Here is a 56064-nt window from a genome sequence, read left to right as displayed (position 1 = left end):
GGAGAGTCCCCGGCCGACGTGAGGTGCATTCGCCTGACGTCGCCGAGGCGCCGAAGGGGCAACATCCCCGGAACCTCTCAGGCACCCGGACCATGTGGCGAGGCACCCTGGAGGACGTCGGCATCGAAGCCGGCTCCGACAGACGGGGAGCGTGTGTCGTCCGCTCGTCCCGTCAGGAGCCCCGATGTCTTCCCAGTCCCCAGCCGTGCTGGACACCACCTTCGCCGACTTCGTGGGCCGGCACGTCGGTCCTCGCGCCGACGACATCGAGCAGATGCTCCAGGTCGTCGGTCAGCCCAGCCTCGATGCCATGAGCGACCGCGCGATCCCCGGAGCGATCAGGTCGACCGAGGCGCTCGACCTCGAGGCGGCCGACAGCGAGTCCGCCGTCATCGACGAGCTGCGTGGGTTCGCCTCGCGCAACCGCGTGCTCACCTCCCTCATCGGTCTCGGCTACTACGGCACCGTCACGCCCCCGGTCGTGCGACGCAACGTCCTCGAGAACCCCGCGTGGTACACCGCCTACACGCCCTACCAGCCCGAGATCTCGCAGGGCCGGCTCGAGGCGCTGCTCAACTTCCAGACGGTCGTCAGCGACCTGACCGGCCTCGCGATCGCGGGCTCGTCGCTGCTCGACGAGGCCACCGCGGCTGCCGAGGCCATGTCGCTCATGCACCGGGCGAGTCGAGCCACGGACGGGGTGGTCGTCGTCGACGAGCGCGTCTTCCCACAGACGATCGCGGTCATGCAGACGCGGGCCACGGCCATCGGGCTGCCGCTCGTCGTGGCCGACCTGCGTCCGGTCCGGTCCGCGGAGGACCTGGCCGCTGCCGCTGACGGCCGCACGGTCGTCGGTGTCGTGGTGCAGTACCCGGACGCGACCGGATCGGTCCTGGACTGGCGGGCGCTCGCCGAGGCGGCACACTCGGCCGGGGCCCTCGTGACCGCGTGTGCCGACCTGCTGGCCCTGGCCCTCTTCGTGCCACCGGGGGAGTGGGGAGCCGACATCGCCGTCGGCAGCGCCCAGCGTCTCGGCGTGCCGATGGGCTTCGGCGGACCGCACGCGGGCTACATGTCGGTGCACCAGGGGCTGGAGCGGCAGCTGCCCGGCCGTCTGGTCGGGGTGTCGATCGACTCCCACGGCAAGCCCGCCTACCGCCTGGCGCTGCAGACCCGCGAGCAGCACATCCGCCGTGAGAAGGCGACCTCCAACATCTGCACCGCACAGGTGCTCCTCGCGGTCATGGCGTCGATGTACGCGGTGTGGCACGGGCCCGACGGCCTGACCCGGATCGCGCAGCGCATCCACTCGCACGCGGCCAGCCTGCGAGCGGCCCTGCTCGCCGGTGGCGTCGAGCTGTCGACCGAGACCCACTTCGACACGCTGGCGATCTCGGTTCCCGGGCGCGCCGACGACGTCGTCCGTGACTTCCTCGCAGCCGGCATCAACATCCGCCGGGTCGACGCCGACCTCGTCACGCTCAGCCTAGACGAGACGACGACGGGGGCCACCCTGACGAAGATCCTCGCGGCCTTCGGCGTGCAGTCCCAGCCGGAGCCCGTGTCGGCGGACCCCGGGAGCGAGCCCAGCGGCATACCGGCTGCGCTTGCGCGCACGTCCGAGTTCCTCACCCACCCGGTCTTCCACGCGCACCGCTCGGAGACGGCGATGCTCCGATACCTGCGACGCCTCGCCGACCGGGACTTCGCCCTCGACCGCGGCATGATCCCGCTCGGCTCGTGCACCATGAAGCTCAACGCCACGACCGAGATGGAGTCGATCACCTGGCCCGAGTTCGCCAACCTCCACCCGTTCGCCCCGGCCGACCAGTCCGAGGGGATCCGCGCCCTCATCGGCGACCTCGCCGCGTGGCTCTGCGAGATCACCGGCTACGACGCGGTGTCGCTCCAGCCGAACGCCGGCTCGCAGGGCGAGTTCGCCGGGCTGCTGGCGATCCACGCCTACCACCAGGCGCGCGGGGAAGGACATCGGCGCATCTGCCTCATCCCGGCCAGCGCCCACGGGACCAACGCTGCCTCAGCGGTGATGGCGGGCCTCAAGGTCGTCGTCGTCCAGACGGCCCCGGACGGCACGGTCGACATGGACGACCTCCGGGCCAAGATCGACCAGCACCGCGACGACCTCGCCGCGATCATGGTGACCTACCCGTCGACCCACGGCGTGTACGAGGACACGATCACGGAGCTGTGCGGGCTCGTCCACGACGCAGGCGGCCAGGTCTACGTCGACGGTGCCAACCTCAACGCGCTTGTCGGCCTGGCCCAGCCGGGCAGGTTCGGCGCCGACGTCTCGCACCTCAACCTCCACAAGACCTTCTGCATCCCGCACGGCGGCGGAGGCCCCGGCGTCGGCCCCGTCGCGGTCCGGGCCCACCTGGCCCCGCACCTGCCGAACCACCCGCTCGCTCCCGAGGCAGGACCGGAGACGGGCGTGGGACCGGTGAGCGCGGCCCCCTACGGCTCGGCGAGCATCCTGCCGATCTCGTGGGCGTACGTCCGGCTGATGGGCGGCGCCGGGCTGCGCCACGCGACCCAGATGGCGGTCCTCAACGCCAACTACGTGGCAGCGCGGCTGCGCGAGCACTACCCGGTGCTCTACTCCGGTCCCGATGGTCTCGTGGCGCACGAGTGCATCCTCGACGTCCGCAAGATCACCGCCGACACCGGCGTCACGGTCGACGACATCGCCAAGCGACTCATCGACTACGGCTTCCACGCCCCGACGATGAGCTTCCCCGTGGCGGGCACGCTCATGGTCGAGCCGACGGAGTCCGAGAACAAGTACGAGCTCGACCGGTTCTGCGACGCGATGATCGCCATCCGTGACGAGATCGAGGCGGTCCACAAGGGCGACGTCCCCCTGGCGGGGAGCATGCTGCGCGGGGCGCCACACACGGCGCACGCGATCGCGAGCGGCGAGTGGGACAAGGAGTACGACCGAGCCGCTGCGGCCTTCCCGGTGGGCGTCGACGCGGCCGACAAGTACTGGCCGCCGGTCGGACGGATCGACGGCGCCTACGGCGACCGGCACCTCGTGTGCTCCTGCCCGCCGCCTGAGGCGTTCGAGAGCTGAACACGCACGTCGGATTCCCTCGCGCCGAGACGCCATGTGTGGTTGTCTCGGCTCGTGGGAGCCGAAGTCGAACAGGCCAGGTACACCCGGGAGCAGCGGCAGCAGTACCGCGAGAAGGTCCGCCGCGACCTTGACGTGTTCGAGCGGATGCTCGGGCACAGCCAGTTCGAGTTCGACCGGCCGATGACCGGGCTCGAGATCGAGCTCAACCTCGTCAACGGCGACCTCGGCCCGAAGCTCGACAACAAGACGGTCCTCGAGCACATCGCCGACCCGAACTACCAGACCGAGCTGGCCCGCTACAACATCGAGCTCAACGTCCACCCTCGACCGCTGCCGGGGGACGCGGCGCTGGAGCTCGAGCAGCACCTGCGCGAGTCGCTCAACCATGCCTCCGCGCGCGCCGCGGAGCTGCACACGGGCATCGTTGCGATCGGCATCCTCCCCACCGTGATGCCGGAGCACTTCGAGGGCGACTGGATCAGCGAGAACATCCGTTACGAGGCCCTCAACAACGCCGTGCTCGATGCCCGGGGCGAGGACGTCTGGCTCGAGCTGGAGGGCCCGACGGGGGAGCGGATCGCCCGCTACTCCGACTCTCTCGCGCCCGAGTCGGCCTGCACGTCGATGCAGCTGCACCTGCAGGTCCAGCCCGAGCGCTTCGCCGACCACTGGAACGCGGCTCAGGTCCTGGCCGGCCCTCAGCTGGCGGTGGGGGCCAACTCCCCGTTCTTCCTGGGCCAGCGGCTCTGGGCCGAGACCCGCATCCCGTTGTTCACCCAGGCGACGGACACCCGGTCGATCGAGCTGAAGAACCAAGGCGTCCGGCCACGGGTGTGGTTCGGGGAGCGGTGGATCACCTCGATCTTCGACCTGTTCGAGGAGAACGTCCGCTACTTCCCGGCCCTGCTGCCCGAGATCTCCGAGGAGCAGCCGGAGGAGGTCTTCGAGCGCGGCGAGGTCCCGGAGCTGAAGGAGCTGCGCCTGCACAACGGGACGGTCTATCGGTGGAACCGCCCGATCTACGACATCGTCCAGGGCCGGCCCCACCTGCGGGTGGAGAACCGCGTCCTGCCGGCGGGGCCGAGCATCGCCGACGTGCTCGCCAACGCGGCGTTCTACTACGGCGTCATCCGGGTCCTCGCCGAGGAGGACCGGCCGGTGTGGACCCGGATGAGCTTCTCCGCGGCGGAGGCCAACTTCGAGGAGGGCGCGCGGCTCGGCATCGACGCCAGGACGTACTGGCCGGGGCTGGGGGAGGTGCCCGCGACCGAGCTCGTCCTGCGCCGGCTCCTGCCGATGGCGCACGAGGGGCTCGAGCGGTGGGGTGTGTCCCAGAAGGTGCGCGACCGTTACCTGACGATCATCGAGCAGCGCTGCCTCAAGGCGATGAATGGCGCCTGTTGGCAGGCCGAGTGCGTCGCCCGGCTGGAGTCACACGGGCGGACCCGGGACCAGGCGCTCCGGGAGATGCTCGCGGCGTACATCGAGGGCATGAACGCCAACGAGCCGGTCCACGAGTGGGAGCTGCCGACGGCCGGGTGAGCCGGGCGCTCCGCCGGCGCCGCCCACGCCGTATGCCGCTGAGCCCGCTCCCGCCGTCGAGCTGGGTCTGCTAGGTGGCGGCGTCCTTGAGCAGACGCCACGGCGAGAGGTTGTAGGTGCCGATGCAGCGGGTGGAGCGGTGGTGGGTGAGGACGCTCATCGACCCCGCGTCGAGGATGAGGTGCTGGCCGAACCGGGGGCTGCGCCCGAGCCACACGGCCGTGAGGACGCGGAGCGCGTGCCCGTGCCCGAAGAGGGCGACGTCGCCGCGCTCGAGGCTCGGCCAGACCTTGTCAATGACCTGCTGCGCCCGCGCAGCCACCTCGTCGACGCTCTCACCGGGAGTGTCACCGGGGACGACGCCGTCGACGAAGACCTCCCACGGTCGACCGAGCTGCTCGGAGATCTGCGCCGTGGTGATGCCTTCGTAGGCGCCGTAGTCCCACTCCCGCAGCAGCGGCTCGACCTCGAAGTCGCCGAGGCCGGCGAGCTCGGCCGTGTGGCGGGCCCGTTGCAGCGGAGAGACGAGGACCCGCTCGAAGCGCCGGTTGCGCAGGATGTCCGCGAGCTCCCGGGCGGCGGCTTCTCCGTCGGGAAGCAGGGGCAGGTCGGTCGTGCCCGTGTGCTGTCCGCTCAGCGACCACTCCGTCTCGCCGTGGCGGAAGAGGTAGATGCTGCCGGGAACGACACCGTCGGGGTGGGCCATGGGCGCAATCTAGCGGCACCGCGACAGACTGAGGCCATGACGCTCAGGTTCCGGCTGCTCAATGTGTTCTCCATCGACGACGATCCGTTCTCCGGCAACCCACTCTGCGTGTTCGAGGACGCCGGGTCGCTCGACCCGGCCCGCATGCAGGCCTGGGCCCGGCAGTTCAACCTCAGCGAGTCGACCTTCATCACCGCCGCCGACCTGCCGGCGGGCGAGGCGGACGTGCGGATCTTCACCGCGTCCTACGAGATGCCCTTCGCCGGCCACCCCACCCTCGGCACGGCCCACGTCGTCGCCGAGCTCGCCGCGGCCCTCGGCGCGCAGGAGGGCTCCGGCGAGGTCCTCGACGAGGTGACCCTGTCGATGCCGGCGGGCCGCATCCCCGTGCGGCGCATCCCCGGCGGCTGGCAGCTGCGCGCCAATCCCGCGGCTTCCCGGCCGCTCGAGGTGGCGCCGGCGGAGGTCGCGGAGGTCCTCGGCGTCGGTCCGGGCGCGGTCGTCGTCGACGGCGCGCACTGGGTCGACGCCGGCGTCGAGCAGCTGCTCATCGAGCTCGAGGACGCTGACGCGGTCGCGGCCTGCACCCCTGAGGTCCGGGGCCTGCACGAGCGGCTGGCCGTGCCGGGTCGGGAGCCGCAGGTGTACGTGTGGGCGTGGACGGGGGAGTCCACCGTCACCTCGCGGCTCTTCGCGGCGAGCGGCAGCGCGCTCGAGGAGGACCCGGCGACCGGCTCGGCGGCGGCCAACCTCGGCAGCTGGTTCGCGTTGACGGAGCGACGCGGACTCCAGGTGACGATCTCCCAGGGAGCGCAGGTGGCGCGGCCGTCGCAGCTCCACCTCTTGATCGACGACGAGGGCACCGTCTTCGTCGGCGGACGAGTCAGCGAGGTCGGCAGCGGGACGGTGGGCCAGGCCGGGTCACGTCCGTGAGCGCCGGACGAGCTCAAAGCTGACGACCGCCGCGGCCGCAGCGACGTTGAGGGACTCGACTCCGCCCGCCATCGGGATGGAGACCCAGCGGTCCACGAGGCGGGCGACGTCAGGTCCGGGGCCTGACGTCTCGCTCCCGAGCACGAACGCGACCGGCTCGGGCAGGTGCGCCGAGAAGAGGTCGTCCTCGCCGGAGGCGTCGAGACCGACGACGTGGAAGCCGTGCTCCCGGAGCGCGGTGACGGCCTCGACGGCGGTGAACGTCTTGAGGATCGGTGCCCGGAACGCGATGCCGGCCGAGGCCTTGACGACGAGGGGGTCGATCGAGGCGACCCCACGGCGGGGCACGACGATGCCGTCGATGCCGGCGGCCGTCGCCGAGCGCAGGATCATCCCGACGTTGGCCGGCGTGGTGATGCCGTCGAGGACCAGGACGGTGCGCAGGTCGGCGTGCTCGAGAGCAACCTCCAGGGGGAGCATGCGCGGTGCGACGACGTCGGCGAAGACGCCCTGGTCCTGCCTGCCGTTGCCGGCCAGCTTCTTCACCCGCTCGGCCGGGGCCGACTGGACGGTGATGCCCCGTCGCCCCGCAGCCCGGCGGATCTCGGTGAGACCGGGGCCGCGGGCGTTGTCGGCGATGACGACCTTGTCGACGTGCAGGTCCGGGTCGAGGAGCACCTCGTGGACCGGGTTGCGCCCGTAGACCGTGATGAACCGGTCCTTGGGTGAGATCTCGGGGGTCACGCGCTCAGGATCCCATGCCCGGGAGGCCTCTCGACGCACCCGAGCCGAGCGTGCGGACACGTCCCCGGGGAGCCGGCCCAGCGGCATACGGCCTCTCGTCTTCCGGGAATGCGCCGAGCGGTCGAGATGTTGGTATGCTTGAATCGTCAATTACCTAGGAGCTGGGACACATGCAGTTCGGGATCTTCACCGTCGGCGACGTCACCACCGACCCCACCACCGGTCGCACGCCCACCGAGCACGAGCGGATCAAGGCCACGGTCGCCATCGCGAAGAAGGCCGAGGAGGTCGGCCTCGATGTCTTCGCCACGGGTGAGCACCACAACCCGCCGTTCGTCGCTCCCGCGAACCCGACCGTGCTGCTGGCCCACGTCGCGGCCGTGACCGAGCGGATCGTCCTCACGACCGCCACCACCCTGGTCACGACGAACGACCCGGTGCGGGTCGCCGAGGACTACGCCTACCTCCAGCACCTGGCCGACGGACGAGTCGACCTGATGATGGGACGCGGCAACACCGGCCCCGTGTACCCGTGGTTCGGCAAGGACATCCGCGACGGGATCCCGCTCGCGATCGAGAACTACGCGCTGCTCCACCGCCTGTGGCGGGAGGACGTCGTCAACTGGCAGGGCAAGTACCGCACGCCGCTCCAGGGCTTCACGTCGACGCCACGGCCCCTCGACGGGGTGCCGCCCTTCGTCTGGCACGGCTCGATCCGCAGCCCCGAGATCGCCGAGCAGGCCGCCTACTACGGCGACGGGTTCTTCTCGAACCACATCTTCTGGCCAGCCTCCCACACCCGGCAGATGGTCCAGCTCTACCGCCGGCGGTTCGAGCACTACGGCCACGGGTCCGCGGACCAGGCGATCGTCGGTCTCGGCGGGCAGGTCTTCATGGGCAGGAACAGCCAGGACGCGATCCGGGAGTTCCGGCCCTACTTCGACAGCGCGCCCGTCTACGGCCACGGCCCCTCGCTCGAGGACTTCATGGCCCAGACGCCCCTCCTCGTCGGCAGCCCCCAGCAGGTCATCGAGGCCACCCTCGGCTACCGCGACTATGTCGGCGACTACCAGCGTCAGCTCTGGCTCATGGACCACGCTGGCCTGCCGCTCAAGACCGTCCTCGCGCAGCTCGACATCCTCGGCGAGGAGGTCGTCCCCGTGCTGCGCAAGGAGTTCGCCGCGCTCAAGCCGGCCCACGTGCCGGATGCGCCCACGCACGCCGCGCTCGTCGCCCAGGCGGGCGGCGCCCACGACGCAACCGTCTACGCCGCGGCCGACGACGTCACGGGCGCCTCGCCCGACGCCTCCCGCACCCCCGTCTCAGCGAAGGGAGCCACCTCATGACCACCCGTCTGGCCGTCGTCACGGCCGGTGTCACCGAGCCGTCGTCGACCCGGCTGCTCGCCGACCGCCTGACCGAGGCCGTCGTCCGGGCGCTCCCGGCCGAAGAGGTCAGCGTCGAGGTGATCGAGGTCCGTGCGGTCGCCCACGACCTGACCAACAACGTCCTCACCGGGTTCGCCTCGCCCGACCTGCAGGCCCGGCTCGACGCCATCGTCGAGGCCGACGCCCTCATCGTCTCGACGCCCATCTACAGCGCGTCCTACAGCGGCCTCTTCAAGATGCTCGTCGACGTCCTGCCCAAGGACTCGCTCCGCGGCAAACCGGTCCTCCTCGGCGCCACCGGGGGCACGGCGCGCCACTCGCTCGCCATCGACCACGCCCTGCGGCCGCTCTTCGCCCACCTCGGCGCCCTCGTCGCGCCCGTCGCCGTCTTCGCGGCGTCCGAGGACTGGGGAAGCGTCGAGGCCGGCCGCCTCGGCGCCCGCATCGAGCGAGCCGGGGCGGAGTTCGTCCGGCTCCTCACGGGGTCACCGGCACGTCCGGCCATCGACCCGTTCGAGGACGTCACGCCGTTCGCGGCCCTGCTGGCCGACGCCTCACGCACCTGACCCGCCGCTCGGTGGACCACGCAACGGCGTGGGGGTGACCTCGTCCACATCCCGCGTGGCCTCCGCCGTGCCGTCCACAGGGCTGCCCCGACACCCTGCCGCCCGCGCCCGACTCACGCAGGCTGGACGCGGAAGGGAGGGCCATGTCCAACGTCATCCACATCTTCACCGGCCACCCGGTCGACCCCGAGACCGGAGTCCTGCCCCAGCCGGGCGAGTGCCTCACGTGCTTCGTCCATCGCATGGTCGGTCTCGGTGGCTGCAGCGACGGGCTGGGCTGGGCCGAGCAGTACCGCCTCGCCCGCGCCCGCCGCGCCGTGACGCTGACCAGGCGACTCACCGCACAGGGTGCCCGGTGTGACTGCGACGTCGTGCAGGAGGTCTGGCAGCCCGGCCCAGCACTGTGGATCCGGGATCTCGGTTCCGGCACGCTCCAGCCACCGAGCGCCCTGCCTCCGTGTGCCGGCGTCCGTGGCGGATCGACGAAGCCCTGCTCACTCTGGGTCGCCGGGACGAGCCTGGCCCTGTGAGGGGACGGACCACCTGCCCGGTCGGGTGACGTGGCAGGGTGTGCGTCATGGCCAAGTACTTCGACGTGCACCCGGTCGATCCGCAGCCCCGGCGGATCGCCCAGGCCGTCCAGATCCTCAAGGACGGCGGTCTCATCGCCTACCCCACGGACTCCGGTTACGCGCTCGGGTGCTCGCTCGACAACCCCGAGGGCCGCGGTCGAATCCTGCGCACCCGCGGGCTGGACGAGCGCCACCACTTCACCCTCGTGTGCGCAGACTTCGCGCAGCTCGGCCAGTTCGCCCAGCTCGACAACGCCGTCTTCCGGGCCGTCAAGTCGCACACGCCCGGCGCCTACACCTTCATCGTCCCGGCGACCAAGGAGGTGCCGCGCCGCCTGCTGCACCCCAGGAAGCGGACCGTCGGGGTGCGGATCCCGGATCACCCGGTCGTCCGCGCCCTGCTCCAGGCGCACGGCGAGCCGCTCCTCTCGAGCACGCTGCTCCTGCCGGGCGACGAGGAGCCGATGAGCGACGGCTGGGCGATCAAGGAGCGCCTCGACCACCTCGTCGACGCCGTGGTCGACTCGGGGGAGTGCGGGCCCGAGCCGACGACCGTGATCGACTTCTCCGAGGGATATGCCGAAGTCGCGCGGATCGGCGCTGGAGATCCGGCCGATTTCCTGACGTAGTTAAGGATCCGTACTTTTCCTTAACTAAGATACGCTCATCCCATGAACTGGCCGGCGACCGGAGCGGTCTCACGGGAGTGGACCCCTGCCCCCGAGGGACTCGCCACGACCTCCCGGCGGGCCCGCCGACGGATCCCCGCCAGCTATCAGGCCGCCGTGGTGCCATCGATCGCCGACCATGTCATCGAGCTGCCCAGCGACCTCGCCGCCGACCTCGACGAGGCGACTCGACTGCTCACCTCCTTCGACGCCGGGGGAGCGGGCGAGGTCGCGCCCTTCGCCGCAATCCTGCTCCGCTCCGAGAGCGCGGCGAGCTCGCACATCGAGAACCTCACCTCCTCAGCCCGGGCACTGGCGGAGGCCACCATCGGTGCCGGGGACCGCACGAACGCCCTGTCGATCCTCGCCAACGTCCGGACCATGCAGGCCGCCATGGAGCTCGCGGGAGACCTCGACGAGGCATCGATCCTCGCCATGCACCGAGCGCTGATGACGGGGCAGAGCCGAGTGCGTCCGGGTCAGTGGAGGCAGGAGCAGGTCTGGATCGGTGGCAGTGGCGTGCATCCCGGCGACGCCGACTTCGTCGCTCCCGTCGCCGAGGCGGTTCCCGCGCTGATGAGCGACCTCGTCGCCTTTCTGCTCCGGGACGACGTGCCGCCACTCGCCCTGGCCGCGCTGGCCCACGCGCAGTTCGAGACGATCCACCCCTTCGCTGACGGCAACGGGAGGACCGGTCGCGCCCTGCTCCACGCCTCGCTGGTCAACACCGGCGTCATCCACCGCGTCACCGTCCCCATCTCGGCGGGCCTGCTCGTGACCAAGGCGCGCTACTTCGACGCGCTCACCTCCTACCGGGACGGCGATGCCGAGCCGATCCTCCGGTGCGTCGCCGACGCGGCGCGCGCCGGCGTCGTCGTGGGGGAGTCGCTGGTCGGTCGGCTGCGCGAGATCCGCGCGGGGTGGGGCGCTCGCGTCCAGGCACGGACGGACTCGGTGGTGTGGCGCATCGCCGACGTCCTGCTGCGCCAACCGGTCGTCACGGCCAGGCTCGTCACGAACGAGCTCGACGTGTCCGCGCCGACCGCACAGAGCGCCCTGGCTCGCTTGGTCGACGCCGGCGTGCTCCTCGAGTCGACCGGGTGGAAACGCAACCGGGTCTACCGCGCACCAGAGGTGCTCGACGCGTTGGACGGCTACGCCGAGACCCTCGGGCGGCGAAGCAGGTGACGGCGCCGCCCGCCTACGCTTGAATGCGTCCATGTCGAGCGGAGCAGCGGCCAGCGGAGCAGCGTCCACCACAGGAGAGCCCGAGACCACTGGGCACGTGCTCGACGAGCTGAGCCCGGCCCGACGCACGACACTGCAGCTGCGGCTCGAGCGCTGGGTGCCCGATCTCCGAGCGGCCCTCCGGGAGCTGTACCCCGCCGAGGACCTCGCCGCGGTCACCGAGCGCCTCACGGCCATCGCGGCACGGGGATACCGGGACCGCGACGAGGAGCTGCAGCTGCTCGACGAGCGGAGGCTGCTGCGTCCCGACTGGCTGCAGCAACCCACGATGTTCGGCTACGCCTGCTACACGGACCGGTTCGCCGGACGACTCTCGGACCTGCCCGCACGCCTGGACTACCTGTCCGAGCTCGGCGTCTCCTACCTCCATCTCATGCCCCTCCTGCAACCACGCGAGGGCGACAACGACGGCGGCTATGCCGTCGCCGACTACCGACACCTCCGAGCGGACCTGGGGACCAACGACGACCTGAGGGCGCTCACTCGCACCCTGCGCTCCCGCGGGATCTCGCTCGTCTGCGACCTCGTCCTCAACCACGTCGCCAGGGAGCACGAGTGGGCCCGGCGAGCCCGCGCCGGGGACGAGCGATACCGACGCTACTTTCACGTCTTTCCCGATCGCCGGGAGCCGGACGCCTTCGAGCAGTCCCTGCCCGAGGTCTTTCCCGACTTCGCCCCGGGCAACTTCACGTGGGACGAGGAGGTGGACGGTTGGGTCTGGACGACGTTCAACGAGTGGCAGTGGGACGTCAACTGGGCCAACCCCGACGTCCTCTGCGAGTACGCCGAGGTCGTGCTGCACCTGGCCAACCTCGGGGTCGAGGTGCTGCGCCTCGATGCCATCGCCTTCACGTGGAAGCGGCTGGGGACGTCGTGCCAGAACCAGCCCGAGGTCCACGCGCTGACGCAGGCGCTGCGCGCCGTGGCCCGGATCGCCTGTCCCGCTCTCGCGTTCAAGGCTGAAGCCATCGTCGGCCCCCGGGACCTGGTCCAGTACCTCGGCACAGGGCGCCACACGGGGAGGGTCAGCGAGCTGGCCTACCACAACAGCCTCATGGTGCAGGTGTGGTCGATGCTGGCGGCCGGGAACGTCGCCCTCGCCAGACACGCGCTGGCCCAGCTGCCGGCAACTCCACCGACGGGCACGTGGATCTGCTACATCCGGTGCCACGACGACATCGGCTGGGCCATCGACGACCAGGACGCCCTCGCCGTGGGGCTCGACGGTCCTTCGCATCGCCGCTTCCTCTCGGAGTGGTATGCCGGTGACCACCCCGGGTCATGGGCCGACGGGCTCGTCTTCCAGTACAACCCGGCGACCGGAGACAAGCGGATCAGCGGCACGGCAGCCGCCCTCGTCGGTCTCACCACGGCCCCGACCGCTGATGCGGTGAACCGCTCGCTGGCTCGGATGTTCCTGGCTCACGCGATCGTCGCCGGCTGGGGCGGGATCCCGGTGATCTGGAGTGGCGACGAGCTCGGGCAGCCCAACGACCCGCGCTGGTCGGCTGAGCCGGGTCACGAGGACGACAACCGCTGGGCGCACCGACCGCGGCTTGACTGGAGGTTGGCGGAGCACCGAAAACAGCTGTCCAGCACCGTGGGCAAGGTCTTCCAGGGGATCGCCCACCTGGCCAGGACCAGGGCATCACTCCCACAGCTGCATGCCTCAGCGGTCACGCACGTCGTCCCCGACTCCGACGACGGGGTGCTCGTGGTCGAACGGAGACATCCCAGCGGGAACATGGTGTGCGTCTACAACGTGACGGACACCTGGCGCCCGGTGTCGATGCACACCTTCGGCCGTGCCGGGATCAGCGAGCCGGTCAACGCCCTGAGTGGCCACGCGGTGATCGGGGGAGCAGACGGGAATGCGATGCTGAGCCCGTATGCAGCGTGGTGGGTGGTCGACGGAGCGGTCGCGTTGGAGTCCTGAATTCCCTTGTGGCACAATACGTTTCGCCGGTAATCGACATTATGATGTCGACGCGACCGGCGCCGGTGAGAGGTCGATCCACTCGCCGTGGGGGTGGCAGGTGCCCAGGACGAGCGGCTCGACCTCCGCGCCTGCTCGCCATCGACGGAGACCGAGGACCGTCTCGCCTGATCCCTCGCCTGATCCCTCGCGCGGTCCACGTGTGGCAGCGATGCCGGGGGCGGCACCGGGCGGCTCCGCGGTCAGCCAGGACAGCGCCGGCAGGTCGCGGCCCAGGGCGGTGAGCCGCTCGGCGAGAGCCGCCCGTCGCGAGCTCTCGACGTAGGTCAGCGCCCATGAGCTGTAGACGACGACGTGCTCGGCCGATGCTGACCCGGCGCGAGCGACGTCGACCACCTCGCCGACCCGGTCGACGAGGTCGCCCTCGAGGAGAGGGGCAGGGTGGCGTGCCGCGAGCGGCAAGGCCGCCTCGAAGCGTTCGACCCTGCCGGGGACATCAGGCCAGAGGCAGGCGCGAAGCCACCGGACGTCGGCCTCTCGGCCCAGGTGCACCGGGCTGCGGTCGACCCCGGCCCGCCCGGTGACTCGGGGCATCGCCTCGACCCGCACCGGGACCGGCGAGCGGTCAACGCCTCTGCACCGGACCGGTGAGCCGGGGTCGCCACCGACGGTGACGCGTCGGTCGCGGGTGAGCTCGATGGCGTAGCGGTCCACGCCGAGCAGCAGACCGGCACTGGCCCCGAGCTCGACCAGCGCCACTCCTTCCGTGCGGTCGTCTGGACGGTCGGCCGTGGCGGCGACCAGGCCCGCCGCCACGTAGACGCACCGGTTGACCTCGTTGGTCTGGATCGATCGCGAGGCGATGACGCTCATCAGCGTCCTTCGATGTGCGAGCACCGTGGAGCGCACGTCGGGCCACGGGTCACCCTGGGGCACCGCGTCCCGACCGACGACGCTCGCAAACCACCTGGCCGCGGGCAGACTCGGCTCCGCGAGCACGAGGTCGTGGAGTGCCGCCAGCCACAGCACGGGACGATCCTGACCCGGCGCGGCGGCGAGCAGGAGGCGCGCGGTCTCGTCGTCCTCGGCGAGCCGGCGCGCGAGCGCACCGTAGAGCGGCAGGTGGGCGTACTCGCGTGCGAAGTCCGCGAACCGTCGCTGGATCGTGGCCAGACGCCCGTCTCCGTCGTTCACGAGCGGTCCGTGGTCCGCCGGAGGAGGACGGCGACCTCGTGGTGCGAGGACTGGGGGAACATGTCGAACAGGCGGGCCTCCAGGGCCACGAACGACGGCAGCGCGCGGAGGTCCCGGGCGAGGCTCTCGACGTTGCAGCTCGAGTAGACGAGGTGACCGACTCGCGAGTCCTCGATCTGGGCGGCGAGGCCCGGGCCGATGCCGCGCCGAGGCGGATTGACGATCACGAGCGAGTCGGGACCGGCCGGCAGAGACCGCAGGATCCCGGAGTCCGTCGCGTCGCCGACCTCGAACACCAGGGAGCCGACGTCGGGACGCCTCTCGCGGAGCTCGGCGGCGCTGCGGCGTGCGCTCGCGACGGCATCGGGGGACAGCTCGACGCCACGTACGCGGCGACCCGTCCTGCCCTCGGATCTCGCCGCGTGGAGGGCGAATCCGCCCACGCCACAGTAGAGGTCGAGCACGTCGGCGGGCTGGACCCGGTCCACCCACTCAGCAGCCTGCAGGTACAGGGCGGCCGCGACAGCTGTGTTGGTCTGGAAGAAGCTGTTGGGCCGCAGGTGCAGGACGAGGCCGTTGACGGGCATGCTCAGCGCATCGGACTCGGACAGGACGATCTCGGTCGGCCCCTCGAGGATCGCCTGGTGGACTGGTTGAAGGTTCACCGAGATCACGGCGACCTCGGGCAACCGCTCCGTGACCACCGACAGTCGCGACCGCAGGAGGGCCAGGTGTCGTTGCGACCGGAGGACGAAGCGGAGCATGACCTCGCCGGTGGGGGAGCGGGTCAGCAGCACGTGCTTCAGCTCGCCCCGGCGGGCCGGGACGTCGTAGGGATCGAGTCGCAGCTCGTCGATGAGGTCGGCGACCCGGGGGATGAGGTCCTGCAGGCCGGGCTCGTGGAGGCCGCACGCCCGCAGGTCGACGCCGCGGTTCGAGTCGTCGAGGATGCCCAGGGTGACTGATCCGGGCTGCCCGGCGACCACGAGCTTGGCCTTGTTGCGAAAACCGGACTCCGGGCCGCTGACCGGACCCAGCCACGACACGGATGACGCAGCCTCAGCCAGCGCGGCGTGGCAACGCTCGTCCTTGGAAGCGAGCTGAGCGGCATACGGCATGCCCATCAGGGTGCACGAGCGGCACCGCGCGTCGTCGAAGTAGCTGCACTGCATCGTGCCCAAGGGTACGGCCCGTCGACTGGTCCCAGCCCGACCGGGGAAGGGTGGGGAGGGCACTCCTCGACAGGATAATGACATAATGTCGATTATCGGCGTAAACGCCATGCGGCCGTCGACCGGTGCATCCCAGCATCAGGCCTCGTCGTCGAACAGGGTGCGTCGGTGCTCCACCCAGCGGTCCATGATCTTGACCTGCTCGACCCGCAGGAACCGGTAGAACTCCTCCGTCTCACGCATCCGTCGTGCGCCCGCCGATCCACGCGGCAGGATCGTCGCGCCGTCGGCGGCTGCCTTCTCGTACATCTCCAACGCTGGGATCCGTTGCCGGAAGATCGTGCCCCAGACGTCCTCGTCGAACACCCGGTAGACATCGCTGCGTTCGCCCGGCTCTCGCTCCTTGGCCAGCAGCCCCACCCGGGTCAGGTACCGGACGGCGCCGGAGATCGCCGCGGCGCTGACGCCGACACCCTCGGCCAGCTCGGCAGCCGTGTAGCGCTCTGCGTCGTCAGCCAGGACGTAGGCGAACACCCTCGCCGGCATGCGCGGGAACCCCGACTCGGCGAGCACGAGCGCGAAACGCTCCACGAACCTCAGCAGCTCGGTGCGTTCGTCAGCGTCCCTCGGATCGGCCTCAATGTGCACGAACCCTCCCACCTCAAAAAACATTCACACTTTTGTGAAATGAGTGTAGCGTCGATCGCATGGCTTCGATCCTCGTTTCTGGTGTCCACAAGTCGTTCGGCTCGACCGTCGCTCTCGACGGCCTCGATCTCGAGGTCGCCACGGGCGAGGTCCATGGCTACCTCGGACCCAACGGTGCGGGCAAGACCACGACGATCAGGATCCTGCTCGGCCTCCTGCGCGCCGACCAAGGAACCGTTCGCCTCCTCGACGGTGATCCGTGGCACGACGCGGTCTCCCTCCACCGACGCCTCGCCTACGTGCCGGGCGACGTCAACCTCTGGCCCAACCTCACCGGCGGCGAGGCCATCGACGTGTTCGGCTCGCTTCGCGGCGGGCTCGACCGCGGCCGCCGAGACGAGCTCATCGAGCGTTTCGACCTCGACCCGACGAAGAAGGGCCGCACCTACTCCAAGGGCAACCGGCAGAAGGTCGCCCTCATCGCCGCGCTCGCGTCCGACGTCGAGCTCTACCTCCTCGACGAGCCGACCGCCGGCCTCGATCCCCTCATGGAGGTCGTCTTCCAGGACGTCATCCGGCAGCTGCGCGACGAGGGCAAGACGGTGCTCCTGTCGAGCCACATCCTCAGCCAGGTCGAGAAGCTCTGTGATCGCGTCAGCATCATTCGGCTCGGCAAGGTGGTCGAGACGGGCACGCTGCTCGACCTGCGACACCTGACGAGAACCACGATCGAGGCCGACACCCGCGACGTGCCAGTCGGGCTCGATGCCCTCGCGGGGGTCCACGACGTGACCGTCTCGGGCCACCGCGTGCGCTTCTCGGTCGACGGCGACCACCTCGACGCAGCGGTGCGCCACCTCAGCTCCCTCGGCCTCGGCAGCCTGGTCAGCCAGCCGCCGACCCTCGAGGAGCTCATGCTGCGCCACTACGGTGACGAGCTCGCCGGCAACGGACGCGAGAAGGTCGGGCAGGAGCGATGACCAGCACGACCACCCACTCCCCCGCGCCGGCCGTGCCGACGACTCACGACGGAGGGCCGCTCACCGGCTTCGGCACCCTCCTGCGGCTCATCGCCCGGCGTGACCGCATCCGCGTGCCGCTCTGGATTCTCGCCATCGCCGGCACGCAGGTGGCCGGAGCGGCGGCGTATCCAGGCCTCTACCCCGACGCCGCCGACCGACAGGTCCAGGCGGACATCATGGGGGCCAACCCGGCCATGAAGGCGATGACCGGCCCGGGGCATGGACTCGACGACTACACCTTCGGCGCCATGATGACCAACGAGTACCTCGGCTTCATGGTCATCTTCGCCGCCCTGATGAGCGTCTTCATGGTGGTCCGTCACACGCGTGCCGAGGAGGAGGAAGGCCGGGCGGAGCTCGTCCGTGCCAACGTCACCGGCAGTGCCGCCGCCCTGAGCGCAGCCCTGACGGCCGCGGTCGTCGCCAACGTCGTGCTGGCTCTGCTGGTGGCGGGGGGCATGGCCTCCCTCGGTATCGAGACGATCGACTGGCCCGGCTCGCTCCTCTACGGCGCCGCCTTCGCTGCCGTGGGCATCGTCTTCGCGGCGATCGCCGCGGTGACGACGCAGGTGACCCAGTTCGCCCGAGCCGCCTCCGGGATGGCGGGGGCGCTCATCGGGGTCGCCTACCTGCTCCGGGCCATCGGCGACGTCATGGACAACGGCCTCTCGTGGCTCTCCCCCATCGGGTGGTCCCAGGCCACCGCCGCCTACGTCGACAACAGCTGGTGGCCGATCATCCTGTCCCTGGTCGTCGCCGCAGCGCTGACCGCGAGCGGCTTCCGGCTCGCTGGTCGCCGAGACCTCGGTGCCGGCCTCCGAGCGGAGCGCCGCGGCGTGGCACAGGCCTCGGGCGCTCTCGGCACTCCCCTGGGACTCGCCTGGCGACTGCAGCGCTCGACGGTGATGTGGTGGAGCATCGGCATGTTCGTCTTCGGCGCGTCCTACGGCTCGGCCATCGACGTCATCGAGGACTACGCGGACAACGACGTGGTCGCTGATCTCGTGGAGAGCATGGGCGGGACCACGCTGACCGACTCCTACCTGGCGATGATCATGGGGATCCTCGCGATCGTCGTCAGTGTCTTCGCCGTGACGGCGGCCCTGCGGCCCCGACGTGAGGAGACGTCGGGACGGGCCGAGGGCGTCCTCGCCACCGGCGTCTCGCGCACGGAGTGGTACGCCTCCCACCTCGTCATCGCGCTCGTCGGCAGCGTCGTGGTGCTGTTCGTCACCGCCCTCGGGCTCGGACTGGCGGCCTTGGGCACGTCGAGCGGCGGCTCCATCCTCGGTGACGTCATCCCGGCGATGCTCAGCTACACGCCGGCCGTGTGGGTGACCGTCGGCGTCGCGCTGCTCGCGGCCGGCTGGGCCCCGCGGGCAACGCTCGTCGCCTGGCTGCTCGTCGTCTACGCCTTCTTCATGCGCTACATGGGGGCACTGCTCGACCTGCCCCAGTGGATGATGAACCTCTCCCCCTTCAGCCACGTCGCCTCGATGCCGGCAGCCGACTTCCGGGCCACGCCGGTGCTGCTCCTGACGGCACTGGCGGTCGTCCTCATCACCGTCGGGCTGGCCGGCTTCAACAGACGGGACATCGAGGCGACCTGACGTCGCGCCCGGTGAACGGCGTCTAGGCTCGGGCCGTGAGCAGGTCCCGGGGTCCCGGCTGGGTGCCCAACCAGCACGGCGCGTGGGCCATGCTCGCCTCGCCCCTGGCCGTCGGCATCCTCGCCGGAGGTCCGGCGTGGGTGCACCTGCCGCTGACCGCCTTCTGGTTCGTCGGCTACTTCGCGTTCTTCGCCACGAGCCTGTGGCTCAAGGCCGGGCGTCGGGCGCGCTACCGGCCTCCGGTTCGCACCTACGGCGTCGCCGCGCTCGTCCTCGGTGTCATCACCGTCGTCGCCCAGCCCGGGCTCCTCGTCTGGGCACCCCTGTTCCTGCTCCCCCTCGGCGTCGGGCTCGCCGCTGCCGCGGCCCGCCGCGAACGCGAGCTGCTCTCGGGCCTGGCGACCGTGGTGGGCTCCGGTCTGATGACCGTCGTCGCCTACGCCGCCGGGCCGGGCACCGATCTCACGCGCGCCTGGCTGCTCGCGCTGGTCCAGTTCCTCTACTTCGCCGGGACGGTGTACTACGTCAAGTCCGCCATCCGCGAGCGTGGCAACGACCGGTTCCGCCGGTTGAGCGGTGCCGCCCACGCCGGGGCGACCCTGGTGGTCCTGACATTCTCGCCGTGGCTGGCCGTGGTCTTCGTCCTGCTCACCGTCCGGGCCGTGGCCGTGCCGCCGCTCGGGGCCTCCCCGAAGCAGCTCGGCATCGGCGAGATCGTGGCGACGACCGTCGTCGCCCTGGTCTCGCTCCTCACGGTGTAGGGCCGGCTCCCAGGGCGGGAGGGCGGGAAGGGCGGCTGGGCAGCCGAGGGGCTCAGCGGCATACGGCGTTCTCGTTCAGCGAAGATGACGTGTCTCGCCACTGCCGACGGCGCCCGTGTGGGAAAGTGCGACCCATGACCGACGTCGCCGTCCACGAGGCCCGGCCAGAGACGAAGGAGCAGCGCTCCTGGTACTGGTACGACTGGGCCAACTCCGCCTACGTCACGACGACGGCGACGGTGCTCATGAGCCCCTACCTCACGTCCGTCGCGAAGGCTGCGGCCTGCCCCGACCTCGCTGACGGTGCCGTGTGCGCCACCAACCTCATCTTCTTCGGCATCCCCATCTCGCCGGGGTCCGTCTACCCGTACACGGTGACGATCTCGACCATCGTGTCCGCGATCATGCTGATCTTCATCGGGGCCATCGCCGACCGGAGCACCCAGCCGACCCGGTTGTTCGCCGGCTTCGCCTGGGCCGGGGCGGCAGCGGCCTGTCTGATGTTCTTCGTCTCCGGCACGAACTGGCAGCTCGGCGTGCTGCTCGTCATGGTGGCCAGCCTCTGTCTCGGGGCGTCCATGGTCATCTACGACTCGCTCCTGTGTCGCATCGCCAACGAGAACGAACGTGACCGTGTCTCCTCAAAGGGCTGGTCCTTCGGCTACCTCGGCGGAGGGATCCTGCTCGCCCTCAACTTCGCCCTCGACCTCTTCCACGAGGACCTGGGGCTCGACCGGGCGACCTCGACGCGCGTCAGCCTGCTCAGTGCCGGGCTGTGGTGGGCCGCCTTCACGATCATCCCCTACCTCGGGTTGCGGCACATCACGGGCACCGTCGCCACCCCGGTCGACCGGACGGCGGGCGTACTGGGCGGCAGCCTCACCCAGCTGCGCACGACGTTCCGCGAGCTGCGCCTCTACCCCCAGACCCTGCTCTTCCTCGTCGCCTACCTGTTCTTCAACGACGGGATCCAGACCGTCATCGGCAGTTCCAGCCTCTACGGCATCGAGGAGCTGAAGTTCGACGAGACCTTCGTCCTCGGCGTCTTCCTCTTCGTCCAGTTCGTCGCCTTCTTCGGCGCCCGGCTCTTCGGGCGGGTGGCCGGGCGGATCGGTGCCTGGCGCACCGTGCTCTCCGGGATCGGGCTCTGGACCGTCGTGGTCGTCGTCGCCTTCGTCACCCCGCAGCGAGCGACGACCGTCTTCCTCGCCCTCGGCTTCCTCATCGGCATCGTGCTCGGGGGGACCCAGGCGCTCTCCCGCTCGCTCTACAGCCAGCTCATCCCGAAGGGCCGCGAGGCCGAGTTCTTCAGCCTCTACCAGGCGATGGAGCGCGGGACGAGCTGGCTCGGCACCCTGGCCTTCGGGTTGACCTTCCAGTTCACCGGTTCCTACCGGTGGGCGATCGTCGTCCTCATCCTCTTCTTCGTCGTCGGCGGGCTGCTGCTGGCCAAGGTCGACATGCGACGTGGGATCGAGGAGGCGGGCAACCCCATGCCCGTCGTCGTCTGACCTCCGGGAACAAGCCAACCGTCTGGCTCGTTCAAGCGTCTGTGAGGGTAGGTACCCGCGTGGGTACAGGCCAGGAACAGACTTCTTGGGAGGGGTCACGATGGCAGATCGAGCACTACGAGGTTCGAACCTCGGCGCACGCAGTTTTGAGAGCGACGAGAACGTCGTGCCCAGTGAGCGGATGCTCACCGTCTACGTCTGCCCCAACGGCCACCGCACCGAGCTCCCCTTCTCGGTCGAGGCGGATGTGCCGCCGACCTGGGAGTGCCGCTGTGGGCTCGAGGCCCGCCTCCAGGGTGGTCCGGAGCCGGAGGCGAAGCCGGTCAAGCACCAGCGCACCCACTGGGACATGCTGCTCGAGCGGCGTTCCATCCCGGAGCTCGAGGAGCTGCTCGAGGAGCGCCTGACCCTGCTTCGGGTGTCTCGCGGCGAGAAGCCACGACGCAAGAAGTCAGCCTGACCACCTCACTCCTGGCCTGAGAGGGCCCGTCCTGTTCGTGGGGACGGGCTCTTTCTCATGCCCGGCCGGGTCACGGAGATCGGTCACTGACCGGCGGGTCACCCGTGGCGACGGCCGCGAGGTCAGCGGTCGTCAGTCGTCGACGATCTCGCCCTCGATGACGTCGTCGCCCGGGCGTCCGTCTCGACCGGACCCGCGTGCCCCGGGGGCACCGGCCGGTGGGAAGACCCTCCCGCTGAAGCCGCTCCTGCCGAACTCGCTGCCGACAAAGGGCGTCTGCGCGAGGAGTCGCCTGGTGATGACCTTCTCCAGGAGCCGGCGCGCTGCCGGCCGCGTCACCGGGACGACCAGAGCGAAGCCAACGAGGTCGGTGAGGAACCCGGGCGTCAGCAACAGCGTGCCGCCGATGAGCACCAACATCCCGTCAGCGAGCTCGCGGGCCGGCATCCGCCCGCTCTGCAGGGCGGTGACGAGAGCGCCCCAGGCTCGCGCTCCCTCGAGACGAATGAGCCAGGCCCCGAGGACTGAGATCGCGACGAGCAGGAAGAAGGTGGGCCAGCCCCCGATCACCTGCCCGACCCCGACGAGCGCCATCACCTCGAGGATCGGGACGACGAGCAGCAGCAGCGCGGCGACCCGGGTCGGTCGCAGCCGTCCCCGACGCGGCGGCGTCGTCATGGCTTCCGTCCCACGTTCTCGGTGCCCGGGCCTACGGCGCCACCGTCCTCCACGCGGACGAGGGACTGCGCGCTCCTGCGCTCCAGGAGGGACCTCACCTGCCCGACCCGGTGCGTCACGCCCCACCTGGTGACGCTGGTCAGAGCCTCGCGGACGATGTCCTTGCCCATCTTCGAGACGCCGACCTCGCGCTCGACGAACGTGATCGGCACCTCGACGACCGTGAGCCCCGCCCGGACCGCCCGGACGGTGAGATCGATCTGGAAGCAGTACCCCTGCGACTCGACCCCGTCCAGGCCCATCGCGCGCAGGGCGCTCGTGCGGTAGGCACGGAAGCCCGCCGTCGCGTCGTTGACCTTCATCCCGAGGAGCACCTTGGTGTAGAGGTTCGCTCCCACCGAGAGGACCTTGCGTCGCAACGGCCAGTTGCGGACCTCACCTCCGGGGACCCAGCGGGCGCCGATGACCACGTCGGCGTCGTCGAGCGCGGACAGCAGGGCCGGCAGCTGCTCCGGCTGGTGCGAGCCGTCGGCGTCGATCTCGACCGCCGCGTCGTAGCCCTCCTGCAGGGCCAGGGCGAACCCGGCGAGGTAGGCACGGCCGAGTCCCTCCTTGCCCGCGCGGTGCAGCACCCGAACCCGTGGGTCGCCTGCCGCGAGCTCGTCGGCGACAGCGCCGGTGCCGTCCGGCGAGTTGTCATCAAGGACGATGAGGTCGGCGTCCGGCACGCTCGACCGCAGCCGGGCGATGATGGGCGGCAGGTTGTCGCGCTCGTTGTAGGTCGGGACGAGCACGGCCACCCGGCTCACGGCCTCGCGCTTCGATGTCATGCTGGTGTCAGTCCCATCCTTGGTCGTGAGTCTCCGTGCGGATCCGGGGCGTGACCGCGTCCGAAGCCGGTTGACGAGCTGCTTTCGGTGGTGCGCCGAGCCGCGTGCTGCGTCCCCGGCGGGTGGACACCACCACGAGGGTCACGAGGGCCAGTGCCGCCAACAGCTCCGGCAGGTCGCCGAGCCTGACGGCAGGGGTCCGTGAGTCACGCAATGGTAGGGCACCGCGCACCACCGCCTCTGTGAACAACGACGTCACCTGGTGAGCGGTTCCGTCCGGAGTGATCAGGGCGCTCTGTCCGACCGTGGACACGTGGACGACCGATCGACCGAGCTCCATCGCCCTGATCCTGCTGATGGCCAGCTGTTGCGGTGACTCCGCCGTGTAGCCGAAGGTCGCGTTGTTGGTCTGCACGACGAGGACGTTGGCGCCGGCGTTGACGACATCGCGCATGATGTCGTCGTAGGCGACCTCGAAGCAGATCGACAGGCCGGCCCGGATCACCGTCCCCGATGTCGTCGGAACGGTGAACAGTCCCACCTCGGAACCCGGGTAGAAGTCGCGGCGCACGAGATCGACCTTGTCGCTGAACAGGCGCCAGAAGTCCCGGTTGGGGATGTACTCGCCGAACGGCACGGGGTGGCGCTTGACGTAGCGGTCCGTATCACCCGACCCGGGCTCGAAGAGCAGCGAGGTGTTGGAGAGGTAGCCCTCCGGTTCTTCCAGCAGCCCACCCACGACCAGTGGGACACCGGTCTGGGCAACCGTGTTGCGGATGAGTCGGTTGGCATCCTCGTTGCGCAGGGGGTCGATGTCGGAGGCGTTCTCCGGCCAGACATACAGATCCGGGGCGGGCTGACCCTCAGCCGCCGACTCCGCGGCGGCCGCGAGCGTGGCGTTGACGTGGTTGTCGAGCACCCTGCGCCGCTCGGCGTTGAAGTCGAGACCGGGGCGCGGAACGTTGCCCTGGACCCCGACGAACTCCGCGGTGGCCCCGTCGGTGCCCAACGGAACCAGCAGCCCAGACAGCCCCAGGACCGCAGCCAGCACGGCCGGGCGCAGGCCCGCTCCCCTGGCGACCTCCAGCCGCGGAACACGCCGGAGGCTCGGCGCCGTACGGGTCGGGACCCGCCCCAGCGCGTGGGCCGCAACCATCGCGAGAAGACCCCCGACCAGGGCGACGACGAAGCCGACCAGGGGCGAGCCCCCGAGGGCGGCGAGGCGGCCGAAGGGAGAGTCCGCCTGGGAGAAGGCGAGCTTGACCCACGGGAAGCCCCCGTAGGGTGCCCGGGCCCGCAGGCCCTCGGCGACGACCCAGGCCAGCGCGAACCCCAACGGACGGACCGCGCCGCGCCGAGTCAGCCAGGCGTACAGCGCCCCGAGCGCCGCAATGAACAGCGCCTGAAGGCCCGAGAGGGCGAACCACGGAAGGTTGCCGACGTACACGCCGGACCAGTGCAGGGTGGGCACGAAGAAGGCCAGGCCGGCCAGCAGGCCGAGGCCGAAGCCCGCGCGAACGCGGACCCCGGTCAGGGTCAGGGCGAGCAGGCCGAGCGCCAGGGGCGCCGCGACCCACAGGTCGAAGGTCGGGAACGCCAGGCACAGCACTCCCCCACCAGCGAGGGCACCGAGCACGCGAGGCAGCACGCGCTCACCGTATGCCGAAACGTCGGCCACACCGATGCCGGGGGCCGTTCCTGTGGCTGGGGTCAGGGAACGACGACGACGCCACGGGCCGTCGTCGCGACGATCGGCGGCGAGAGCACGTCGGCCGCCGAGGCGCCGCGGTCCGGGTTGCCGCGGCCCACGACGCGGACCTCGAACGTCATCTCCCGGCTCCGCCGGCCGACCCGGACCAGCTCCCCCGAGATCTCGATGACGTCACCCGCCCGCACCGGCGCGAGGAACTGGACGTCGCTGTAGGAGGCGAAGAGGCCCTCGTCCCCGTCGGTGACGATGCACATCTCGGTGGCCACGTCGCCGAATGCGGCCAGGGAGTACGCCCCGTCGACCAGGTTGCCTGCATAGTGGGCGTGGCTGTAGGGGACGTAGCGCCGGTGCACCACCCGGGTGCCGACCTCCGCCGTCGACCGGCCGCGGACGTTCTCACTCATGACTTCGCCTTTCGGACAGTGATCTCGTGCACCAGGTAGCTCGCCACCTCGGCCGGCGTCGTGCCGCGTCCGAAGATGCGGTCGACCCCCAGGCTCGCCGCGGAACCCTCCTCGAAGCGCGGGCCGCCGACGACGAGGATGGGCACCTGACCGGCCGGATAGGCCTCGCGGAACGCTGCTGACATCTGGGTGGTGTTGTGGATGTGCGCGTCCTTCTGGGTCACGACCTGGCTCACGAGGACGGCATCGGCCTTCTCCGTGCGGGCCCGCGAGACGAGCTCCGGGACGAGCACCTGGGCGCCGAGGTTGACCACCTTGATCTCCCGGTAGTACTCGAGACCCTTCTCCCCGGCGAAGCCCTTGATGTTGAGGATGGCGTCGATGCCGACGGTGTGCGCGTCGGTGCCGATGCACGCACCGACGACGACGAGCTTGCGTCGGAGCAGCTTCTTGATCGCGGTGTTGGCGTCCTTGGCCGACAGGAGCGGGAACTCCCGCTCGGTCACCTCCACCTCGTCGAGGTCGACCAGATGGGTGACGCTCCCGTAGACGACGAAGAACGTGAAGTCGGGCCCCATCGCCTTGGCGTGGACGAGCAGGGCCGGGTCGAGCCCCATCCTCCGGGCGAGCTGCAGCGCGGCGCCCTCGGCGCGCTTGTCGTGGGGCACGGGCAAGGTGAACGACAGCTGCACCATGCCGTCTCCGGTGGTGTCGCCGTAGGGACGGACGATGGAGGCGCTCACGTCGCTGCCCTCCCCGCCGGGACGCCCGCATCGAGGGCGGTGATCGCGGGGTTGTCGTAGCCGGGAGCGCGCTCGACGACACCCTCGAGGCCCTTGCCTGCGTCAGCCGGCCGCTTCATCAGGCCGAAGGTCCCGTCCGCGATGGCCGCGAGGAGCGGCGGGTCTCCGGCCGGGTCCGAGTCGTGGACGATCCGCTCGAGCAGGTCGACGGCCTCGGAGAGCACCTGGCGGGCCCGCGACTGGATGAAGCCGTCGCGCGGAGGGTGGAAGTCCTCGACGAGCCCGCTCGCGGCATTCATGACGTAGCGGACGTTCTGGAGGGCGAGGTCTCGGTCCGAGAGGAAGGGGGTGACGACGGCCTCGGTCATCATGCCGACGAGCAGGATGCCCTGTCCGGTCATGGCACCGACGAGGTTGAAGAAGCCGTCGAGCAGGTAGCCCCGGAAGATGTCGCCGGTCATGTGCTTCGTGGGCGGCATCCACTTGAGCGGCGCGTGGGGGAAGAGCTGGCGGGCCAGCATGGCGTGGGCCAGCTCGAGCCGGAAGCTGTCCGGCAGGTCGGGATTGATCTCGAAGGCGTGGCCGAGGCCGAGCTGCCAGTCCTCGAGCCCGGCCTCCTTGGCGAAGCGCTCGTTGAGCAGCTGGCTGACGGTCACCGTGTGGGCCGCCTCGACCGCGTCGGCCGTGGTCAGGTAGTTGTCCTCACCGGTGTTGATGATGATCCCGGCACGAGCGTGGATCTGACGCGAGAAGCGCTGGTCCACGAAGGTCCGGATCGGGTTGATGTCGCGAAAGAGGATGCCGTACATCGAGTCGTTGAGCATCATGTCGAGACGCTCCATCCCGGCCAGGGTGGCGATCTCCGGCATGCACAGGCCCGACGCGTAGTTGGTCAGGCGCACATAGCGGCCCAGCTCCTTGCTGACCTCGTCGAGGGCCGCGCGCATCAGGCGGAAGTTCTCCTGCGTCGCGTAGGTGCCCGCAAACCCCTCCCGCGTGGCCCCTTCGGGCACGTAGTCGAGAAGGGACTGGCCGGTGGAACGGATCACGGCGATGACGTCGGCCCCCTCTCGGGCCGCCGCCTGCGCTTGCGGGATGTCCTCGTAGATGTCGCCCGTGGCGACGATGAGGTAGACCCAGGGTTTCTGCGGCGGGTCGCCCAGGCGGGCGACGAGGCGGTCGCGAGTGCGGCGGGAGGCGTCGATGCGCTTGAGTCCGGCTCCGACCGCGCGCGCTGCGGCTCGGTGCGCTGCCTTCTCCTCGCGCCCCACCGGCAGCCGGAAGGAGACGTTGCCGCTCGAGGCCTTCTGGGCCAGCGTCTCCAGGTCGGGCGCCTCTCCCCGGAGCAGCGCGTCGTAGACCGGCGTCGTGACGCCGTGCTCGAGCCCCACCTGGTGGCGGACCGCAGTGACGAGGTGGTTGACCCAGGGAACCCGCTCGTGGTCGGCACCGGACAGCCCGGCAAGTCTCAGGGTCGCGCGCTCGACGGAGACCGTGGTGTGGCGCTTGGCGATCGAGACGACGGGCGCAGCCGCCTGGCGAGCGAGCGCCCGTGCCCTGCGGACGACCTCTGGGTCGAGTTCGAGACGTGCCGGAGAAGTCACGGCGTCAGCCTAGCGAACACGGACATCTTGCGGTTGCAGGGGGCAACGGCCGGAAGATCAGCGGCGCCACCGCGCGTATCGGACCTGCGTGACATCAGCGACAAAGAGGAGGACGATGGATATGTTGAAGATGTAACCATTTGCCGCCCTTCCCTCCAGGAGCGAACCATGGATGTCGCACTTCTCATCGGCCGGATCCTCTTCGTCCTCGTCTTCTTCGGGTCGGGCATGGCCCACCTGACGAAGACGGCTGACATGGCCGGCTACGCAGAGTCACGTGGCCTGCCCTCCGCGCGACTGGCCACCATCGCGTCGGGTGTGCTCATCGTCGTGGGGGCACTCATGGTGCTGCTCGGCGTCTGGGGCGACCTCGGGTCCCTGCTGCTCGTGCTCTTCCTCGTCCCCACGGCCTTCCTCATGCACGCATTCTGGAAGGAGAGCGACCCGATGACCAAGCAGATGGAGATGATCCAGTTCAACAAGGACATCGCCCTCGCCGGAGCCGCGCTCGCGTTCTTCTGGGCGTTCGCCCATGACCCCGGGCTCACGCTCACCGGCTCCCTCTTCTGACGTCAGCCGCCGTTCGGCTCGAGGCGGCTCTCGAAGAGGGCGCGCACCCTCGGGTTGCTGCGGAGGAGATCGAGGGCGAGGTCTGCGTGGCCCGGGACGTAGCCGTTGCCGATGAGCATCCGCACGTCCGACGCGAGGCCCTCAGCGCCGAGTGCCGCTGCGGCGAAGCTCGTGGCCATGCTGAAGAAGATGATGGTCCCACCCTGGGAGGTCGCCAGGATGGCCGGCTGCTCACACCCCGGCACGTCGACGCACACGACAGTGACGTCGGCCGGGCCTCCGGCGCGCTCGACGGCCCGGCTCAGGCCGAGGGGCGAGCGCGCGTCGGCGATGACGACCTCGTCGGCCAGACCGGTGGATACGAGCAGGTCGCGCTCGCGCTCGATGGGAACGACAGCGATCAGGCGTCCTGCGCCGGCTCGGCGGGCCGCCGCCAGGGAGAGCGAGCCCGACTTGCCGGCGCCGCCCAACACCGCGACGGTCGGGGGTGTGCCATCGCCGATCCGCCCGCTGGTGTAGTCCTGCACGACTCGCTCGACCAGGGCCGGCGCGCCACAGACGTCCATGACCATGAGCGAGAGACGAGGGTCGAGGTCCTCGGGGATCCGGGCGGCGATGGTGCGCCCGAAGAGGATGGCGTGGCCGCGGGCCGGAACCTGCTCGCATCGGCCATCCCATCGCTCGAGCCCGTCGGTGATGGCCAGCGGGGTCAGGGACAGGGAGACCAAGGTGGCCACCCGGTCCCCGACCTGGAGGCCGGTCGGGCTCTCGGGCCCGACCTCGGCCACGGTGCCGATGAGCATGCCGCCTGAGCCGGTCACGGGGTTCTGCATCTTTCCGCGCTCCGCGATGATCTGGAGCACTTCCGTGCGGACGGCGTCGCCATCGACGATCCCGTCGCTCGAGTGCTTCTCCGCGAGCTGGCGGAACGATGCCGCGTCGAGGTTGAGGGTCTCGACGTCGATCCGCACCTCGTCGGGCCAGAGCTCGGGGCGGGCGTCGAGCCGACGCGCGGCTTGCGGCAGTGTGGCGGCGTCGCCCGTCGGCTCGAGGACGCGGTGGAGCCCCACCGGAGATGAGGTCGAGCGAGTGGTCACGAGTAGATCCTTCGGTGGTTGGGGCGCTGAGCGCAAGATCCTCTTGCAGCATACGAGATCGACGGCGAATGCTTCGGCTATCGTGGTCATATGACCAAGGTTGAGCAGCCCTACGTGTACCAACGACGTGAGCTCGTGGAGCCCGACTGGACGCGCTTCCCGGGATGGCGTGGCGTCACCCAGGCCGACTGGGACAGTGCCCAGTGGCAGCGCGTCAGCTGCGTCCGCAACGTCAAGCAGCTGCGCGCCCTCATGGGGGACCTGCTGGAGGACCGGTTCTACACCGACCTCGAGCGGGACCAGGCCGAACGCGCCACGATGTCCATGCTCGTGCCCCCGCAGATGCTCAACACGATGGTGCCGTCGACGGACACGCCGATGCCCAGCGCCGGGGCCGCCTTCACCGAGGCGTTCTACGCAGACCCGATCCGCCGCTACATGCTCCCGGTCTTCTCCGACCGCCGGACCGACTGGCCGTCGCACCCCTTCGCGTCCCGCGACTCGCTGCACGAGCACGACATGTGGGTTGCCGAGGGACTGACGCACCGCTACCCCACCAAGGTGCTCGCCGAGCTGCTCCCGACGTGCCCGCAGTACTGCGGCCACTGCACGCGCATGGACCTCGTCGGCAACTCGACTCCGCAGGTCAACAAGCTGAAGTTCGAGCTGAAGCCGGTCGACCGCTACGACGCCATGCTCGACTACCTGCGTCGGACCCCGGCCGTGCGCGACGTCGTCGTCTCGGGCGGTGACGTGGCCAACATGCCCTGGAAGAACCTCGAGGCCTTCCTCGACCAGCTTCTCGAGATCGACAACATCCGCGACATCCGGCTCGCGACGAAGGCGCTGATGGGCCTGCCCCAGCACTGGTTCGCCGACGACGTCGTGGAGGGCGTGGCCCGCGTCGCCGCCACGGCACGCGCCCGCGGCGTCTCGCTGGCCATCCACACCCACGTCAACAACGCGCAGTCGGTCACTCCGTCGGTGGCCCGCGCCTCCCGGGCGATGCTCGAAGCGGGCGTCCGGGACGTCCGGAACCAAGGGGTGTTGATGCGCGGCATCAATGACTCGACCGAGCAGCTGCTCGACCTGTGCTTCGCCCTCGCCGACGGTGCCTCGATCACGCCCTACTACTTCTACATGTGCGACATGATCCCGTTCTCCGAGCACTGGCGACTCTCGCTCGCCGAGGCCCAGCGCCTGCAGCACTCGATCATGGGCTACCTCCCCGGCTTCGCGACGCCTCGCATCGTCTGCGACGTGCCGTTCGTCGGCAAGCGGTGGGTCCACCAGCAGGACGAGTACGACACCGAGCGCGGCGTGTCCTACTGGCGGAAGAACTACCGCACGTCCATCGAGGGCGAGGACACGGAGGCTCTCTCCCGCGAGTACGTCTACTACGACCCGATCTACACGCTTCCCGCCGCGGGTCAGCAGTGGTGGCGGGAGCAGGTCGACCACGATGCGCTCCTGGTCACCGCGGGACAGCGAGCCGCCGAGAGTCGTGCCGCCGCCGAGTCACAGCTCGTTGACGCCCACTGACCAGAGGTCGCTCCCCCGCTGCCGAGGGCGGTTCCACCCTTCGGCGGCCCAGCAGGTGACGACTCGGTCTGACCGTAGACTGCCGTCGTGACTGCCAAGCCGCCGACCCGCACTCGCATGCCCAGAGCCAAGCGCGAGGCGCAGATGCTCGAGGTTGCCGAGCGCGTGTTCGGCGTCAACGGCTTCCACGCAGCGACGATGGATGAGATCGCGGAGCGGGTCGGCGTCACCAAGCCCCTCATCTACGACTACTTCGGCTCGAAGGAGGGTCTGCTCGCTGCCACCATCGAGCGCGCCCGACACCAGCTGCTCGACGCGCTCATCACCGCGTGGGGAGCCGAGCCGGAGGCGACCCCTCGCGACCGAGTTCGAGGCGTCATCACCGCGTTCTTCGCCTTCATCGACGAGCACCAGCTCGCCTTCGCTCTCCTCCGCACTGAGGGATCCCTGATCGGCGACGCTGCCGCCTCCGTCGAGCGCATCCGTCAGCAGACGGCCAAGGCCCTCGCTGAAGGCATCAGCATGCTCCCCGAGTTCGCTGACCTGGCCCCCGGGCGCGTCGTGGCACTCGCCGAGGTCATGATCGGCGGCATCGAGCGTCTTGCCGTCTACCGCAGTGAGCACCCGGGCATGACGTCGTCGGAGGCTGCCGAGCTGGTGATGACCATGGCCTGGGACGGCCTCGGGTCGCTGGCCAGGCGCTGACCCGTGGGGCACCGTAGGGGCCGGAGCCAGACCGGAGGTCCCGGCACTCCGGCGACCCTGGCACTGGACGCGCTCGGCATCGAGTACCACTCCCACACGTACTCCCATGACCCCGCCGAGACCGCCTACGGTCCCGAGGCGGCTCGGGAGCTCGGCGTGCCACAGGACCGTATCCTCAAGACCCTTCTCGTCGACACCGGTGGCGCGCTCGCCGTCGCCGTGGTCCCGGTAGCCCGCCAGCTCGACCTCAAGTCGGTGGCAGCGGCCCTCGGCGTCAAGGCCGTCCAGCTCGCGCGGGCAGCCGACGCCACCCGGGCCACCGGCTACGTGATCGGCGGCATCTCTCCCTTCGGCCAGCGCCGCAGGCTGCCCACCATCATCGACGGCTCCGCTGCCGACCACCCGACGGTCTACGTGTCGGGTGGTCGCCGCGGGTTCCAGGTCGAGCTGGCCCCTGAAGCGCTCCTTCGCGCCACGGACGGGTCGTACTCCCCCATCGGCCGGGCCTGACCGCGGTGCCTTCGTCCACCCGTCTGGGACGCGCCACGCTCGTCGTCGTCCTCGCCGCCCTGACCATGGTCGGCCCGTTCAGCATCGATGCGATCCTTCCGGCCTTCGACGCCCTGTCCGCCGACCTGCAGGTGGACGCCGGCGCCGTCCAGCAGGTCCTCAGCGTCTACCTCCTCAGCTTCGCCCTGGCCAGCATCTTCCACGGCTCCCTCTCCGACGCGCTGGGGCGCAAGCCAGTCATCCTGACCGGCTGCGGTCTCTACGCCGTGACCTCGGTGTGGTGTGCCCTGGCTCCGTCCATGCCTGCGCTGCTCGCCGGACGGGCCGCGCAAGGCCTGGTCGCCGGGGCCGGCATGATCGTCGGGCGCACCGTCGTCCGCGATGTCTACGAGGGGCCCGCGGCGCAGCGCTTCATGAGCCACATCTCGATGATCTTCGCGATCGCCCCGGCGATCGCTCCCATCATCGGTGGCTGGCTCCTGGGCTGGGGCTCCTGGCGGACCATCTTCTGGGTCCTCGCGGGCTACGGCGTGCTCACCGTCATCGTGGCCGCCATCCTGCTGCCGGAGACCCATCCGCCGGCCCGACGGGTTCCCTTCCACCCGCGACCTCTCGTCACATCGTTCCTGGGCGCCGCACTCGACCGGTCGGTCCTGCGACTGACCATCGCCATCGCCCTCAACTTCGCGGCGCTCTTCCTCTACATCGCCTCGGCGCCGGCAATCGTGGTCGACCACCTGCAGCTGGGCCCAGCGGACTTCGGCGTGCTCTTCGTCCCGCTGGTCCTCGCCATGATTCTGGGCTCGTTCCTCACGGGTCGGCTGGTCGGGCGGGTGCGTCAGGGTGCGTTCGTCGCCAGTGGCTTCGCCGTCGCTGTCGCGGGATCGGTCTTCGCCGCGGTCTACCAGTCGACGGTCCAGTCCCCCGCCATCGTGTGGACGGTCCTCCCGGCCGCCACGGGGGCCCTCGGGGTCGCTCTGGTGTTCCCCATCCTCACGATCAGCCTGCTCGACCTGCGGCCCCGCGAACGAGGCGCCGTGTCGTCCTTCCAGGCCTTCCTCAGCACCCTGCTCAACGCCGTGGTGGCCGGGGTGGTCTCGCCCCTCGTCAGCGCGTCCCTGTCGGCCCTCGCCTGTGCCGCCGGGGCGCTGACGAGCGGCGCCATGTTGCTCTGGGTGTGGCATCGCGCCACACACCGGCCGCCCGTCATGCCGGCGGGCCAGCCGATCGAGGAGCCCACGGACCAGCTCTGACCCCGCAGGTCCGCTGGTGACCCGTGGCCCGGACCCCGGGTCAGCTCGGCGGCTGCGGCTCGGCCGCGCTGCTCCGGCGCTCCCATGGCGTGGACAGCACGACGGTCGTCCGGGTGGAGACGTTGGCCGCGCTGCGGATGCGGCCCAACAGGTCCTCGAGGGCCCCGGGCGTCGAGGTGCGGATCTTGAGGATGTAGTTCTCGACCCCGGCCACCGAGTAGCAGTCCTCGATCTCGGGGATGTCCCGCAGCCGCTCCGGCACGTCGTCGGGGGCGCTGGGGTCGAAGGGGGTGACTGAGATCAGGGCGGTGAGCGGGAGGGAGAGCGCCTCAGGCGACACCGTGGCGCTGTAACCGGTGATCACGCCGCGTTCCTCGAGCCGGCGCACCCGCTGGTGGACGGCAGACGTGGACAGGCCGGTGGCCCTGCCCAGGTCGGTGAAGCTCATCCGGCCGTCGGCCAGGAGCAGCCCGACGAGCCGACGATCGAGGTCTTCCATGCTCGAACCCTAGTCGAGTGCGCGACGGCGGGACCGGTCGTTCCACGATGGGGATCACGAGCCATCCACGCGACCGGCCCGCCTCAGCCACGGGCGACACAGGGCGTCGACGAGATGGCACGATGACCGACATGACCGGACGTCTCCTGCTGCTCGACTCAGCCTCCCTCTACTTCCGCGCCTTCTACGGCGTCCCCGAGGTCGTCGGACCGAGCGGGGTGCCGACGAACGCCGTCCGTGGCCTGCTCGACATGATCGCGTCCCTCGTCGAGCGGTCCCGCCCGACGCATCTCGTGGCCTGCTGGGACAACGACTGGCGACCTGCCTTCCGCGTCGCGGCCATCCCCACGTACAAGACCCACCGGGTCGCCGACGGCGCCGCCCCGGTGCCCGACCCGGACGGTGGGACCGGTGTCGTCGAGGAGGAGGTGCCCGACCGACTGGCGGTCCAGGTGCCCATCATCGTCGACGCCCTCGCCGCCCTCGGGATCGCGCGCGTGGGCGTCGACGGCCACGAGGCCGACGACGTCATCGGCACACTGACGACCCTCCACCGCGGTGAGCTGCCGATCGACATCGTGACCGGCGACCGGGACCTCTTCCAGCTGGTGGACGATGCCAACGAGGTCCGGGTCCTCTACACGGCCCGTGGCGGGGTCCGTAACCCCGACCTCGTCGACGAAGCCTTCCTGCAGGAGAAGTACGGAGTCGCGGACGGCGCCGCCTACGCCGACATGGCGGTGCTTCGAGGGGACACGAGTGACGGGCTGCCCGGAGTCACGGGGATCGGCGAGAAGACGGCGGCCAAGCTGATCACGACCTATGGGTCGTTGCAGGCCCTGCGGGACGCCATCGACGCAGGTGACCCCGCGATCAAGGGGGCGCAGCGCGCTCGGCTCGAGGCCGGCGCGGACTATCTCGACGCGGCACCACGGGTGGTCGAGGTCGTCCGGGACGCTCCCGTCGGCGAGGTGGACCTGCGCGTGCCGAGCCGGGTGGCCGACCCCGCCCTGATGTCCCGCCTCGCCGTCGACCACGGGCTGACGAGCTCCTTCGACCGCGTCATCAGCGCTCTCCGGCTCGGCTAGCCCCCATCGGAGCTCACGTATGCCGCTGAGCCGGCTCAGCGGCATACGGCACCTTGGCGTTGGGCTCAGTCGAGCCGGTCGGCGGCGACGACGCCCCTCAGGACGGCATCACTCGCCTTCCTGGCGACGCGCTGGAGGTCACGGTCACCCGCATCCGTCAGCTGGCCGAGCAGGTCGATGACCTGCTTGCACCGACGCACGAAGTCACCGGCCGCGAGCTCGGTGCCGCGCAGCACCTCCTCGAGAGCCCGCCCACTCGCCCAGCGGTGCACGGCCCAGGCGATCCCCGGGTCGGGAGCACCGGTTGTCGGCAGGGCGAGGGCACCCTCCGCGTCCTCGATGTCGGACCAGATGGCGAGCATCCGGTCATGGGCTTCGCGGACGTCGTCATTGGGCCAGCGCGGCGCGAGCCCAGCGTCCTCGCGGCGCGGCTCGTGGATGAGCATCGACACGACCGCCGCCAAGGACGGTGCGTCGAGGCTGCGCCAGGCGCCCTCACGGAGGCACTCGGCCGCGAGCAGGTCCTTCTCGGTGTACAGCTGCCGCAGCCGCTCGCCGTGCTCGGTGACGCGCTCGCCGCCCTCGGCGAGGTATCCCATGTCGATGAGCAGCTCACAGATGCGGTCGAAGGTCTTGGCAACGGAGTTGGTCCGACCCTCGATCTTGCGCTGCAGGCCTTCGGTCTCACGGCGCAGGCGCCACCAGCGCTCTGCCCACCGGGCGTGGTCCTCCCGCTCCGGGCACTGGTGGCACGGGTGGGCCCGAAGCCGGCGGCGGAGCTCGTCGATCCGCACGTCCCCGGCGTCGTCCTCCACGATCCGGTGCCGGCGGGGCGGGTCGTGCGGGAGCGCCGCGCGCAACGTCGCGGCGAGGTCGCGCCGCGCCTTGGGGTTCTTGGCGTTGAAGTGCTTCGGGACCCGGATGGTGCCGAGCGGCTCCACCGGTGCCGGGACGTCGTGGAGCGTGAGGCGTCGCAGGTGGTGGTCCTCCGTGACGACCGCGGGCGATGGTGCGTCTCCGCGACCGCCGCCGCGGTTCGGCAGGACGACCACGGCCAACCCGCTGTGACGGCCGCTCGGGATCCGGATGACGTCGCCGATCTTGAGGTTCTCGAGGGAGACCGCCGCCGCAGCCCGCAGCGAAGCGGACCGCGCCTTGGCCCCCTCCTTCTCGATGGTGCGGATCTCGTTGCGCATCGCGGCGTACTCGGAGAAGTCGCCGAGGTGGCACGTCATCGACTCGGCGTACCCGGCGAGGGCCTCCTCGTTGCGGCGCACGGTGCGCACGAAGCCGACGACGGCGCGGTCTGCCTGGAACTGCGCGAACGACGTCTCGAGGATCTCGCGGGCGCTCTCCCGCCCGAACTGGCGCACGAGGTTGACGGCCATGTTGTATGTCGGCCGGAAGCTCGAGCGGAGGGGGTAGGTCCGGGTCGAGGCCAGACCGGCGACGCTCTCCGGGTCGAGCCCGCGGTTCCACAAGACCACCGCGTGACCCTCGATGTCGATGCCGCGCCGGCCGGCGCGCCCGGTGAGCTGGGTGTACTCGGCCGGGGTGACGTCGACGTGGCTCTCGCCGTTGAACTTCACGAGCTTCTCGAGCACCACGGTGCGCGCCGGCATGTTGATCCCCAGCGCCAGCGTCTCGGTCGCGAAGACCGCGCGCACCCGTCCCTGGACGAACAGCTCCTCGACGATCTCGCGGAAGGTCGGCAGCATCCCGGCGTGGTGGGCGGCGAACCCTCGCGAGATGCCCTCCACGAAGTCCCAGTAACCCAGGACGGCGAGGTCCTCCTCGGCCAGGCCACGGACGCGTTCTTCCACGAGCCGGCGGTTGGCCGCCCCCTCCGCGTCGGTGACGAGGCGCATCCCCGTCGCGAGCAGTTGTCCCACCGCAGCCTCACAGCCGGCGCGACTGAAGATGAACGTGATGGCCGGCAGGAGACCCTCCCGGTCGAGCCGGTCGATCACCTCGGCACGGGTGGCGCCGCCTCCCGGTCGCCCGCCGCGGGAGAAACCTCGGCCGGGATCACCGCTTCGCGGGCCCCGTTGATCGCTCCCGCGCCGGCCGCGGCCACCCCAGTCGTCTCCGCGGCCGGAGCCGCTCCCGTTGCGTCGACCGCGCGAGCGGCCCCGACCGTCCGTCGACCAGTGGGTGTCCCAGGCGCCCCGGCCCTCGGTGCCCCGGATGGCATGGACGAGGTCGGGGTTGACGCTGAGCTGGCGCCGGGACGCCTCGTCGGGAGACCTCCGCTGGCCACCGGTCTCCTCGACGAACAGGTCGAAGAGCGTCTGACCGACCATCATGTGCTGCCACAGCGGCACCGGTCGGTGCTCGGAGACGATGACGGCCGTGTCCCCGCGCACCTCGTCGAGCCAGGCCCCGAACTCCTCGGCGTTGGAGACGGTCGCGGACAGGGACACCACGCTGACGTCCGGTGGGAGGTGGATGATGACCTCCTCCCAGACGGCGCCCCGGAAGCGGTCGGCGAGGTAGTGCACCTCGTCCATGACCACCCAGCCCAGGCCGGCCAGGGTGCTGGACCCGGCATACATCATGTTGCGCAGGACCTCGGTCGTCATGACGACGACGGGGGCCTCCCCGTTGATCGACGCGTCACCGGTGAGCAGACCGACCCGTTCGACGCCGTGGCGGCGCACGAGGTCGGCGTACTTCTGGTTCGACAGGGCCTTGATCGGCGTCGTGTAGAACGCCTTGCGGCCGGTGCGCAGGGCCAGATGCACGGCGAACTCTCCGACCACCGTCTTGCCCGCCCCGGTGGGGGCGGCGACGAGCACCCCGCGGCCGTCCTCGACCGCGCGGCACGCCGCGACCTGGAAGTCGTCGAGCGGGAAGTCGAGCTCAACCGTGAACTCGCGTAGCGCGGGACCGCTCAGGCCACCGGCCCCACCGGCCCCACCGGCCCCAGCGGTGCCGGGTGTCGACATCATCGCTCTCCGTCCTTCCCCGCATGGGGCTGGGTGAGCACCCTGAGCGCCCGTGGCGCGATCGCGATGTCGAGGGGCAGCTCCGTGAACGCCTCTCCGTCAGCCTGGGAGCGAATGGACGGGGCCTCCAGCCGGACCCGAGCTGCCCGATGGATCTCGACCGCATCGTGGGAGACATGTGCCCCTGAGTAGACCGACGGAAACACCCGCAGGAAGGCAGGCACGGAGATGGCCCGCACGACGAGGACATCGAAGAGGCCGTCGGTCGGGTCCGCGTCGGGGCAGACGCGCATGCCGCCCCCGAAGGAGGTCGTGTTGGCCACGGCCACGAGCATGGCGCTCGTCTCGATCCGGCGCTCGTCCAGCACGATGGCATACGGGATCGGCTTGAAGACCGGCAGCTCACGAAGCACGGCGAGGTTGTAGCGCATCTGCCCCCGGGGCCAATGCATCCGCGCCGCTCGAGCCGTGACGACGGCGTCGAAGCCCGCACCGAGGACCCCGGCGAACCACTTCGACTCCCCGCCGGGCCCGGTCACCCGGCCCGCGTCGATGGCGCGCACCGCACCCCCGGTGATGATCTCGACCGCCCGGGCGGCGTCCCGGACCGGCAGACCGAGGTTGCGGGCGAAGTCGTTGCCGGTGCCAGCCGCGACGACACCCATGGGCGTGCCCGTGCCGGCGACGACGTTGACCGCGAGGTGGACCAGGCCGTCACCACCGACCACGACGAGCGCGTCGACACCGCTGCTCACGGCGGCCGCGGCACGATCCCTCGCCTCCGCCCACGTCCGGCCGGAGGCGTCGACCACCTCATGGCCACCGGCAAGGAGGCGTCCACGCGTCTCTGCCCCCATCGTCCGACCAGCGCCTCGTCCGGCGGTGGGGTTGACGATCAGGGCGACGCGTTGGGACACACCCGAACGCTACAGCGCCGACGCCTGGTCGTCGGGGACGTCCAACCAGTCCGGAAGGTTCTCCTTCTTCTTGCGGTCGAGGAGGAAGGCCACCCCAACCGAGCTGAAGTAGAGAAGGACCATCGGCGAGGCCATGAAGAGCATGGTGAAGGCGTCGGGCGTCGGCGTCATGATCGCCGCGAAGAGGAAGATCACCATCACGGCAGGCCGCCAGCCCTTGAGCATCGCGCTCGCGGAGAGCAGGCCGATGATGTTGAAACAGATGAGGAAGACGGGCAGCAGGAAGGCGCACCCGAAGGCGATGATGAACTTGAGGACGAAGGACAGGTAGAGGGACGCGTCCTGGATGTTGAACGCGCCGACCGGCGTGAAGTCGAGAAGGACCGCGACGGCCTTCGGGACCATGATGAAAGCGGCCGAGCAGCCGGCCACGAACAGCGGCACTGCGGCCACCACGAAGAGCCGGGTGACGCGCTTCTCCTTCTTCGTCAGCCCGGGGACGACGAAGCCCCAGATCTGCATGAGCCACACGGGCGAGGCGAGGATCAGGCCGACGAAGAGAGCGACGGTCAACTTGATCGCGAACGCGTCGGTCATCGTGCCGAAGTTGATGTTGACCAGACCTGCCTCACCGCGCTGCGCCGCGACGTCCTTGAGGGGCTGGATCAGCTCGTTGATGATCCGGTCGTAGTACAGCCATCCCACGACGGCTCCGGCGACGATGGCCGCTCCGGCCACCATGACGCGGTTGCGCAGCTCGCGCAGGTGGTCGGCGAGGGACATCCGTCCCTCGGGATTGCGTTTGCGCAACAGCGACGGCATCAGGGCCTTCGGTTTTCGATCTGTGGTGACGGGAGGTCAGGCGGCTGCGCTCGGCGTCAGAGCGAGGGGTCGCTCCGGAGACGGTCGGCGTCCGCTCGGGCCTCGGCAGCACGGGCCTCGGCCTCCTTGGCACGGGCCTCAGCGACGCGGGCCTCAGCCTCGGCGTCCTCGACCCTCCGAGCCGCCTGGTCGTCGACGATGTCGCCCTTGACCGTGCTCTGCGCTGCGTCGGACGGGGTCTTGCCGTCCTTCTTCATCTCGTCCACCTCGGACTTGAAGACCCGGGCGCTACGGCCGAGGCTGCGCGCCATGTCGGGCAGCCGCTTCCACCCGAACAGGGCCACGACAATAAGCCCGACAACCAGAAGTTCCTGCCAACCAGGGGTCATGGTCACTCTTTCCTGCGGGGCTGCGCCCGCCGTCCGACGCACTCGCTGGCATCGATGGTGTACGCCCACCAGCATACGTGGGGAGCATGAACAGTGGGGACATCATACGTCTCGATCCGGTCAAGGGCCGGGTGCCTCGACACCGGTAGGTGGGAGGCACCGCGGGGTCGCCCACGACGGGCGGCCTCGGGTGGCGTGCCCAGAGGAACCCGGCACGCAGGGCTCACCGGGCCGTGCCGCCTGCGCCATAGTGAGCCAGGGCGGCTCGGGCCTCGTCAGCCACGGCCTCGATGAGCTCCGGGGGCGAGACGACGCGCGCCTCGCCGCCGAGCCGCAGGATCAGGCGACGGACCAGGGCCGGGTCCGCCACCTTGAGGGTGACCCGGACCGAGGCGCCCGGGGCCCGCTCGATCCCCTCGTTCGGGTAGTAGTCCGCGATCCACGCCGCGTCCGGCCTCGCCTCGATGACGACGGTCAGGTCGCTGTCGCTCGGGACGAACACCTCGTCGTCGAGCTCCCGGGGTCGGGCCTCCGGCGGTGGCGTCCCGTCCTGGTCCAGCACCGTGGCCGCCGCGACCCGGTCGACGCGGAAGAACCGGACGGCGTTGGCCCGGTGGCACCAGCCCTCGACGTACCACTGGCCGTCGAGGTTGACGATCCGCATGAGGTCGACGTCGCGCTCGGTCGTCTCGTCGCGGGTGGCGACGTAGTAGGTCAGGTGAACTCGCCGGTGGTCGGCGAGGGCCTGCTTGAGCTGCGCCATGACGGCGTGCTGGCTGCCGTCGTCGAGGTCGAGGGCGATGCGCCCTCCCCCGGGGTCGCCTGCGGTCGTGGCGGCTCGAAGCTTGGCCAGGGTGCGCTCGGCAACCTCGGAGTTGACGAGGATGGAGCTGAGCGCCTGTAGGCCGGCGGTCAGGGTGACGGCCTCGTCGCGCGTCAGGCGCATCGGGGCGGCAATGTCGTCGGCGTTGGCGAGGTAGATGTGGCCGTCGTCCCACTGGGCATCGATGAGCTCTGCGTGGGTGTAGCCGGGCGTGCCACACAGGAAGAGCAGCTCGAGGTCCGACTCGACCTGCGCCGGGCTGATGCCGAACTCGCGCGCCGTCTCCTCGACGCTGACACCTTCGTGCCGCAGCACCCAGGGCACGAGGTCGAGCAGCCGCCCGAGCCGCTGAGTGGCGGTCTCGGGCGTGATGCGAGTGCTGCGCGGCGCCGCTCCCCGTCGATCGGTCACACGCTTGTCGCTCATTCGGCCTGCCCCCTCGACATCGGTGAGTGCGACTCGAGGACGCGTCGTAATGCCTCGCGCACCCCGTCGACCAGCTCGGCCGGCGCCAGCGCGACCGCGTGGCTGCCGAGGGCCGCGACGTCGCGCTCGGTCCGACCGCGCTCGTAGGGGACCTCGACCTCGCTCCAGCGGTGGTCGACGTCCCGAGTGTGGAGGGCCGCCTGCCGCAGCAGGTGGCCACGTCCGTGGCGCAGCCGGATGGTCGCGGTGCCCTCCGGCTCCGGGGCCTGCGCTGCCAGGGACACCTCCGGGACGTGGTCCGCCGGCACCTCGTAGGAGCCGGCCCGTCCCTTCTTGCGGACCGGCCCGACGACGCGGCTCAGCCGGAAAGCCCGCTCGGCCCCACGGTCGACGTCGAAGCCGGTGACGTACCAGCGACCGTGCCAGTGCTTGAGGGCCCATGGACGGACGTGACGCAGGCCGATCGAGCCGTCGTTCTTGCGGTAGTCGAAGGTGATGGGCTGCCGGGCCGACAGTGCCGCGCGGACCGGTTCGAAGGCCGGGTCGGCCGTGCGGATGCGCGGCTCGACTCCGGCAGCGAGCGACTCGTCGATCTCCACGCCGGCGAGCCGCAGCTTGCGCAGCCCGGCCGTGGCCGCGCCCGAGATGCTCGCGGTCGACCACGCGCGAGCGGCGAGGGCGAGCGCCGCGACCTCATCGGGCTCGAAGGTGATCTCGGGGAGGGACGTCTCGCTGGAGTCGATCCGGTAGCCGACCTCGTCGTCGAAGAGCACGTCGACGACCGTGGTGGTGATCGGGATGCCCATCTCCCGCAGCTCGTCCTTGTCGCGCTCGAACATCCGGTCGAAGGCTTCGTCCGAGGGCGCCTCGGCGTAGGCGGGGAGCGCCGCGCGCAGCTTCTCCTTGGGGATCGGCCGCCGGGTGGACTTGAGCGCGAGGATGAGGTTGAGCAGCCGCTCGGTCTTCTCCGCCGATGCGGACGTTGCGCTCATGGCCACCTTCCTCCGATCCAGGGTCGCGCTGCGGGCGCAGTCCGACGCTACCTGACTCGGGCGGCACCACGGGGCAGGTGTGGTCGGTAGGGTCCGGGCATGATCCAGTGGCGGCCCGCAGTCATCACGAAGGTTCAGTCGCGATGGGCGGGGGCGGTGGAGTATGCCGCTGAGCTCGCTTCCGGGGACACCATCCGCGCGCTGGGCTACGTCGACAGCGTCGGCGACCTCCCGGTCGGCGCGCGAGTGCTGCTCAACACGACGGCCCTCGAGCGCGGACTGGGCACCGGCGGCTTCGCGATCGTCGTCGCGGCGCCGGACCACCTTCCCGAGCCGGTCGACGTGCGTGGGGTCGCCGGCCACCTCGTCAAGGCGCGCTACACCCCGGGTCAGACGATGGTGCTCGGTGTCGACGAGCAGGACAGCCCGGACCACGAGCGCCTGCGTGACGCGGACGACCTCGGCGGCCTGCCCGTCGTCGTGGCGGACCTGCACTCGGCCCTGCCGGCCATCATCGCGGGACTGCGTGACTCCGCGCCCGAGGCCCGGGTGGCCTATGTGATGACGGACGGCGGGGCCCTGCCGGCCGACTTCTCGCGCACCGTGGCAGCGCTGCGCGAGTCCGGGTGGCTCGAGGCCTGCATCACCGTCGGCCAGGCCTACGGTGGCGACCTCGAGGCGGTGAACGTGCACACCGGCCTGCTCGCCGCCCGGCTCGTGGTGGAGGCTGACGTGGCCGTGGTCGCCCAGGGTCCGGGCAACCTCGGCACGGGGACCCGCTGGGGGTTCTCCGGCACCTCGGCCGGTGAGGCGGTGAACGCCGCGGGCGTGCTGGGCGGACTGCCGATCGCCTCGCTCCGGGTCTCCGAGGCGGACCGGCGGCCCCGGCACCGCGGTCTGTCGCACCACAGCGCCACGGCCTACGGTCGCGTCGCGCTCGTCCCCGCCGACGTCCCGGTCCCCCGACTCAGCGAGGACCTGGCGCTCTACGTGCACAGTCAGGCTCGCGCCCTGTGCGACTCCACCGGCGGTCGGCTCCGACTCGTCGACGTGGACTGCGACGGCCTCGACGATGCCCTGCGGGGCACCCCCGTGCGACTGTCGACGATGGGCCGCGGGCTCGAGGACGACCGGCTCTCCTTCGTCGCCGCCGCGGTGGCCGGCCGGCACGCAGCCTCCCTGCTCCGCCCCCGCTGACCCCGCCCCCTCCCGCAACGCAACACACCCGCAACGCAACACACCCGCCTACCGACTGCAGGTGCCGCCTGGAGCAGGCCTGGTCAGTCGATGAGCGGGTGTGTTGCGCGGGTGAGGGGCTGCTGGGAGCGAGCCCAGCGGCATACGGCTCGGCGTGGTCAGCGCACGTCGTCGAGGTCGACGACGAAGATGAGGGTCTCCCCCGGCTGGATGGCCGAGCCCGCCCCGCGGTCGCCGTAGGCGAGGTGCGCGGGGATGGTCAGCTTGCGCCGGCCGCCGACCTTCATCCCCTCGATCCCCTTGTCCCAGCCCGGGATGACCATGCCGACGCCGAGCCGGAAGTCGAGGGGCGCCCCACGGTTCCACGAGGAGTCGAACTCCTCACCGGTCGAGTGCGCGACGCCGACGTAGTGCGCGCTCACCGTGTCGCCCGCCCTGGCCTCACGTCCCTCGCCCTCGATGAGGTCCTCGACGACGAGGTCTGCCGGCGGCTCCCCCTCAGGGAAGTCGATCTCCGGCTTGGTGCGGTCTGGGTCAAGTGGCATGGCTATCCCTTCGTCGGAGCGTCACGGCACGCCCCAGTCTGGCAGCGGCCGGTCGCGATCGGGTCAGTAGGCGTCGAGGATGTCGACGACGAAGACGAGCGTGTCGGTGCCGCTGATGCCGCCGTTGGGGTTGCCCTGCTCGCCGTAACCGTCCTTCGGCGGGATGACGAGGAGCACGCGGCTGCCCACCTTCTTGCCGACGAGGGTGTCGTCCCAGCCCGGGATGACCGCGCCGATCCCGATCGGGAAGTCGGCTGCCGCGCCCCGCTCCCACGAGGAGTCGAAGACGGAGCCGTCCTTCCAGAGCACCCCGTGGTAGTGCGCCGCGATGAACTGGCCCTCCTTGACGACCGGGCCGTCACCCTCGATCAGCGTCGCCTCGCGGGTCTTCTTCGGTGCGTCGGCCTTGGGGATGGTCACCGTGGGCGCCTTCGCGTTGCCATCGGCGAACTCCACCTTCGGGAAGCCTTCCGGGCTCGGCGAGCCGGTGCCCTCGAGCTGGGTGAGCCCCCGGTGCACCTCCGACACGTCGGCGACCACGACGATGGTGTCGGTCGCCCCGACACCCAGCTGGGCGTTGCCGCTCGCCCCGAACCCCTTTGCCGGCGGGATCGTGAAGGCCACTCGCGAGCCCTGCTGGGAGCCCACCAGACCCTCCGTGAACCCGGCGAGCAGGTCGGTGCGTCCGAGACGGTAGCCCTCGTCGGCGCGGCCCTTGCCGTAACCGTCGTCGAGCAGCTTGCCCGAGGTCCCGTTGTAGATCAGGGCCCGGATGCGAACGGTGTCCTCCCGCGTCGCCTCGGAGCCGGTGCCGGGCGTGAGGACCCGGCGCTGGATGGACGTGGTCGAGATCGGCGTCCTGCCCAGGTCGACCTTCGGCGCGGTCTTGAAGTCGACCGGCCCGGTGGCGGTGACGGCGGCCAAGGCATTGGGGGTGTCGGCCGGAGCCGACGTGGCTGCGCCGGTGCCGGCACCCGTGCCCGTCGCCTCGGGCGCCGCGGGGGTCGGTTGACCGCAGGCGGACAGGAGGGAGAGGCCGAGGACGGCCGCGGCAGCCGTGGCGGCGGTTCGAATTCGCACAGAAACGCTTTCGGTCGGGGAGTCAGCGATCAGCCCACCGAGAGGCGGGCCCCGGTCACTGTAACCCTCGTTCTTGTGGGACTCGCGACCGCCGGGTCAGGGCGGTGCTCACAGGCTGCGCGGCACTGCCGGCGACCGGGCGATCGTCTCCATCAGCCGCTCCACCCGCTCGTCGACCGCGCGGAAGGGGTCCTTGCAGAGGACCGTCCGCTGAGCCTGGTCGTTCAGCTTGAGGTGGACCCAGTCCACGGTGAAGTCACGTCCATGGGCCTGAGCAGCCCGGATGAAGTCTCCGCGCAGCTTGGCCCTCGTCGTCTGGGGCGGACGCACCTTCGCCTCGAACACCTCGACGTCCGAAGCGACGCGGGCCGCCTGGCCGCGCTTCTGCAGCAGGTAGAACAGGCCGCGGGACCGGTTGATGTCGTGGTAGGCGAGGTCGACCTGGAGGACCCGCGGGTCGGACAGGCCGAGCCCATGACGGGCGCGGTAGCGCTCGATGAGGCGGAGCTTGATCACCCAGTCGATCTCCGTGGCGATGGCGTCCAGGTCACCGGCGCCGATCGCCTCGAGGGTGCGTCCCCACAGGTCCAGGACCTGCTTGGTGTCGGGCGACTCCATCCCTTCGCGGTCGACGAAGTCAGCCGCCTTCTCGAAGTACTCCCGCTGCATGTCGAGCGCGGAGAGCTCCCGCCCGTTGGCCAGGCGCACCTTCGCACGGCCCGTCGGGTCATGGCTCATCGTGCGGATCGCCCGGATCGGGTTCTCGAGCGTCAGGTCCCGCATGACGACACCGTGCTCGATCAGGCGCAGCACGAGGTCCGCCGACCCCACCTTGAGCAGGCTGGTCGTCTCGGACATGTTCGAGTCACCCACGATGACGTGGAGCCGACGGTAGCGCTCGGCGTCCGCGTGCGGCTCGTCCCTCGTGTTGATGATCGGACGCGAGCGCGTCGTGGCGGAGGACACACCCTCCCAGATGTGGTCGGCCCGCTGGCTCACCGCGAAGCTCGCCCCGTGCGCCGTGGCGACCACCTTGCCGGCACCGCTCGTGATCTGGCGGCTGATGAGGAACGGGATGAACATGTCGGAGACACGCTGGAAGTCGCCGGTGCGCCCGAAGAGGTAGTTCTCGTGGCAGCCGTAGGAGTTGCCCGCGGAGTCGGTGTTGTTCTTGAAGACGAAGATCTCGCCCTCGACTCCGTCGTCGCGCAACCTGGCCTGCGCGTCCTCGACCAGTCCCTCGAGGATGCGCTCCCCCGCCTTGTCCTGGATGACGAGCTCGCGCACGGAGTCGCACTCCGCCGTCGCGTACTCCGGGTGCGACCCGACGTCCAGGTAGAGACGGGCGCCGTTGCCGAGGAACACGTTGCTCGAGCGACCCCAGGCGACGACGCGGCGGAACAGGTAGCGGGCGACCTCGTCGGGCGTGAGCCTGCGCTGTCCCTGCGTCGTGCAGGTCACGCCGTACTCGTTCTCGATCCCGAAGATTCGCCGCTCCATGCACCAACTCTAAGCACCGGTTCTCTGCTGCGCGCGAACGTCGTGGACCGCGGCGCGGTGCACGTGGTGTGCTCGCTCCATGGCATCGATCCTGGTTCTCGGAGGTACCAGCTGGCTGGGCGGTGCGGTGGCAGCGCAGGCGCTCGCCTCGGGGCACGAGGTCACCTGTCTCGCGCGCGGAGAGTCGGGCTCCGTCCCGGAGGGCACCCGTCTGGTGCGGGCCGACCGAAGCGACCCGATGGCATACGCTGCACTGCCCTCGTCCGCCCACTGGGATCTCGTCGTCGACGTCGCGCGCCAGCCCGGCCACGTCCGCGGGGCGGTCCGGTCCCTGGCGAGCCGAGCGATGCACTGGGTGTTCGTCAGCTCGTGCTCGGTCTACGGCCGGCACGACGAACCCGGCGCCGACGAGTCGGCGGCGTTGCTCCCGGCCCTCGAGGCCGACACGGCGACGCCCGAGCAGTACGGCGAGGGCAAGGTCGCATGTGAGCGGGCCGTGCTCGAGGGCAGGAACCGGGATGCCCTCATTGCGCGCAGCGGGCTCATCGTCGGACACGGCGATCCGAGCGAGCGGTTCGGCTACTGGCCGGGTCGCTTCGCCGAGGCAGCCCGTGACGGCGGTCCCGTCCTGGTGCCGCAGGCCGGGGAGCAACCAGTGCAGTGGGTCGATGTCGTCGACCTGGCCGCCTGGCTGGTCGCTGCGGGACTTTCCGGCACCACCGGCGTCCTCAACGCCATCGGTTCGCCTGTGCCCTTCCGGGAGGTGATCGACAGCGCTGCCCGGGTGGCCGGTTTCACGGGTGACATGGTGCAGGCCGACGCTGCGTCCCTGGGTCGGCACGGTGTCCAGGAGTTCATGGGACCGCGGTCGCTGCCCCTGTGGCTGCAGGACCCGCACTGGCAGGCATTCATGGACCGGAGTGGCGCCGCAGCGGCGCGGGCGGGGCTCACCACGCGGCCTCTGGGGGCCACCGTGGCCGACGCCCTCGCCTGGGAGACGGAGCTCGGCACGGGACGGTCGAGGGTCAGGGCGGGGCTCGACCGTGCCGACGAGCTCGCCATCCTCAGCACATTGTCGGTGGAGCGCCCGGCAGGACGGCGATGAGGTCGGACCACCCCTGTGTCGATTTGCGGGGGCCTGTCAGAATGGCCAACGCCCCCCTTCCGACGCACTCCTCCACACTCTCTCTTGGATGGCCATGATCGACAGACCCAACTTCAAGTTCTCCCGTCGCGGATACGAGCCGGAGGAGGTCGATGCGTTCCTCGAGACGCAGAACCGCACTCTCCAGGCTGCGAAGAAGGACGCCTCCGAGCGCAGCGTCGAGCTGACGAAGCTCAACGCACAGCTGGCGGACCTCCGCGGGCAGCTGGCGCAGCAGTCCCGTGCCATGGCCGACCTGAAGAAGGCGGCCCCCACCCAAGCCCAGACCTACACCGAGCTCGGGGAGCGCATCGGCCAGATCCTCGCCCTCGCCGACGCCGAGGCCGCCGAGATGCGCAACCGCGCCGCCATGGAGGCCGACCAGATCCGCGAGCGCGCCAACAACGCGGCCGCAGAGCTCAAGGCGACCACGGGTGCCTACGCGGACCAGGCCAAGGCGCGCGCCGACGAGGAGGCGCAGCGGATCGTCGCGCAGGCGAACCGCGAGGCGCAGGCCATCATCGCCGAGGCGCAGAGCGTCGCGTCCGCCCAGCGCCAGGAGGCGGCTGCGGAGTACGAGTCGCACCGCGCCAAGGCCGCGGCTGCCACCGCCGAGCTCGAGACGACGCTCGCGCACCGGCGTGAGCAGGCCGACAAGGAGTTCGAGGCACGCCGTCAGGCCCTCGAGGCCACGCTCGTCGAGGCCGAGCGCCAGGCGCGACAGCTGCGCGACCGGTCGGAGCAGGAGGCCGCCGAGCTGCGCGGCCGCGCCCAGGCGATCCTCAACGGCGCGCAGTCCCAGGCCGACCTCATCGTCTCCGAAGCCCGCGACCACGCGTCGCGCCTGCGCGAGGAGTCCGAGCGAGAGCTCGCCGCGTCGACGGCGCAGCGCGATGCCATCACGGCCCAGCTGTCCAACGTGCGTCAGATGCTCTCCACCCTCGGCGGTGGTGCGATTGCCGACGCGCTGCCGGCGCAGCCGCAGGAGCCCGCAGCGCAAGCGGCGCCTGAGCCGCAGGCTGCGTCTGGACGGGCGCCCGTGGCCGAGCCGGCCGCGGCGGACACGACCATCGTCATGCAGGCGATCCCCTCACCGGACGACCGGAGGCAGGGCGAGCGCCGCAGCGACGACGCCGACGCCGACGGCGATGCGGCCGACACCGAGGCGAGGGAGCCGGCCCGCAGCAGCTGAGCGGTCGGACGTCGTCCGCGCTGACACCATTCGACACACTGTTCGACGCCGTCCGGCCCGCACGGGCTGGGCGGCGTCGAGGTGTCGGACTGACTGGCGGCGGCGAGGGGTGGATCGCCCTCTCAGCCTTGCTGGGTGGGCCCGTCGTCCCTGCCCTGTCCATGGTGCGGTGGGCCGGCGTTGTCGTGCCCCAGGGAATGACCGTCCGGGCCTGCGTCGTCGGCATCGTCCTCCGGGGAGCGCGTGCCCTCGGGGCCGGCCGGCCCAGCGGCGACGTCGTCCGACTCGCCGCTGAGCACCTCGGGATGACCGGGGTGCGTCTCGTCGACCGGGGCGTCCGACATCGGGTTGTCGCGGCTAAGCAGTCCGTCGAGGAGGGTCCCCACGACGCGGCGGAAGGTGCGGCGTGGCCGGTCGCGGTCGAGCACGGCCACTTCGAGCTGGTCCGCTCCGAGCTGGCGCGGCTCACCACCATCGGGCGAGACCGCCAGCACGTCGACGGCCAGGCGCAGCGCCTCACCGAGGTTGAGGCCAGGCCGCCACAGCTCCGACAGCCGTGCCTCAGCCTGCTCGCTGGCCCCGCCCATGACGACGAAGCCTCGCTCGTCGGCAACGGACCCGTCGTAGGTGAGGCGGAAGATCTGGTCGTGCTCCACGCGCGACCCGACCTCGGCGACGACGATCTCGATCTCGAAGGGCTTGGACTCCTGGGTGAAGACCGCTCCGAGGGTCTGGGCGTAGGTGTTGGCCAGCGCGCGCGCCGTGACGTCGGTGCGGTCGTACGAGTAGCCACGGAGGTCCGCATAGCGGATCCCGGCGACTCGAAGGGACTCGAACTCGTTGTAGCGGCCGACCGCGGCGAAGGCGATCCGGTCATAGATCTCGGACACCTTGTGCAGAGCACGGGAGGGGTTCTCCGCGACGAAGGCGATGCCCTTGTCGTAGGCGAGCACGACAACCGAGCGACCGCGCGCAATCCCCTTGCGGGCGAAGTCTGCCCGGTCCTTCATCACCTGCTCTGGCGGGACGTAGAACGGCATCGTCATCGGGCACCTCCGGGGTTTCCTCGGCGCGACTCGACGATCGCCGACACGTGGCGCTCGAGGACGTCAGCCTCGATGAAGCGTGATCCCGCGTGGTCGACGACCGCGACGGTGGGCCAGATCTGCCGGCCGACGTCGGGACCGCCGGTGGCGGAGTCGTCGTCGGCGGCGTCGTAGAGGGCCTCGACGGCAACGCGGACCGCGGTCTCCTCGCTCATCCCCGGACGCCACAGCTTCTTCAGCGCTCCGCGGGCGAACACGGAGCCGGAGCCGCTCGAGTGGTGGCCGCCCTCGAGATAGCACCCGCCGGTCACGTCGTAGGAGTAGATCCGGCCCTGGCCCTCGTCGAGGTCGTAGCCGGCATAGGTGGGCACGACGGTGAGCCCCTGCATCGCGAGGGCGAGGTTGCCGCGAATCATCGACGCGAGGCGGTTGGCCTTGCCCTCGAGGGACATGATGGCGCCCTCGATCTTCTCGTAGTGCTCGAGCTCGACCTGGTAGAGCCGGATGAGCTCGACAGCGATGCCGGCGGTCCCCGCGATGCCGACGACGCTGTACTCGTCGGCGATGAAGACCTTCTCCATGTCGCGGTTGGCGATGATGTTGCCCATGGTCGCGCGGCGGTCACCGGCCATGACGACCCCGCCGTCGTGCAGGAGGGAGACGATCGTCGTCCCGTGGGGCGCCTCGATGCTCGCGCCGAGTGGAAGTGGTCGGCCCGACGGCAGCAGCTCGGGTCGGTAGCCGGACACGAACTCGGTGAAGGACGACGACCCGCTCATCATGAACGCGTCGTCAAGGCGCGGGGCGCGTGAGGTCGGTCGGCCGCTCACTGGCCGCCCTTCTGCACGAACCCTCGCACGAACTCCTCGGCATTCGACTCGAGAACGCCGTCGATCTCATCGAGGACGCTGTCGATGTCGTCGGAGAGACCCTCCTTGACGGCGGCGCCCGGCGGAGCCGCGGGCGGGGGCTCGGGAACCTCGGGGGGCTCCTCGTCCCTGCGCTGCGGTCTGGCGTGTTCCTGGCCCGGCATGGCTACCTCCCAAAACGCGAATCACCGACACACCGACCCTAACCCGTTCCCGCCGCACCTGCGTCGGCGTCCCATGCCGATCGCCCGGTCCCGCCCATCGGTGGACCACCGGGATCGGTCGCTCGGGGTGGCTAGTCGGGTGTGGCGAGGGCGCGGAGCAGCGACTCGACGTCCGGGCTCTCGTCGATCAGCTGCCCGACCTGGGCCCTCGTGCCACGCTCCGGCTCGAGGATGGGCACCCGCTGGAGGTTGGGCCGCCCCGGGACGTCGAAGACGACCGAGTCCCAGCTGGCCGAGAACACCTGCGGGGTGAAGCGGCTGACGCAGTTGCCACGGAACCAGGCGCGGGTGTCCTCCGGAGGGGTCGCCTGGGCGGTCCGGACCTCGTCGGCCGTCACGAGGTCGACGGTGCGCCCGCGGTCGCGGAGCCGGTGGAGCAGGCCCTTCTCGGGGCGCACGTCGGCCCACTGGATGTCGATCGCGGCCAGCCGGTGGTCGTCCCACTCCAGTCCGTCGCGCTGCCGGTAGCCGGTGAGCAGCTGCAGCTTCGTCACCCAGTCGATGAGCCCCGTCGCCGACATGACGTCGCCGGCGAGCCGGGTGAGGACGTCCTCCCAGTGCTGCATCACCTCCTCGGTCGCCTCCGGCACCGGGTCGTCGGCGCGCCCGTCCAGCCAGGCCCGCGCCGCCTCCAGGTAGAGCCACTGCACGTCGAGCGCGGTCATCGAGCGCCCGTCGTGGAGCTCCACCGTGGTCTTGAGGGTCGGGTCGTGCGAGATCGCCTGGAGGGCGGCCACCGGTCGCCGGATCGACCAGTCGGACCGGAGGTGCCCGTCCTCGATCATGCCGAGCACGAGGGAGGTCGTGCCCATCTTGAGCAGTGTCGTCACGTCGAGCAGGCTCGCGTCGCCGATGATGACGTGCAGGCGGCGGTAGCGGTCCGCGACCGCGTGCGGCTCGTCCCGCGTGTTGATGATCGGCCGCTTCAGCGTCGTCTCGAGCCCCACCTCCGTCTCGAAGAAGTCCGCGCGCTGCGAGATCTGGAACCCCGCCCCCCGGGAGTCCACGCCCAGGCCGACACGCCCGGCCCCGCAGATCACCTGTCGCGTGACGAAGAAGGGGATGAGGTGCCGGACGATGTCGGGGAACGGGGTCCGTCGGGGCATGAGGTAGTTCTCGTGGGTGCCGTAGGACTGGCCCTTGCCGTCGGTGTTGTTCTTGTAGAGGTTCACCGGCGCCTGCCCCGGTCGGCCCGCGAGCAGCCGCACGGACTCGAGGGCGATCGCGTCCCCGGCCCGGTCCCAGCGGATCGCGTCGCGGGGAACCGTCACCTCAGGGGAGCTGTACTCGGGGTGGGCGTGGTCGACGTAGTAGCGCGCGCCGTTGGGCAGCACGACGTTCGCGAGCGTGGGGTCCTCGATGTCCGTCAGCTGGCTCGGGTCGGCCGTGTCGCGGTCGACGTGCCAGCCCCGTGCGTCCTGCAGTGGGTCCTCGAAGGCATAGTCCCAGCTCGACTGGTTGGAGCGGATCCCGTGGGCGGCGGCATAGACGCTGACCACCTGCCCGGAGAGGAACATCGGGTTGGCCATGGGGTCGCCGGGCACCGAGATGCCGAACTCGGTCTCGAGCCCCATGATCCGCCGCACCGTCATGGTCGAGACGATAACCACAGCATCCGGGCGCCGGACCGGCAGGTCGACTATCGTCGACACACACGCGAACCTCGAGAGGGGATCACCAGTGAAAGATGTGGTCGTCTTCAGCGGCTCCGCCCATCCAGCCCTCGCCGACCGGATCTGCGCTCATCTCGGCGTGACCCGGTCCCCCGTCGACATCAAGCGCTTCAGCAACGACTGCCTCCAGGCGCAGCTGCTGGAGAACTGCCGGCTCCGCGACGTCTACATCGTCCAGCCCCTCGTGCCGCCCACGCAGGAGCACCTCATGGAGCTGCTGCTCATGATCGACGCGGCGCGCGGGGCGTCCGCGGCCCAGATCACCGCTGTGATGCCGCACTACGCCTACGCCCGTTCCGACAAGAAGGACGCGTCCCGGATCTCCCTCGGCGGGCGCCTCGTCGCCGACATGATCTCGACGGCCGGCGCGCACCGCGTGCTCACCATGGCCCTGCACGCGCCGCAGGTGCACGGGTTCTTCTCCATGCCGGTCGACCACCTGACGGCCATCGGCGTGCTCGCCGACCACTTCCGCGGCTCGGACCTGTCGGACTGCGTCGTCGTCAGCCCGGACCTCGGCAACGCCAAGGTGGCGAGCCAGTTCGCCCGGCTGCTCGGGTTGTCGGTCGCAGCCGGCTCCAAGCGGCGCATCTCCGACGACGAGGTCGTCATCGACTCCATCGTCGGCGACGTCGCGGGCCGCCGGGCGATCATCCTCGACGACGAGATCGCGACGGGCGGCTCCATGCTCGAGCTGATGGACCGCCTCCGCGACGAGGGGGCCACCGAGGCCACCGTCGTGTGCACCCACGGTCTCTTCGCCGGCAAGGCCGTGGAGCGACTGCGGGGTCACCCCTTCGTCACCGAGGTCGTCACCACCGACACCGTCCCGCCCCCCGCAGGCTGGCCCGAGCTGCGGGTCCGCTCCGTGGCGGCCCTGCTCGCCGAGGCCATCGACCGGATCCACCACGGTCGGTCCGTGTCGTCCCTCTTCGAGGGGGTCGACCCCACGTATGCTCCCCCGCAGGCCCGTCTCCCCTTCGAGTCACTGGCGTGACGCCCGGATGACCGTCCGGGCACCGCTCTGGCGCGCTCCCGCAGTGGCGTTCGGCATCGACGTCCTGCTCGTGGTGGTCTTCGCGACGATCGGGCGAGCTTCCCACGACGAGGCCCTCACCGTCGGCGGAGTGCTCGCGACGGCGAGCCCGTTCCTCGTGGGCACGGTCATCGGCTGGCTGGTCGTGCGCAGGCGCCGAGGCTCGTGGCCGCTCGAGGTCGGGCCGGGGATCACCGTCTGGTTCTCGACCCTCCTCATCGGGATGGTGCTGCGCGTGGTCGTGCTCGGCAGCTTCGCCTGGGCGTTCCTCGGGGTCGCCGCGGCCGTCCTGGCGGTGCTCGTCATCGGCTGGCGCGCGCTCGCGAGCCGGGCGGGCACCCGCCGCGCCGGACGCTGAGAGCGAGCCCAGCGGCATACGACCCTCAACTGAGCCGTATGCCGCTGAGCTCGCCTCCGTCCTCGACGTCCTTGGGTGCCACGGCGTTTGACGACGGACTAGAGGTACTGCCCGGTGTTGGCGGTCGCGATGGACCGGCCCGGCTCCGTGCCCTCCTTGCCCTTCATGAGGGTCCGGATGTAGACGATCCGCTCGCCCTTCTTGCCGCTGATCCTGGCCCAGTCGTCCGGGTTCGTCGTGTTGGGCAGGTCCTCGTTCTCCTTGAACTCGTCGACGCAGCTGGCGAGGATGTGCTCGACCCGGATCCCCTTCTGCCCGGTCATCAGGAAGTCCTTGATCGCGAGCTTCTTCGCCCGGTCGACGATGTTCTGGATCATCGCGCCCGAGTTGAAGTCCTTGAAGTAGAGGATCTCCTTGTCGCCGCCCTGGTAGGTGACCTCGAGGAAGCGGTTCTCCTCCATCTCGGAGTACATCCGCTCGACGGCGGCGGTGATCATCGCCTCGACGGTGGCGTCGCGGTCCCCGCCGTGGATCGTCAGGTCGTGCTCGTGGAGCGGCAGCGACGTGACGAGGTACTTGCTGAAGATGTCGCGCGCGCTCTCGGCATCCGGCCGCTCGATCTTGATCTTGGCGTCGAGGCGCCCGGGCCGGAGGATGGCCGGGTCGATCATGTCCTCGCGGTTCGAGGCGCCGATGACGATGACGTTCTCGAGCCGTTCGACCCCGTCGATCTCGGCGAGCAGCTGCGGCACGATCGTCGTCTCGACGTCGCTCGAGACGCCGGAGCCGCGGGTGCGGAACAGCGAGTCCATCTCGTCGAAGAAGACGACGACGGGCGTGCCGTCCGAGGCCTTCTCGCGGGCTCGCTGGAAGATGAGCCGGATGTGCCGCTCCGTCTCCCCGACGTACTTGTTGAGCAGCTCGGGCCCCTTGATGTTGAGGAAGTAGCCCTTCTCGGTCTCCTTGCCGGACCGCTCGGCGACCTGGCGGGCCAGCGACGCGGCGACCGCCTTGGCGATGAGCGTCTTGCCGCACCCGGGAGGACCGTAGAGAAGGACCCCCTTGGGCGGTTTGAGGGCGTGCTCCTTGAACAGCTCCGGGTGCAGGAACGGCAGCTCGACGGCGTCGCGGATCTGCTCGATCTGCCCGGCGAGGCCACCGATGTCCTCGTACGCCACGTCGGGCACCTCCTCGAGCACGAGCTCCTCGACCTCGAGCTTCGGGATCAGCTCGTGGACGAAGTTGGACCTCGCGTCGAGGGTGAGGGAGTCGCCGACGCGGATGCGCTCGCCGAGCAGGGGTGTGGCGATCCGGCAGACCCGCTCCTCGTCGCCGTGCGTGACGACGACGACGCGGTCGTCGCCGAGCTTCTCCTTGACGGTGACGACCTCGCCGACGCGCTCGTAGCCGTGGGCCGAGACGACGTTGAGCGCCTCGTTGAGCATGACCTCGCGCCCGAGCGTCAGCTCCTCCGAGGCGACGGACGGGCTCACGGCAACGCGCATCTTGCGACCACCCGTGAGGATGTCGACGGCACCCTCCTCCGGCCGGTCCAGGACGAGGCCGAAGGTGCTCGGCGGCTGGGCGAGGCGGTCGACCTCCTTCTTCAGGGTGACGATCTGCTCCCGCGCCTCCTTCAGGGTGCGCACGAGCCGTTCGTTCTGGGTCGAGAGCGACTGGAGCGACGACTGCAGCTGGCTGAGGCGCGCCTCGAGCTCACGGGCCTGGTGCGGCGACGTCCGCGCCGCGTCACGCAGGGCACGCACCTCGCTCCTCAGCGCCTCGAGCTCACGGTCCGCGCGCCCGGGACCGCCTGCTGTCCAGGGGGCGCCCCCAGCCCCACTCATGCTGGTGATCGGCTCGGGACGCGG

At 70.5% G+C, this 56064-nt stretch carries 52 protein-coding genes and 1 riboswitch (1 of these 53 running past the window's edge); of the genes, 25 read left to right on the top strand and 27 right to left on the bottom strand.

What is annotated here, in order from left to right; translation table 11 throughout:
- A riboswitch (glycine riboswitch) is annotated at nucleotides 1–103 on the top strand; it begins 12 nt to the left of the window's first position.
- Nucleotides 104–184: 81 nt separating this feature from the next.
- Both gcvP and ABWV20_RS13380 read left to right on the top strand, forming a co-directional pair.
- Nucleotides 185–3094, top strand: a complete 2910-nt coding sequence (gene gcvP / locus ABWV20_RS13385) for an aminomethyl-transferring glycine dehydrogenase (protein WP_353355808.1) — start codon at nucleotides 185–187, stop codon at nucleotides 3092–3094.
- A gap of 54 nt (nucleotides 3095–3148) precedes the next feature.
- Nucleotides 3149–4639 carry a glutamate-cysteine ligase family protein gene (locus ABWV20_RS13380; protein WP_353355806.1) on the top strand — a complete coding sequence of 497 codons (1491 nt, stop codon included), beginning with the start codon at nucleotides 3149–3151 and terminating at the stop codon, nucleotides 4637–4639.
- A 70-nt stretch (nucleotides 4640–4709) separates the two neighbouring features.
- Here the strand turns inward: ABWV20_RS13380 and ABWV20_RS13375 are convergent, their stop codons facing one another.
- Entirely contained in the window at nucleotides 4710–5345 is a 636-nt protein-coding gene (locus ABWV20_RS13375; protein WP_353355804.1) for a histidine phosphatase family protein, read from the bottom strand.
- 36 nt (nucleotides 5346–5381) lie between these two features.
- Between ABWV20_RS13375 and ABWV20_RS13370 the strand changes: the two genes are divergently transcribed.
- On the top strand, nucleotides 5382–6278 hold the full coding sequence (locus tag ABWV20_RS13370) for a PhzF family phenazine biosynthesis protein (protein ID WP_353355802.1): 897 nt from the start codon (nucleotides 5382–5384) through the stop codon (nucleotides 6276–6278).
- Here ABWV20_RS13370 and ABWV20_RS13365 read toward each other — a convergent pair.
- Complete coding sequence (locus tag ABWV20_RS13365; protein ID WP_353355800.1) at nucleotides 6267–7022, bottom strand: TrmH family RNA methyltransferase; 756 nt, start codon at nucleotides 7020–7022, stop codon at nucleotides 6267–6269. The genes ABWV20_RS13370 and ABWV20_RS13365 overlap by 12 nt on opposite strands.
- Nucleotides 7023–7192: 170 nt before the next feature.
- On the opposite strand from ABWV20_RS13365, the gene ABWV20_RS13360 reads away from it, so the two are divergent.
- The 6 genes from ABWV20_RS13360 (at nucleotide 7193) to ABWV20_RS13335 (ending at nucleotide 13400) form a co-directional block, all read left to right on the top strand.
- Entirely contained in the window at nucleotides 7193–8368 is a 1176-nt protein-coding gene (locus ABWV20_RS13360) for an LLM class flavin-dependent oxidoreductase (RefSeq protein ID WP_353355798.1), read from the top strand.
- Complete coding sequence (locus tag ABWV20_RS13355) at nucleotides 8365–8976, top strand: CE1759 family FMN reductase (protein WP_353355796.1); 612 nt, start codon at nucleotides 8365–8367, stop codon at nucleotides 8974–8976. Before ABWV20_RS13360 ends, ABWV20_RS13355 begins: the two co-directional genes overlap by 4 nt.
- A gap of 143 nt (nucleotides 8977–9119) precedes the next feature.
- The gene (locus tag ABWV20_RS13350) at nucleotides 9120–9506 is read left to right on the top strand and encodes a DUF2695 domain-containing protein (protein WP_353355794.1); all 387 of its coding nucleotides are present in this window, start codon (nucleotides 9120–9122) and stop codon (nucleotides 9504–9506) included.
- A gap of 47 nt (nucleotides 9507–9553) precedes the next feature.
- Entirely contained in the window at nucleotides 9554–10177 is a 624-nt protein-coding gene (locus ABWV20_RS13345; protein WP_353355792.1) for an L-threonylcarbamoyladenylate synthase, read from the top strand.
- Between the two features lie 42 nt (nucleotides 10178–10219).
- On the top strand, nucleotides 10220–11404 hold the full coding sequence (locus tag ABWV20_RS13340; protein ID WP_353355790.1) for a Fic family protein: 1185 nt from the start codon (nucleotides 10220–10222) through the stop codon (nucleotides 11402–11404).
- Between the two features lie 31 nt (nucleotides 11405–11435).
- Nucleotides 11436–13400, top strand: a complete 1965-nt coding sequence (locus tag ABWV20_RS13335) for an alpha-amylase family protein (RefSeq protein WP_353355788.1) — start codon at nucleotides 11436–11438, stop codon at nucleotides 13398–13400.
- 39 nt (nucleotides 13401–13439) lie between these two features.
- Here ABWV20_RS13335 and ABWV20_RS13330 read toward each other — a convergent pair whose 3' ends face one another.
- From ABWV20_RS13330 to ABWV20_RS13320, 3 genes are all read right to left on the bottom strand, one after another.
- Complete coding sequence (locus ABWV20_RS13330; protein WP_353355786.1) at nucleotides 13440–14594, bottom strand: DUF2332 domain-containing protein; 1155 nt, start codon at nucleotides 14592–14594, stop codon at nucleotides 13440–13442.
- The gene (locus ABWV20_RS13325) at nucleotides 14591–15766 is read right to left on the bottom strand and encodes a class I SAM-dependent methyltransferase (protein WP_353355784.1); all 1176 of its coding nucleotides are present in this window, start codon (nucleotides 15764–15766) and stop codon (nucleotides 14591–14593) included. Before ABWV20_RS13325 ends, ABWV20_RS13330 begins: the two co-directional genes overlap by 4 nt.
- A 138-nt stretch (nucleotides 15767–15904) precedes the next feature.
- Nucleotides 15905–16414: a GbsR/MarR family transcriptional regulator gene (locus ABWV20_RS13320; RefSeq protein WP_353355782.1), complete on the bottom strand. Its 510-nt coding sequence runs from the start codon at nucleotides 16412–16414 to the stop codon at nucleotides 15905–15907.
- Between the two features lie 59 nt (nucleotides 16415–16473).
- On the opposite strand from ABWV20_RS13320, the gene ABWV20_RS13315 reads away from it, so the two are divergent.
- From ABWV20_RS13315 to ABWV20_RS13295, 5 genes are all read left to right on the top strand, one after another.
- A complete protein-coding gene (locus tag ABWV20_RS13315; RefSeq protein ID WP_353355780.1) occupies nucleotides 16474–17394 on the top strand; it encodes an ABC transporter ATP-binding protein in 921 nt (306 codons plus the stop codon).
- A complete protein-coding gene (locus ABWV20_RS13310; protein WP_353355778.1) occupies nucleotides 17391–19046 on the top strand; it encodes an ABC transporter permease in 1656 nt (551 codons plus the stop codon). Before ABWV20_RS13315 ends, ABWV20_RS13310 begins: the two co-directional genes overlap by 4 nt.
- Before the next feature lie 35 nt (nucleotides 19047–19081).
- Complete coding sequence (locus ABWV20_RS13305; protein WP_353355776.1) at nucleotides 19082–19807, top strand: YwiC-like family protein; 726 nt, start codon at nucleotides 19082–19084, stop codon at nucleotides 19805–19807.
- Nucleotides 19808–19941: 134 nt separating this feature from the next.
- Complete coding sequence (locus ABWV20_RS13300) at nucleotides 19942–21318, top strand: MFS transporter (RefSeq protein ID WP_353355774.1); 1377 nt, start codon at nucleotides 19942–19944, stop codon at nucleotides 21316–21318.
- Between the two features lie 100 nt (nucleotides 21319–21418).
- Nucleotides 21419–21778, top strand: coding sequence for an RNA polymerase-binding protein RbpA (locus ABWV20_RS13295; protein WP_353355772.1), 360 nt, complete (start codon nucleotides 21419–21421; stop codon nucleotides 21776–21778).
- A 132-nt stretch (nucleotides 21779–21910) separates the two neighbouring features.
- Here the strand turns inward: ABWV20_RS13295 and ABWV20_RS13290 are convergent, their stop codons facing one another.
- The 6 genes from ABWV20_RS13290 to kamD all read right to left on the bottom strand — a co-directional run bounded on the left by ABWV20_RS13290 (nucleotide 21911) and on the right by kamD (nucleotide 27748).
- The gene (locus tag ABWV20_RS13290; RefSeq protein WP_353355770.1) at nucleotides 21911–22456 is read right to left on the bottom strand and encodes an FxsA family protein; all 546 of its coding nucleotides are present in this window, start codon (nucleotides 22454–22456) and stop codon (nucleotides 21911–21913) included.
- Nucleotides 22453–23286: a polyprenol monophosphomannose synthase gene (locus ABWV20_RS13285; RefSeq protein ID WP_353355768.1), complete on the bottom strand. Its 834-nt coding sequence runs from the start codon at nucleotides 23284–23286 to the stop codon at nucleotides 22453–22455. The genes ABWV20_RS13290 and ABWV20_RS13285 overlap by 4 nt, the downstream gene beginning before the upstream one ends.
- Nucleotides 23287–23293: 7 nt before the next feature.
- Nucleotides 23294–24934 (bottom strand): apolipoprotein N-acyltransferase, encoded by a 1641-nt coding sequence (lnt, locus tag ABWV20_RS13280; protein ID WP_353355766.1) that lies wholly within the window; start codon nucleotides 24932–24934, stop codon nucleotides 23294–23296.
- Between the two features lie 62 nt (nucleotides 24935–24996).
- Entirely contained in the window at nucleotides 24997–25401 is a 405-nt protein-coding gene (gene kal, locus ABWV20_RS13275) for a 3-aminobutyryl-CoA ammonia lyase (RefSeq protein WP_353355764.1), read from the bottom strand.
- Entirely contained in the window at nucleotides 25398–26144 is a 747-nt protein-coding gene (kamE, locus tag ABWV20_RS13270) for a lysine 5,6-aminomutase subunit beta (RefSeq protein ID WP_353355762.1), read from the bottom strand. The genes kal and kamE overlap by 4 nt, the downstream gene beginning before the upstream one ends.
- Entirely contained in the window at nucleotides 26141–27748 is a 1608-nt protein-coding gene (kamD, locus tag ABWV20_RS13265; RefSeq protein WP_353355760.1) for a lysine 5,6-aminomutase subunit alpha, read from the bottom strand. The genes kamE and kamD overlap by 4 nt, the downstream gene beginning before the upstream one ends.
- A 168-nt stretch (nucleotides 27749–27916) precedes the next feature.
- Here kamD and ABWV20_RS13260 point away from each other — a divergent pair, with 168 nt between their 5' ends.
- Nucleotides 27917–28318: a DoxX family protein gene (locus ABWV20_RS13260; RefSeq protein ID WP_353355758.1), complete on the top strand. Its 402-nt coding sequence runs from the start codon at nucleotides 27917–27919 to the stop codon at nucleotides 28316–28318.
- Nucleotides 28319–28320: 2 nt separating this feature from the next.
- On the opposite strand, the gene kdd is transcribed toward ABWV20_RS13260, so the two are convergent.
- On the bottom strand, nucleotides 28321–29415 hold the full coding sequence (gene kdd, locus ABWV20_RS13255; protein ID WP_353355756.1) for an L-erythro-3,5-diaminohexanoate dehydrogenase: 1095 nt from the start codon (nucleotides 29413–29415) through the stop codon (nucleotides 28321–28323).
- Between the two features lie 90 nt (nucleotides 29416–29505).
- Between kdd and ABWV20_RS13250 the strand changes: the two genes are divergently transcribed.
- The 4 genes from ABWV20_RS13250 to ABWV20_RS13235 all read left to right on the top strand — a co-directional run bounded on the left by ABWV20_RS13250 (nucleotide 29506) and on the right by ABWV20_RS13235 (nucleotide 33425).
- The gene (locus ABWV20_RS13250; RefSeq protein ID WP_353355754.1) at nucleotides 29506–30957 is read left to right on the top strand and encodes a KamA family radical SAM protein; all 1452 of its coding nucleotides are present in this window, start codon (nucleotides 29506–29508) and stop codon (nucleotides 30955–30957) included.
- Between the two features lie 87 nt (nucleotides 30958–31044).
- Nucleotides 31045–31662 carry a TetR/AcrR family transcriptional regulator gene (locus tag ABWV20_RS13245; protein WP_353355752.1) on the top strand — a complete coding sequence of 206 codons (618 nt, stop codon included), beginning with the start codon at nucleotides 31045–31047 and terminating at the stop codon, nucleotides 31660–31662.
- Between the two features lie 3 nt (nucleotides 31663–31665).
- Nucleotides 31666–32172, top strand: coding sequence for a Cys-tRNA(Pro) deacylase (gene ybaK, locus ABWV20_RS13240; RefSeq protein ID WP_353355750.1), 507 nt, complete (start codon nucleotides 31666–31668; stop codon nucleotides 32170–32172).
- 5 nt (nucleotides 32173–32177) lie between these two features.
- Nucleotides 32178–33425, top strand: a complete 1248-nt coding sequence (locus tag ABWV20_RS13235) for a multidrug effflux MFS transporter (protein WP_353355748.1) — start codon at nucleotides 32178–32180, stop codon at nucleotides 33423–33425.
- 40 nt (nucleotides 33426–33465) lie between these two features.
- Here the strand turns inward: ABWV20_RS13235 and ABWV20_RS13230 are convergent, their stop codons facing one another.
- Nucleotides 33466–33924 carry an Lrp/AsnC family transcriptional regulator gene (locus ABWV20_RS13230; RefSeq protein ID WP_353355746.1) on the bottom strand — a complete coding sequence of 153 codons (459 nt, stop codon included), beginning with the start codon at nucleotides 33922–33924 and terminating at the stop codon, nucleotides 33466–33468.
- 122 nt (nucleotides 33925–34046) lie between these two features.
- Between ABWV20_RS13230 and ABWV20_RS13225 the strand changes: the two genes are divergently transcribed.
- Nucleotides 34047–35012, top strand: coding sequence for a 5'-3' exonuclease (locus ABWV20_RS13225; protein ID WP_502901787.1), 966 nt, complete (start codon nucleotides 34047–34049; stop codon nucleotides 35010–35012).
- Nucleotides 35013–35077: 65 nt separating this feature from the next.
- Here ABWV20_RS13225 and ABWV20_RS13220 read toward each other — a convergent pair whose 3' ends face one another.
- From ABWV20_RS13220 to ABWV20_RS13195, 6 genes are all read right to left on the bottom strand, one after another.
- Entirely contained in the window at nucleotides 35078–37960 is a 2883-nt protein-coding gene (locus ABWV20_RS13220; protein ID WP_353355864.1) for a DEAD/DEAH box helicase, read from the bottom strand.
- Nucleotides 37960–38877: a diacylglycerol kinase gene (locus ABWV20_RS13215; protein ID WP_353355742.1), complete on the bottom strand. Its 918-nt coding sequence runs from the start codon at nucleotides 38875–38877 to the stop codon at nucleotides 37960–37962. Before ABWV20_RS13215 ends, ABWV20_RS13220 begins: the two co-directional genes overlap by 1 nt.
- 9 nt (nucleotides 38878–38886) lie before the next feature.
- A complete protein-coding gene (gene tatC / locus ABWV20_RS13210) occupies nucleotides 38887–39699 on the bottom strand; it encodes a twin-arginine translocase subunit TatC (RefSeq protein WP_353355740.1) in 813 nt (270 codons plus the stop codon).
- 56 nt (nucleotides 39700–39755) lie between these two features.
- On the bottom strand, nucleotides 39756–40088 hold the full coding sequence (gene tatA, locus ABWV20_RS13205) for a Sec-independent protein translocase subunit TatA (RefSeq protein WP_353355738.1): 333 nt from the start codon (nucleotides 40086–40088) through the stop codon (nucleotides 39756–39758).
- Nucleotides 40089–40311: 223 nt separating this feature from the next.
- Nucleotides 40312–41337 (bottom strand): helix-turn-helix transcriptional regulator, encoded by a 1026-nt coding sequence (locus ABWV20_RS13200; protein ID WP_353355736.1) that lies wholly within the window; start codon nucleotides 41335–41337, stop codon nucleotides 40312–40314.
- Complete coding sequence (locus ABWV20_RS13195; RefSeq protein WP_353355734.1) at nucleotides 41334–42329, bottom strand: helix-turn-helix transcriptional regulator; 996 nt, start codon at nucleotides 42327–42329, stop codon at nucleotides 41334–41336. Before ABWV20_RS13195 ends, ABWV20_RS13200 begins: the two co-directional genes overlap by 4 nt.
- A 99-nt stretch (nucleotides 42330–42428) precedes the next feature.
- On the opposite strand from ABWV20_RS13195, the gene ABWV20_RS13190 reads away from it, so the two are divergent.
- Nucleotides 42429–43526 (top strand): DUF3866 family protein, encoded by a 1098-nt coding sequence (locus ABWV20_RS13190; RefSeq protein ID WP_353355732.1) that lies wholly within the window; start codon nucleotides 42429–42431, stop codon nucleotides 43524–43526.
- Nucleotides 43527–43684: 158 nt separating this feature from the next.
- Here ABWV20_RS13190 and ABWV20_RS13185 read toward each other — a convergent pair whose 3' ends face one another.
- The 3 genes from ABWV20_RS13185 to pafA all read right to left on the bottom strand — a co-directional run bounded on the left by ABWV20_RS13185 (nucleotide 43685) and on the right by pafA (nucleotide 46651).
- Nucleotides 43685–44071, bottom strand: a complete 387-nt coding sequence (locus ABWV20_RS13185; protein ID WP_353355730.1) for an FKBP-type peptidyl-prolyl cis-trans isomerase — start codon at nucleotides 44069–44071, stop codon at nucleotides 43685–43687.
- 63 nt (nucleotides 44072–44134) lie between these two features.
- Nucleotides 44135–45151: an FKBP-type peptidyl-prolyl cis-trans isomerase gene (locus tag ABWV20_RS13180; protein WP_353355728.1), complete on the bottom strand. Its 1017-nt coding sequence runs from the start codon at nucleotides 45149–45151 to the stop codon at nucleotides 44135–44137.
- Nucleotides 45152–45259: 108 nt separating this feature from the next.
- Nucleotides 45260–46651 (bottom strand): Pup--protein ligase, encoded by a 1392-nt coding sequence (gene pafA / locus ABWV20_RS13175; RefSeq protein ID WP_353355726.1) that lies wholly within the window; start codon nucleotides 46649–46651, stop codon nucleotides 45260–45262.
- Nucleotides 46652–46730: 79 nt separating this feature from the next.
- Between pafA and ABWV20_RS13170 the strand changes: the two genes are divergently transcribed.
- Both ABWV20_RS13170 and ABWV20_RS13165 read left to right on the top strand, forming a co-directional pair.
- Nucleotides 46731–47756, top strand: a complete 1026-nt coding sequence (locus ABWV20_RS13170) for an NAD-dependent epimerase/dehydratase family protein (protein WP_353355724.1) — start codon at nucleotides 46731–46733, stop codon at nucleotides 47754–47756.
- A gap of 88 nt (nucleotides 47757–47844) precedes the next feature.
- Nucleotides 47845–48987 carry a hypothetical protein gene (locus tag ABWV20_RS13165; RefSeq protein ID WP_353355722.1) on the top strand — a complete coding sequence of 381 codons (1143 nt, stop codon included), beginning with the start codon at nucleotides 47845–47847 and terminating at the stop codon, nucleotides 48985–48987.
- Nucleotides 48988–49109: 122 nt separating this feature from the next.
- Here ABWV20_RS13165 and prcA read toward each other — a convergent pair whose 3' ends face one another.
- The 4 genes from prcA to dop form a co-directional block, all read right to left on the bottom strand.
- Nucleotides 49110–50033, bottom strand: a complete 924-nt coding sequence (gene prcA, locus ABWV20_RS13160; protein ID WP_353355720.1) for a proteasome subunit alpha — start codon at nucleotides 50031–50033, stop codon at nucleotides 49110–49112.
- Nucleotides 50030–50815 (bottom strand): proteasome subunit beta, encoded by a 786-nt coding sequence (gene prcB, locus ABWV20_RS13155; protein WP_353355862.1) that lies wholly within the window; start codon nucleotides 50813–50815, stop codon nucleotides 50030–50032. Before prcB ends, prcA begins: the two co-directional genes overlap by 4 nt.
- A gap of 44 nt (nucleotides 50816–50859) precedes the next feature.
- Nucleotides 50860–51066 carry a ubiquitin-like protein Pup gene (locus ABWV20_RS13150; RefSeq protein ID WP_353355718.1) on the bottom strand — a complete coding sequence of 69 codons (207 nt, stop codon included), beginning with the start codon at nucleotides 51064–51066 and terminating at the stop codon, nucleotides 50860–50862.
- Between the two features lie 131 nt (nucleotides 51067–51197).
- A complete protein-coding gene (gene dop, locus ABWV20_RS13145) occupies nucleotides 51198–52718 on the bottom strand; it encodes a depupylase/deamidase Dop (protein ID WP_353355716.1) in 1521 nt (506 codons plus the stop codon).
- 88 nt (nucleotides 52719–52806) lie between these two features.
- Here dop and ABWV20_RS13140 point away from each other — a divergent pair, with 88 nt between their 5' ends.
- Both ABWV20_RS13140 and ABWV20_RS13135 read left to right on the top strand, forming a co-directional pair.
- On the top strand, nucleotides 52807–53796 hold the full coding sequence (locus tag ABWV20_RS13140; protein WP_353355714.1) for a ribose-phosphate diphosphokinase: 990 nt from the start codon (nucleotides 52807–52809) through the stop codon (nucleotides 53794–53796).
- Between the two features lie 7 nt (nucleotides 53797–53803).
- The gene (locus tag ABWV20_RS13135) at nucleotides 53804–54193 is read left to right on the top strand and encodes a DUF3054 domain-containing protein (RefSeq protein ID WP_353355712.1); all 390 of its coding nucleotides are present in this window, start codon (nucleotides 53804–53806) and stop codon (nucleotides 54191–54193) included.
- 98 nt (nucleotides 54194–54291) lie between these two features.
- On the opposite strand, the gene arc is transcribed toward ABWV20_RS13135, so the two are convergent.
- Nucleotides 54292–56040, bottom strand: coding sequence for a proteasome ATPase (gene arc / locus ABWV20_RS13130; protein WP_502901789.1), 1749 nt, complete (start codon nucleotides 56038–56040; stop codon nucleotides 54292–54294).
- Nucleotides 56041–56064 lie beyond the last annotated feature (24 nt).

This window comes from Intrasporangium sp. DVR (assembly GCF_040365325.1).
In the GTDB taxonomy this organism is placed as follows: Bacteria; Actinomycetota; Actinomycetes; order Actinomycetales; family Dermatophilaceae; genus Intrasporangium.
The sequence above is the reverse complement of the archived record's forward strand: the minus strand, read 5'-3'. Positions and strand labels throughout refer to the sequence as shown.

What these genes read in the sequence shown, in the direction of transcription:
- kal (WP_353355764.1), bottom strand. Translation starts at nt 25,401, where the DNA reads ATGAGTGAGAACGTCCGCGGCCGGTCGACGGCGGAGGTCGGCACCCGG.
- ABWV20_RS13370 (WP_353355802.1), top strand. Translation starts at nt 5,382, where the DNA reads ATGACGCTCAGGTTCCGGCTGCTCAATGTGTTCTCCATCGACGACGAT.
- ABWV20_RS13310 (WP_353355778.1), top strand. Translation starts at nt 17,391, where the DNA reads ATGACCAGCACGACCACCCACTCCCCCGCGCCGGCCGTGCCGACGACT.
- ABWV20_RS13290 (WP_353355770.1), bottom strand. Translation starts at nt 22,456, where the DNA reads ATGACGACGCCGCCGCGTCGGGGACGGCTGCGACCGACCCGGGTCGCC.
- arc (WP_502901789.1), bottom strand. Translation starts at nt 56,040, where the DNA reads ATGAGTGGGGCTGGGGGCGCCCCCTGGACAGCAGGCGGTCCCGGGCGC.
- ABWV20_RS13345 (WP_353355792.1), top strand. Translation starts at nt 9,554, where the DNA reads ATGGCCAAGTACTTCGACGTGCACCCGGTCGATCCGCAGCCCCGGCGG.
- ABWV20_RS13355 (WP_353355796.1), top strand. Translation starts at nt 8,365, where the DNA reads ATGACCACCCGTCTGGCCGTCGTCACGGCCGGTGTCACCGAGCCGTCG.
- ABWV20_RS13335 (WP_353355788.1), top strand. Translation starts at nt 11,436, where the DNA reads ATGTCGAGCGGAGCAGCGGCCAGCGGAGCAGCGTCCACCACAGGAGAG.
- ABWV20_RS13285 (WP_353355768.1), bottom strand. Translation starts at nt 23,286, where the DNA reads ATGACATCGAAGCGCGAGGCCGTGAGCCGGGTGGCCGTGCTCGTCCCG.
- ABWV20_RS13220 (WP_353355864.1), bottom strand. Translation starts at nt 37,960, where the DNA reads ATGTCGACACCCGGCACCGCTGGGGCCGGTGGGGCCGGTGGGGCCGGT.
- ABWV20_RS13340 (WP_353355790.1), top strand. Translation starts at nt 10,220, where the DNA reads ATGAACTGGCCGGCGACCGGAGCGGTCTCACGGGAGTGGACCCCTGCC.
- ABWV20_RS13185 (WP_353355730.1), bottom strand. Translation starts at nt 44,071, where the DNA reads ATGCCACTTGACCCAGACCGCACCAAGCCGGAGATCGACTTCCCTGAG.
- ABWV20_RS13135 (WP_353355712.1), top strand. Translation starts at nt 53,804, where the DNA reads ATGACCGTCCGGGCACCGCTCTGGCGCGCTCCCGCAGTGGCGTTCGGC.
- prcB (WP_353355862.1), bottom strand. Translation starts at nt 50,815, where the DNA reads ATGATGAGCGGGTCGTCGTCCTTCACCGAGTTCGTGTCCGGCTACCGA.
- ABWV20_RS13250 (WP_353355754.1), top strand. Translation starts at nt 29,506, where the DNA reads ATGACCAAGGTTGAGCAGCCCTACGTGTACCAACGACGTGAGCTCGTG.
- tatC (WP_353355740.1), bottom strand. Translation starts at nt 39,699, where the DNA reads ATGCCGTCGCTGTTGCGCAAACGCAATCCCGAGGGACGGATGTCCCTC.
- ABWV20_RS13165 (WP_353355722.1), top strand. Translation starts at nt 47,845, where the DNA reads ATGGCCATGATCGACAGACCCAACTTCAAGTTCTCCCGTCGCGGATAC.
- ABWV20_RS13315 (WP_353355780.1), top strand. Translation starts at nt 16,474, where the DNA reads ATGGCTTCGATCCTCGTTTCTGGTGTCCACAAGTCGTTCGGCTCGACC.
- ABWV20_RS13170 (WP_353355724.1), top strand. Translation starts at nt 46,731, where the DNA reads ATGGCATCGATCCTGGTTCTCGGAGGTACCAGCTGGCTGGGCGGTGCG.
- tatA (WP_353355738.1), bottom strand. Translation starts at nt 40,088, where the DNA reads ATGACCCCTGGTTGGCAGGAACTTCTGGTTGTCGGGCTTATTGTCGTG.
- ABWV20_RS13230 (WP_353355746.1), bottom strand. Translation starts at nt 33,924, where the DNA reads ATGGAAGACCTCGATCGTCGGCTCGTCGGGCTGCTCCTGGCCGACGGC.
- ABWV20_RS13200 (WP_353355736.1), bottom strand. Translation starts at nt 41,337, where the DNA reads ATGAGCGACAAGCGTGTGACCGATCGACGGGGAGCGGCGCCGCGCAGC.
- ABWV20_RS13260 (WP_353355758.1), top strand. Translation starts at nt 27,917, where the DNA reads ATGGATGTCGCACTTCTCATCGGCCGGATCCTCTTCGTCCTCGTCTTC.
- ABWV20_RS13360 (WP_353355798.1), top strand. Translation starts at nt 7,193, where the DNA reads ATGCAGTTCGGGATCTTCACCGTCGGCGACGTCACCACCGACCCCACC.
- ABWV20_RS13150 (WP_353355718.1), bottom strand. Translation starts at nt 51,066, where the DNA reads ATGCCGGGCCAGGAACACGCCAGACCGCAGCGCAGGGACGAGGAGCCC.
- gcvP (WP_353355808.1), top strand. Translation starts at nt 185, where the DNA reads ATGTCTTCCCAGTCCCCAGCCGTGCTGGACACCACCTTCGCCGACTTC.
- ABWV20_RS13375 (WP_353355804.1), bottom strand. Translation starts at nt 5,345, where the DNA reads ATGGCCCACCCCGACGGTGTCGTTCCCGGCAGCATCTACCTCTTCCGC.
- dop (WP_353355716.1), bottom strand. Translation starts at nt 52,718, where the DNA reads ATGACGGTGCGGCGGATCATGGGGCTCGAGACCGAGTTCGGCATCTCG.
- ABWV20_RS13295 (WP_353355772.1), top strand. Translation starts at nt 21,419, where the DNA reads ATGGCAGATCGAGCACTACGAGGTTCGAACCTCGGCGCACGCAGTTTT.
- prcA (WP_353355720.1), bottom strand. Translation starts at nt 50,033, where the DNA reads ATGACGATGCCGTTCTACGTCCCGCCAGAGCAGGTGATGAAGGACCGG.
- ABWV20_RS13225 (WP_502901787.1), top strand. Translation starts at nt 34,047, where the DNA reads ATGACCGACATGACCGGACGTCTCCTGCTGCTCGACTCAGCCTCCCTC.
- ABWV20_RS13350 (WP_353355794.1), top strand. Translation starts at nt 9,120, where the DNA reads ATGTCCAACGTCATCCACATCTTCACCGGCCACCCGGTCGACCCCGAG.
- ABWV20_RS13325 (WP_353355784.1), bottom strand. Translation starts at nt 15,766, where the DNA reads ATGCAGTGCAGCTACTTCGACGACGCGCGGTGCCGCTCGTGCACCCTG.
- ABWV20_RS13300 (WP_353355774.1), top strand. Translation starts at nt 19,942, where the DNA reads ATGACCGACGTCGCCGTCCACGAGGCCCGGCCAGAGACGAAGGAGCAG.
- ABWV20_RS13195 (WP_353355734.1), bottom strand. Translation starts at nt 42,329, where the DNA reads ATGAGCGCAACGTCCGCATCGGCGGAGAAGACCGAGCGGCTGCTCAAC.
- pafA (WP_353355726.1), bottom strand. Translation starts at nt 46,651, where the DNA reads ATGGAGCGGCGAATCTTCGGGATCGAGAACGAGTACGGCGTGACCTGC.
- ABWV20_RS13190 (WP_353355732.1), top strand. Translation starts at nt 42,429, where the DNA reads ATGATCCAGTGGCGGCCCGCAGTCATCACGAAGGTTCAGTCGCGATGG.